Source organism: Streptomyces sp. LHD-70, from assembly GCF_031157275.1.
Lineage (GTDB): Bacteria > Actinomycetota > Actinomycetes > Streptomycetales > Streptomycetaceae > Streptomyces.
The window spans coordinates 1-57428 of the sequence record NZ_JAVIFW010000025.1 but is presented as its reverse complement, the minus strand read 5'-3'; the positions used below and the strand labels follow the sequence as shown (position 1 = coordinate 57428).

The window sequence follows — 57428 nt, the reverse complement described above, 5'->3', positions numbered from 1 at the left end:
CGTCGCCGCCGTCGTCTACGGCGGTGTCGTGGCGGCCGACCTGTTCACCCTGAACTGGGCCCTGGTCCCGCTCGCCCTGATCGGCCTGATCGTCCCGATCGCCGTCATCGCCCGCATCAAGCGCGACAAGGACCTCAGTACCACCGAGCAGTCCAAGATGAGCGGCTACATCTGGTTCTTCGCGGCCGCCGCGATCTTCTGGATGATCTTCGACCAGGCGGGCTCCACGCTCTCCGTCTTCGGCAAGGGCTCCACCTCCGGCTCGGTCTTCGGCATCGACTTCCCGGCCACCTGGTTCCAGTCCCTGAACCCGCTGTTCGTGATGGCGCTCGCGCCGGTCTTCGCCTGGCTGTGGCTGTGGCTGGCCCGTAAGAACCAGGAGCCCAGCACCACCGTCAAGTTCGGCATGGCCCTGTGGTTCATCGGCGTCTCGTTCTTCATCTTCGTCGTGCCGATGCTGATGGCCGGTGACGGTACGAAGGTCAGCCCGATGTGGCTGGTCTCCATCTACCTGGCGCAGACCATCGGTGAGATGTGCCTCTCCCCGGTCGGCCTGTCCGTGACCACGAAGCTGGCCCCGGCCAAGTACGCCTCGCAGATGATGGGTGTCTGGTTCCTCGCCGTCACCGCCGGTGACTCGATCATGAGCCTCCTCTCGATCGGCGGCGTCGACCTGAACACCTGGCCGGTGGTGGCCGCCGAGGCGGCGGTCGCCTGCGCCGCGGGCTTCGGGATCTACGCCTACCGGAAGAAGATCGTCGCGCTGATGGGCAACGTCCACTGACGCCCGAGCCGTAACCGCTCCACGTTCGAACGGAGGGCCACCGCACCACCCGGTGCGGTGGCCCTCCGTCGTTTCCGGTTAGACCGCGCCCGCCCGAGGGGCACGATCACGCCATGCGCCGTGCCTTGCTCGCCCTCCTCGTGTGCGGGGCGCTGCTGTCCGGAAGTTGCGTCGCCGTGCAGGCGGCCCCCGGCCCCGTGGTGCGGGGCTACTCGTACGGACAGCACGCCCGCCAGACCGTCACGGTGTACGGCACGAAGGGCCCCGCCCTCGTGATCCTGCACGGCGGGTTCTGGGCGGAGGACACCGACTGGAGCGAGTGGGCGAGCTGGTTCGCCGAGCGCGGCTTCCGGGTGTACGACACCGACTACCGCCTCAACTCCGACGCGCCCTGGGACGCCCAGCGCGAGGACGCCCTCGCCGCGCTCCGCTGGGTCGCCGCCCGCAACGGCGGCGCCCGGCCGCTGCTCCTCGGCTCGTCGGCGGGTGGCCAGATCGCGACGGTCGCCGGTACGTACGGGGCCGGCGCCGCCCGCGTGCGCGGCGTCGTCGCACTGTCCCCGGTGGCCACGCCGTACCGGGCCTGGCTCGACGGCGCCCGCGACGGCGCCGACCGCCACCAGCGCAGGCTGCGCCGGGAGGCCCACAGGCTCGCGGGCTGCGACCCGGAGCGGGACGGCCCCCGCTGCTGGACGCGCTGGGCGGACATGGCGGCCCGTACGCACGCCTCCGGCGTGGAGGACGCACCGCTGTTCCTGGTCCACTCGGCCGAGGACTTCGTGCCCGCGGCCCACTCGCACGACCTGGCCGACGCACAGAGCGTCGCCGGGAGCACCGACGCCTGGCTGCGCGTCGTGCCGGGCTCCGCGCACGGGGCGAAGCTCCTGGACGACGGCGGGGTCCGACGCTCCGTGCTTCGCTGGCTGCGCGAGCACGCCTGAGCCCGCTTCCCGTACCCGTGCCCGTATCCGTATCCGTGCCCGTATCCGTACGAGAATGAACTCGCGGGCAGGCCAAGGGAGTTGCTGCCCTTGAGCCCGCCCGCGAGCCGAGCCGAGCCGAGCCGGTGGTTCAGCGCCTGCGGAGCAGGGCCAGTCGGCGTGGCATGAACGTGAAGACCGCGCCGCCGAGCAGGATGACCGTCCCCGCGACCAGGCCGAGCGCGCGCAGCGCCCCGTCGTCGCTCGCGCCGGTCTCCGCCAGGCCGCCGCCGGACGAACCGCCCGCCGCGCCACCCGCCGAACCCGAGCCGGAGCCGCCCGCCGCACCGCCCGGCTGGGCCGAGGTGTCGAGCTCGAGGGAGACCTCCGTCTTGGCCGGGGTGCACGTGGTCGTCGTGCCCAGGGCCTTCACGGTGAGCACGCCCGGCGACAGCGTGGACTTGCCGTCCGCGCCCGGCTTGTACGTCCCCTTCAGGTCCGGGATCTCGATCGGGTCACCGGACTTGATGGGCTCCTTGTTGGTGGGGCCCTCCACGTGCACGGTGCCCTTGTCCGCGCCGCCGAGCTCGACCTCCATCGACGGTTTGACCGAGTCCTTCGGGATGTCGGCCGGGCTGTCCATCACGGACTTCTTGAACTTCACGGTGAGGTCGAAGTTCTCGCCGCTCTTCGCCGCGTCGATCTGCACGGGCGAGGTGGCTTCCTTGTCGCCGATCGGTGTCTTGCACTTGTACGGGACCTGGACCTCCTTGCCCTTGAAGTCCGCCTGGCCGCCCCCGCCGCCGGTCGAACCGCCGGAGGAGCCACCGGAGTCCGAGCCACCGGAGTCCGAGCCGCCCGAGTCCCCGCCGCCCGCCGCGCCGCCCGTGGGCAGCCCGGTCGGCAGTCCCGTCGGCAGGCCGGTGGGAAGACCGGTCGGCGGTGTGGTGGGCAGGCCGCCCGTCGTACCGCCCGATCCGGAGTCCGCGACCTTGATGGTCCTGGCCGGCGACACGTCCTCCTCGGGCGCGCACTTGGTGTCCGTGGAGATCGGCTTGCTGACATTGATGTTGTACGCGTCCGGGGTGAGCGTGATCTCGCCCGGCTTCGTCAGCTTCAGCTTGGCCTTCATATCGGACAGCACCATCGGGCTGCCCTTCTTGATCGGCGGGTTCTTCCGCTCGCCCGCCATGGCGAGGTCCTCGGTCTGGGCGCCGCCGACCTTGATCGTGCCGGTCGGCAGCACCGTGTTCTCCGCCAGGTCGAGGACGTCGGGGTTCTTCGACGCGGCCTCGGTGGTCTTCCACACCACCTCGACCTCGTCCCCGACCTTCGCCTCGGCCGGTGCCTCGATCTCCACCTTCGTGGTGCCGTGCACCGGATCCATGCCGGAGATCGCCGGCGGGATGCACTCGGTCTTGTACGCGGTCCCGGCGGCCTGCGCCGGACTCGCGGCGAGGACGAGGCCCGTGCCGCTGAGCATGAGCGCGACACCGAGCGCACTCGCTCTCCGTTGAGTGATCACGTGTTTCCCTTCCCTGGTGCCGTCGGTCGGTCCTGTTGCGGTGCGGAGAGCCGGTGCGGTGCTCCTGGTGCTCCTTGTGCTCCTTGTGCTCCCGGAGCTGAGTCCGGGGTGAACCACGGCAGCGTGGCCGTGGTGGTGTTCGTGCTCGTGCTCTCGGCCGTCGCCTGCGCCGCCGCCTGCGGTCGCCGCGGGGTGCGCCTGCCGGAGGACCGCCCGCCGCGCGCCCCGGGCAGCCGCCCTTGCGTCAACTCCCGTACGCGGCGGGCCCGATGGCTGCCGGAGCGGGCCGGGCGCGGCCGTACCCGGTCGACGACCGCCATGCCGATCCGGAAGACCGCCGCGGGCACGACCAGGCAGAGCAGGATCCAGAAGAGCGTGACGCCCCAGGGCCGGCCCACGTCCCAGGGCTGCTCGGCGAGCACCTTGCCGCCGTACCGCAGCGAGACGGCGTAGTCCCCATACGCCCCCGGATCCAGCTGGACCTGCAGCTTGACCTGGGCCTTCTTGCCGGGCGCGAGGGTGCCGCGCCACTGCTGCTCCTCCCACTGCGGGGCGAACACGCCGTGCGCGGTGCCGACCTTGAAGACCGGGTCCTTCACGGGCGCCGAGCCGAGGTTGCCGACGGTCGCCACGAGGGTGCGGCTCGCGGGCGCGCCGAACCAGGTCAGGAGGTTGCCGGAGCCTTCGAGCCGGGGGGCGGCGAGGACCGCGAGCTTGCCGCCGGCCGGCTGCTCGGGCACCTTCTTCACCGGGTGCCCGGCAACCGTGAACTCGGCCTGCGCGGCGGCCTTCTCCCCGGTCACGGTCGCGACCCGGACCACACAGGGGCAGGCGACGGGCGGCTCGGCGACCGGCAGTTCCTTGCGGAACGAGCCGTCGCCGTCGGTGGTGACGGCCCGGCCGTCGGCGTTGGCGCAGGCGTTGGTCCCGCCGACCGGCTCGGCCTGGCCCTCGGCCTGCCCGCAGATCAGCAGCATCAGGAGCGCCTTGGGCCGCCAGTCCTCGCCGGTGACGGTGATGCTGCCGCCCTTGCCCGCCTGCTTTTCGGACAGTTCGACGCCGGGCCCGTCCGCCGCGGTCGCGGGCGGCGCGGCCAGTACGACCGCCACGGCGGCCGCCACCGCGAGGATCACTGCCCGGATGCTCGTGCTGACCGTCCTGCCGATCACGTCGCCGCTCCCGTCAACTCGCGTTCCGTCTGCTGCTGTTCGGCCTGGCCGGACCCGCGCCCCCGCCGCCCGCGCACCCACCGCCCGCCCGCGACGACCGCCACGAGCCCGCCGACCGCAGCCGCGAGCGCGCCCCACGGCACGAACGTGGCCGAGGCCAGACCCTGGTCCCGGGCGCCGCCCGCCGCCGTCACCGTGAGCCGGACGTCGACCGAGTCGAGGGCCGGGGCGTCGGGCCAGGGTTCGGTGAGCGTGACCCGGCGGCCGGGCAGCAGCTCGACGGGCAGGGCGCGCGGGGCCCGGTCGAGCGCCGTCCCGAACAGCCCGTCGGCGCGCACCGCGAGCTTCGGCGCGAGCACGGTGTTGCCCCGGTTCACCAGGTCGTAGCGGATGCGCCTGCCGTCGTCGGCGAGCCGGACCCGTTCCACGGTGAGCGCGGACAGGGTGGGCCCGCCGACCCGCAGGTGCAGGCGTACGCCCGTACTGCGGCCCGCGCCGCTCGCCAGGATCGCCGCCGGGTGGTCGCCGGGCACCGCACCGTCCGGCACGGTCACGGTGAACGGCACCTCGGCCCGGGTGCGCGGCGGCACGGTGACCTTCCGTTCGGCGAGCCGGATCCAGGCCCCGCCGTCCCGTGACGCCCCGTCGGCCTCGATCGCGAAGGACCCGTCGGCCGCGTTGTCGGCGTCGGCCCCGCGCAGTTCGACGGTACGCGCGGAGTCGCCCGGGTTGGTGACCGTCACCGTGTCCTGGAGGACGGCACCGGGCGCGCCCTCCAGGTAGAAGGACGACCGCCCGTCCCCGGCGGACCGTGCGGGCGCGAGGGACCAGTCCTCGTCGGCGTGGGCGGACGCTCCGGGCAGCGCGAACAGTCCGGCGACCAGAGCGGCGACCAGGCAGAGAACGGCGGAGGCTCGGGGGACGACGGAGGGCATCGGCGGCTCCTGGGGGCGGTACGGGGGAAAGATTCAGCCCGTCTGGGGGCACCTCCCGGCCGAAGGCTGGGGGAGTTTGAGGACGAGCCCGCAGGGCGACAGACGGCGCGCTGGTCCACGGCAAGGAACAGACGACGCAAGCCCCGCCGACCTACCCCCGCACCTGATTCCGCCGAGTAAGCCACAGCACCCCCGCCGCGCCGACGAGGACCACCGTCCCGCCGAGCGTGCCGAGCGCGACGGCCGAGTCCTCCGGTCCGGTCTGCGGAAGTTCCGCGCCGCCGCCCGACGGTGCGCCGCCGCCCGCCGCCTTCACGTCGAGGGTGAGGGAGGGCTTCGGGTTGTTCTTGGGCGTACAGGTGGTGGTCGTGCCAAGGGCCTTGATGGTCAGCGTGGACGCGGTGAAGGTGACCTTGCCGGACTTCTTCGGCGTGTACGTACCCGTCAAGTCACTGATTTTGATGGGGGTGTTGGCGGGGATCGCCTCGGCGTTGGGCGGCCCGGTGACGGTGACGGCGCCGCTCTCCGCGCCGCCGAGCTTGATCTGCGCGCTGGGCTTCATGGCGCCCTTGCCGAGCTCCACCGGGCTGGACGAGACGCCCTTCTCGAAGGACATGGTGAGCTTGTGGCCGCCGCCGCTCTCGACGCTCTTGATGTCGATGGGCGATACGGCCCCCTTGTTGCCGATCGGCGTCTTGCACTGGTAGTCGACGTCCACGACCTCGGCGTGCGCGGCGGGCGCGGCGAGCAGCACCGCCGAACCGGCCAGTCCTGCGGCCGCCACGAACGCGGCGCAACGCCGGCCTGCCGACCGGTCCGGCGACCGCCACCCGCCTGCGGCCTTTGTCTTCGGGCTCTTCGGGTACGACACCTTGAGTTCCCCTCTTCCCACTGCCCGTGCGTCACCGACAATTCCTGACGGCACATCAGATCGGGCGCTCAAGGTACGCCGGGGACCTTGTGGAGGGAAGACAAAAGACAGCCCGGATCTCGGGCTGCCGAAGGGGTGGCCGAAGGGCCGCGCCAAGGCCACCGAACCTGCGGTAACCCTTGGGAGGACTGCTGGGTGAACTCCTAGTTGGGCGCGGCTAGTTCGGCCCAGACCGTCTTGCCCGACTGTCCGGGCACGCGCACGACGCCCCAGTCGAGGCAGAGCCGCTGCACGATGAACATGCCGTGTCCGCCGGGCCGGCCGGCGCGGTGCGGAGTGCGCGGCGAGGGCTGTCCCGCACCCCGGTCGGTGACCTCGAGGCGGAGCACCTTGGTGTCGCAGCCGACCCAGAGCTCGCTGGCGCCCTCGGCGTGCAGGCAGGCGTTGGTGACGAGTTCGGAGACGACGAGCAGGACGTCCTCGGCGGCCGCCCGCTGGTCGGCACCGGCGGCGGGCAGCCAGCCCCAGTCGTAGAGCGCCTGCCGGGTGAAGTCGCGGGCCAGCGGTACGACGCCGCTGGCGCCGTCGAGACTGAGCTTGCGGACCTGGCGCACAGTGGGCTCACCCACCGGTTCGCTCACCTCACCGGTGGCCCCCGGCTCCGGGCCGCGGTCGCCCGGCGAGAAGGGCCGGGTGGTGCTCATCAGCGCTTCACCTCACCGATTCACCAGTTCTTGAGATCTGTGCCGGATCTGGTCGATCCGTTCGATCTGTCGGGACAACAGGGACAACATGTCGGGGCGGACACTCGGGGCGAGTGCCCTGGTTGCGGCCGTAGCACGCACTACTCAGGACGAAGAGTGCGGCAGAAGCGGTTCTGCATCCGCCGGCATTCAACAGATCCAGCAGTCTCCTGCCCGGCCCTTCCGTGAGAACACCCACTTCTTGAGTCCGGGCCATGTGATGCGGATTACGTGTCGATCACACATAGGCAACGCAGATCACGGAGAGACAACCGTGCCGTAACTCACGTGCGCTCAGTCGGCCAGGGCCGATTCGAGGGATTCGTGCACGGTGAAGACGGCGTCCGCACCGGTGATCTCGAAGACCCGGGCCACCACCGGGAGCATCCCGGCCAGATGGACGCCGCCGCCCGCCGCCTCCGCCTTCAGGCGGGCACCGAGCAGGACGTTGAGCCCGGTGGAGTCGCAGAACTCCAGCCGTGAGCAGTCGACGACCAGGCGTGAGCTGCCCTGGTCGAGGCAGCGCTCCAAGGGTTCGCGCAGCAGATCCGCGGTGTGGTGATCGAGTTCACCCACCGGCGTCACGACGGCGGTCGCGCCGTCGCTCTGCACTTCGACCCGAAGCCGGCCCCGGTTCGCACTGCCGACCGTCTGGCGGTCCATGCCGTCTCACTTCCGCAGGTCTCGAGCTGGTCTCTGACGCCCGGAAAGCCTACGCCTTCACTACGCCGCCGGACACCCGAACATCCACCCGAAAACGGGCATAACGCCAGGTAAGCCACTTGCAAGCGGCCGCCGGAACCGGGTAGGCCTAGTAAGGACACCACCCGACACGGCCGGCTACGGAGGCGCCGCACACACGTAGTGCACGTATTGGCATCGGCAGCCATATGCCGAGAACGATGGAGGACCTCATGTCACCCCGGCTCGACGCATCGCCTACCCGCAACGCGACGTCGGCACCAGCTGACCACTTCGATAACGAGCTCCACACCCTCCCGGCTCCCCGCTCGGAAGCAGCGGAAACCCTTCACGGGGCGGAAGCCGCGGACGGCACGGACGGCACGGACGCCATGGAGGCCGCGACCGGCCCCGGCGCCCCCGTCCTCGTCGAGGAGCTCACGGATCTCCCGGACCTGCCCGAGATCCCCCCGTACGACGAAGTCGGACCGCTGGACGCAAGGGCCCTGTCCAAGACCCTCTTCGGGCGCCTCGAGACGCTCGAGGAAGGCACCCACGAGTACGCGTACGTGCGCAACACGCTCGTCGAACTCAACCTCGCTCTGGTGAAGTTCGCCGCCTCCCGGTTCCGCTCCCGCAGCGAGCCGATGGAGGACATCATCCAGGTCGGCACGATCGGTCTGATCAAGGCCATCGACCGCTTCGAGCTCAGCCGCGGCGTCGAGTTCCCGACCTTCGCGATGCCGACCATCGTCGGCGAGATCAAGCGTTTCTTCCGCGACACCAGCTGGTCGGTGCGCGTCCCGCGCAGGCTCCAGGAGCTGCGTCTGGACCTCGCCAAGGCCGGCGACGAACTCGCCCAGAAGCTCGACCGCGCCCCCACCGTGAACGAGCTCGCCGAACGCCTCGGCATCTCCAACGACGAGGTCGTCGAGGGCATGGCGGCGTCCAACGCCTACACGGCGAGCTCCCTGGACGCGCAGCCCGAGGAGGACGACTCCGAGGGCGCGCTCGCGGACCGCATCGGCTACGAGGACCACGGGCTCGAAGGCATCGAGTACGTCGAGTCGTTGAAGCCGCTGATCGCCGATCTCCCGCCGCGCGACCGGAAGATCCTCTCCCTGCGGTTCGTGGCGAACATGACGCAGTCCGAGATCGGCGAGGAGCTCGGCATCTCGCAGATGCACGTCTCGCGCCTGCTCTCGCGCACGCTGGTACGGCTGCGCAAGGGTCTGACGGTCGAGGAGTGACCTCGCCCGAGCGGTGAAGCGGTGACGCACCACCTCGTGCCACGCACGCCAGCGGCGGCGGTGGCGGGGGCGCTCCTCCCGGTGGGAGAGCGCCGCCGCCACCGCCGCCTCGGCGTTTCTGTGGCGTGTTCCCGGTGTCCGGCTCCGCCTCAGCCGAGCAGCGTGCCCCGCTGCCAGACCTCGCGGACCAGCGGGACGCCCGGCCGGTAGGCGAGGTGGACATGGCTCGGGGCGTCGAGCAGCGCCAGGTCGGCGCGGGCGCCCGGGGTGAGGCGGCCGACGTCGGTACGGCGCAGCGCCCGCGCACCGCCCGCCGTGGCCGCCCAGAGCGCCTCGTCCGGAGTCATCCCCATGTCCCGTACGGCCAGGGCGATGCAGAACGGCATGGACGACGTGAACGACGAGCCCGGGTTGCAGTCCGTGGAGAGCGCGACCGTGGCGCCCGCGTCCAACAGGCGGCGCGCGTCCGGCCATGCGGCGCGGGTGGAGAACTCGGCGCCGGGCAGCAGCGTCGCGACGGTGTTGCCCTGCGCGAGCGCGTCGACGTCCGCGTCCGTGAGGTGGGTGCAGTGGTCGGCGCTGGCCGCGTCCAGCTCCACGGCGAGCTGGACGCCGGGGCCGTACGAGAGCTGGTTGGCGTGGACGCGCGGGTGCAGGCCCTTCGCGCGGCCCGCCGTCAGGATGGCCCGCGCCTGGTCCCCGTCGAAGGCGCCCTTCTCGCAGAACACGTCGACCCAGCGGGCGTGCGGCGCACAGGCGTCGAGCATCGCGCCGGTGACGAGGTCCACGTACGCGGCGGGGTCCTCGGCGAAGTCCGGGGAGACGATGTGCGCGCCGAGGTAGGTGACCTCGTCGGTGTGACGGCTCGCGATGCGCAGGGCGCGGGCCTCGTCCTCGACGGTCAGTCCGTAGCCCGACTTGGTCTCGAAGACCGTGGTGCCCTGGCGGGCGGCCTCCCGGAGGTAGCGGACGAGGTTCGCCTCCAGCTCCTCGTCGCTCGCGGCGCGGGTCGCGGCGACGGTGGTGCGGATGCCGCCCGCGGAGTAACTCCGGCCCTCCATCCGGGCGTTGAACTCCTGGGTGCGGTCGCCCGCGAAGACCAGGTGGGAGTGGGAGTCGACGAAGCCGGGGATGGCTGAACGGCCTTCCGCGTCGTGCGCGCGGTCGGCCTCGGGGGCGTCCTTGGCTCGCCCCACCCAGGCGATGCGCTCGCCTTCTACGACCACGGCTGCGTCCTGGATCTGGCCGAGGGGGCCTTCGCCGAGGGCGGGGTCGTTGGTGACGAGGTTGGTGATGTTGGTGATGAGGGTGGTGCTCATGGTTCCTCTCCGTGGTGGTGCTGGGGCTCCGCCCCAGACCCCGCTCCTCAAACGCCGGAGGGGCTGTTTTTTCAGCCCCTCCGGCGTTTGAGGAGCGGGGGTCCGGGGGCTGGCCCCCGTGGCTGTTACTCGCGCAGCGCTCCGATCGCCGATGCCAACGCCGACGGCACGTCCGGGACCAGTAGATGCGTACCGTCCCGTACGACATGGCGACCGCCGACCACCGTGTGCCGGACATCCGCCGCCGACGACGCGAACACCGCCGTCTCCGCCGCAAGGCGGGGCAGCGCCCCGACCGTGCGGACCGAGTCGAGGGCGATCGTCGTGAAGTCGGCCAGCGCGCCCGGCTCCAGAGCTCCGGCGTCCTCCCAGCCGATCGCCGCGTGGCCGTCGGCCGTGGCCGCGCGGAGCAGGGCGGCGGCCGTCCAGTGGCCGCGGGTGCGGGTGCGGAGCCGCTCGTCGAGCTCCATGGCCCGCGCCTCCTCCAGGAGGTCGATCGCGGCGTGGCTGTCGGTGCCCAGGCTGAGCGTGGAGCCGCGGCGCTGCAGATCGGCGGCGGGGCCGATGCCGTCGGCGAGGTCGCGTTCCGTGGTGGGGCACATGCAGGTGCCCGTGCCGGAGTCGCCGATGAGCGCGATGTCGCCCGCGGTCAGGTGGGTGTTGTGGATGCCGGTGGTGCGCGGGCCGAGCACGCCGTGGTCGGAGAGCAGCCGCGCCGGGGTGCAGCCGTGCGCGGCCCGGCAGGCGTCGTTCTCGGCGGTCTGCTCGGACAGGTGCACGTGCAGCGGTACGTCCCGCTCCCGCGCCCACGCCGCCACGGTGCCCAACTGCCGGGCGGGGACGGCCCGTACGGAGTGGATGGCGGCGCCGATCCGCACCCCGTCGCCGGGCTTCAGGGCCGACGCCCGCTCGGCCCAGGCCTCGGCCGTGCCGTCGCTGAAGCGCAGCTGGTGCCGGTCGGGGGCGGCGCCGAAACCGGAGGAGAGGTAGGCGGTGTCGAGGAGGGTGATGCGGATGCCCGCGTCCCGGGCGGCGGCGATCAGCGCCTCGCCCATCGCGTTGGGGTCGGCGTACGGCGTGCCGCCCGGCGCGTGGTGGACGTAGTGGAACTCCCCGACCGCGGTGATCCCGGCGAGCGCCATCTCCGCGTACACGGCCCGCGCGAGCGCGTGGTACGTGTCCGGGTCGAGCCGCGCCGCGACCTGGTACATGACCTCGCGCCAGGTCCAGAAGGTGCCCGAGCCGACCTGCACGGTGGAACGCAGGGCCCGGTGGAAGGCGTGCGAGTGGGCGTTGGCGAGGCCGGGCAGGGTGAGTCCGCGCAGGGCGACGGCGCCGGGCGGCGGGGCCTCGACTCCGTTGCGTACGGCGGAGATCCGGCCCTCCGGCGTCACGTCCAGGGCGACTCCCGGCTCTACGTTCGTGCCGAGCCAGGCGTATTCCAGCCAGTAGGTCGTCATCTGCACGCGAGCCCCTCCAGTACGTCGGCGAGTGCGAGCACCCCGGCCACGCAGTCGTCCTCGGCCGCGAACTCGGCCGGGGAGTGCGAGACGCCCGTGGGGTTGCGTACGAACAGCATGGCGGTGGGGATCGAGCCGGACAGGATGCCCGCGTCGTGGCCCGCGCCCGTGCCGAGGACGGGTACGGGCCGCTCGGCCCCGGCGCCGAGGAGCGCGGCGAGCTCGTCGCGCAGGGCGTGCTCGAACTCGACGACGGGCGTGAAGGACTCCCGTACGACGGTCAGGTCCACGCCGTGCCGCTCGGCGTGCTCGCGGGCCGCCTTCTCGACGCCCGCGACCACCTGGTCGAGGCTCTCCTGATCGGCGGCGCGCGAGTCGAGCCAGCCGCGGACCAGGGACGGGATGGCGTTGACCCCGTTCGGCTCGACGGCGATCTTCCCGAACGTGGCTACGGCGCGGGCGAGTTCGGCCTCCCGACGGGCGGCGAGCACCGTCTCCGCGTACGGGAGCATCGGGTCGCGGCGGTCCACGAGCCGGGTGGTGCCCGCGTGGTTGGCCTCGCCCGCGAAGTCGAAGCGCCAGCGGCCGTGCGGCCAGATGGCGCTGGCGATGCCGACGGGGTCGCCGGACAGGTCGAGGGCGCGCCCCTGCTCGACGTGCAGCTCCACGAACGCGCCGATCCGCGCGAGGCGTTCGGGGTCGGGGCCGATGGCCGTCGCGTCGTACCCGGCGTTCTCCATCGCCTCGGGCAGCGTGATGCCGTCGGCGTCGCGGAGCCTGCGGGCGGCGGGGACGGTGAGCTGTCCGGCGGTGAGCCGGGAGCCTACGCAGGCGAGGCCGAAGCGGGCGCCCTCCTCGTCGCCGAAGTTGGTGATCGCGAGGGGTTTGGTGAACTCCGCGCCCCTGCGGCGGAGTTCGTCGAGCGCGGCGAAGGAGGAGACGACGCCGAGGGGGCCGTCGAACGCGCCGCCGTCGGGGACGGAGTCCAGGTGCGAGCCGGTGACGACGGCATCCCCTTGCGCCGGGTCGCCGAGCCAGGCCCACTGGTTGCCGTTCCGGTCCAACTCGTACGTGAGGCCGCGGGCCTCGGCCTGTTCCTTGAACCAGGTCCGGCAGTCCGCGTCCGCGGGGGTCCAGGCGTAGCGGCGGTAGCCGCGGGAGTCTTTGTCGCGGCCGATGGGGCTGAGGTCGCGCCACATCTGCTGGAAGCTGGGGGGTTCTTTCTCCCCGCCCCGCTCCTCAATCGCCGGAGGGGCTGAAAAATCAGCCCCTCCGGCGCTTGAGGAGGCCCGTCCGGCAGGACTCTGGGGAAGGGGCGGGTTAGGGGAAGAACCCCCGTCGCGCGGCACCATCACTCCGACCCCTCCCGCATGGGAACACGAACGCCCAATTCCGAGGCCACCGCGTCAGCGGCCTCGTACCCGGCATCGACATGCCGGATCACCCCCATACCGGGGTCATTGGTCAACACCCTCCGGACCTTCTCGCCCGCGAGGGTCGTACCGTCGGCCACCGTGACCTGGCCCGCATGGATGGAGCGGCCCATCCCGACGCCGCCACCGTGGTGGAGGGAAACCCAGGACGCGCCGGACGCCACGTTCACCATCGCGTTAAGGAGCGGCCAGTCCGCGATCGCGTCGGACCCGTCGAGCATCGCCTCGGTCTCGCGGTACGGGGACGCCACCGAGCCGCAGTCCAGGTGGTCGCGGCCGATCGCGAGGGGAGCCTGCAACTCCCCGCTCGCCACCATGTCGTTGAACCGCTCGCCCGCGCGGTCCCGTTCGCCGTAGCCGAGCCAGCAGATGCGGGCGGGGAGGCCCTGGAAGTGGACCCTTTCCCCCGCCATCCTGATCCAGCGGTGCAGGGACTCGTTCTCGGGGAAGAGGTCCAGGATCGCCCGGTCCGTCTTGTGGATGTCCGAGGCCTCCCCGGAGAGCGCCGCCCAGCGGAAGGGCCCCTTGCCCTCGCAGAACAGCGGACGGATGTACGCCGGTACGAAGCCGGGGAACGCGAACGCCCGCTCGTACCCGGCGAGTTGGGCCTCGCCCCGGATCGAGTTGCCGTAGTCGAAGACCTCGGCGCCCGCGTCCATGAAGCCGACCATGGCCTCGACGTGCCGGGCCATGGACTCGCGGGCGCGGGCCGTGAAGCCCGCCGGGTCCTTGGCCGCCGCGTCCGCCATGTCCTCGAAGGCGAGCCCGGAGGGGAGATAGGCGAGCGGGTCGTGGGCCGAGGTCTGGTCCGTGACGATGTCGATGGGGGCGCCCTCGGCGAGCAGCTGCGGCAGCAGTTCCGCCGCGTTGCCGAGCAGGCCGATGGAGAGCGGCCTGCGGGCGTCGCGGGCCTCGACGGCGAGCCGCAGGGCGTGCGCGGGCGAGTCGGCCCGCACGTCGAGGTACTTGTGCTCGATGCGGCGCTCGATGGCGCGCGGGTCGCAGTCGATGCAGATCGCGACGCCGTCGTTCATCGTCACGGCCAGCGGCTGGGCGCCGCCCATGCCGCCGAGACCGGCGGTGAGGGTGATCGTCCCGGCGAGCGTGCCGCCAAACTTCTTCTCGGCGACAGCCGCGAACGTCTCGTACGTGCCCTGGAGGATCCCCTGCGTGCCGATGTAGATCCAGGAACCGGCCGTCATCTGGCCGTACATGGTCAGGCCCAGCTGCTCCAGGCGGCGGAATTCCTCCCAGTTCGCCCAGTCGCCGACCAGGTTGGAGTTGGCGATCAGGACGCGCGGGGCCCACTCGTGGGTCTGCAGGACGCCGACGGGGCGGCCGGACTGGACCAGCATCGTCTCGTCCTGCTTGAGGGTCCGCAGCGTACGGACCATCGCGTCGAAGGAGCGCCAGTCGCGCGCCGCCTTGCCGGTGCCGCCGTAGACGACGAGCTTGTCGGGGTGCTCGGCCACCTCGGGGTCGAGGTTGTTCTGCAGCATCCGCAGAGCGGCTTCCTGCTGCCAGCCCAGAGCGCTCAGCTCCGTGCCGCGCGGTGCTCGGACAGGGCGGGGTCCCGACATCGACTGCCTCCTCCGTTGCCATGCCTCTACTGCCATACCTGTTCACATTCGTCTATTCACATGGTGGCTTTATGAATATCCCTAGTCAATCCCTGGGGCGCCTCGGCGCCGCGCGCCCGTCGATGATGGGATGGAGCCATGGCCATAGGTGACATGGACGCCACGACGGCGCTCTCCCCCGACCTTCCCGCCGCCGCAGCCGTCGCCCGCCGCGACGCGGCCGTGCGCGCCGCCGTCGCCCAGGGCCTCGTCGGCCAGGGCGCCCCGGTGGCCGCGCTGCTCGACATCGTCGGGATCCGCCGCTCCGCCGCCGCGCTGCGCTCCGCGTTCGCCGAGGTCACCGCCGCCCCCGTGCTGCACGCCTTCGCGGTCAAGGCGGCCCCGCTGGTGCCCGTCCTGCGGCTGCTCCGCAAGTCCGGTCTGGGCGCCGAGGTGGCGAGCCCCGGTGAGCTCGCCCTGGCCCGCGCCGCCGGGGTGAAGCCCTCGCACACCGTGCTCGACTCCCCCGCCAAGACCCCGGCCGAGCTGCGCCAGGCCCTCGCCCTCGGCGTCGCCGTCAACGCCGACAACCCGCAGGAGCTGGCCCGCCTCGACACCCTGACCCGCTCGGCGCCCACCCGCTCCGCGATCGGCCTGCGCGTCAACCCGCAGACCGGCGCCGGGTCCATCGACGCCCTGTCCACGGCCACCGCCACCTCGAAGTTCGGGGTCGGCCTGCGGGACACGGGGGCGCGCGAGTGGGTCGTGCGCGCCTTCCTGGACCGGCCCTGGCTGACCCGCCTCCACACCCACTCCGGCTCCCAGGGCGTGCCCCTGGACCTCCTCGCCGAAGGCGTCCGTACGACGTACGAACTGGCCGAGGAGATCAACCAGTTGGCGGGCCGGCGGCAGGTCGACACGATCGACATCGGCGGCGGCCTGCCGGTCAACTTCGACTCGGACTCCGAGGCGCCCACCTTCGCCGCGTACGCCCGGATCCTGCAGCGCACCGTGCCGGGTCTCTTCGACGGGCGGTACGCGCTGGTCACCGAGTTCGGCCGGGCGCTGCTCGCCAAGCACGGCACGATCGTGGCCCGCGTCGAGTACACCAAGGCCGCCGGCAACCGGCGCATCGCGATCACCCACGCCGGAGCGCAGGTTGCCGCCCGCACCGTCTACGCCCCGCAGTCCTGGCCGCTGCGGATCGCCGCGTACGACGCGGAGGGCAGGCCCAAGACGGGGGCGGCCGTCGCGCAGGACGTGGCGGGTCCCGCCTGCTTCGCGGGCGACCTGCTCGCCGAGAACCGGCCGCTGCCGCTGCTCGAACCCGGCGACATCGCGGCCGCCCTGGACACCGGCGCGTACTACTTCGCCACCCCCTACGCCTACAACAGCCTCGCCCGGCCCGGCATCCACGGGTTCTCCGCCGGTACGGACGGCGGCGTGCGGTTCGCGACGATCCGCAGCCCGCAGACGGTCGAGGAGGTCGTCGCAGAGTCGGGCGGCGAGCACATCCGCACGCTAGACGCGCTGTGAGGACAGCGGGCGCGGGCCCGGGCAGAATCAGTCCAGACAGTAAGACAGTCCGGACAGTCCAGACAGTCCAGAAGCTCAAGTGAAGCTCTGAGATACGGCCGCCGCGCATCCCCGTGCGCACCACGGGCAGAACATCCACCTGACGCATCAGCGATCGGGGGAGGTTTCCACAGATGTCCACCACCGACTCCACTGCGGCGAGGCCCGTACCTGAACCCTCGCAGCCCCCACTCAAACGGGCCATCGGTCCCAGACTGCTGATCCTGTTCGTGATCGGCGACATCCTCGGCACCGGCATCTACGCCACCACCGGCAACGTCGCGGGCAAGGTCGGCGGGGCCCTGTGGCTGCCGTTCGTCATCGGCTTCGTGGTGGCGATCCTGACGGCCGCCTCGTACGTCGAACTCGTCGGCAAGTACCCGAAGGCGGCCGGCGCCGCGCTCTACACGCAGAAGGCGTTCAAGGTCCCGTTCCTGACGTTCATCATCGCCTTCATGGTGATGGCCTCGGGCCTGTCGTCCGCGAGTGCCGCCGCCCGCGCGTTCAGCGGCGACTACCTCGACGAACTCACCGCCGGCGTGCTGCCGGCCACCCTGGTCGCGATCCTGTTCATCCTGGCCCTGGCGGCGCTGAACCTGCGCGGTGTCTCGGAGTCGGTGAAGACCAACGTGGTCCTCACCCTGGTCGAGTTGACCGGCCTCCTGGTCATCCTCGCGATCGGCGCGTACGCGGTGCTCAGCGGCGACGGGGAGCCGTCCCGCCTGACCGAGTTCGAATCCAGCGGTACGGGCTTCGCGCTGATGACCGGCATCCTCGGCGCGACCGCGCTCGGCTTCTTCGCGTTCGTCGGCTTCGAGGACTCGGTGAACATGGCCGAGGAGACCCAGGACCCGGCCCGCACGTTCCCGCGGGCCATCTTCATCGGCGTCGCCGTGACCGGCACGATCTACGTCCTGGTGGCGCTGGTCTCCTCGCTCCTGGTGGACACCCGGACGCTGTCCGGCTCCAGCGGCCCGCTGCTCGAAGTGGTCAAGGCGGGCGGCCTTGAGTTCCCGCCCAAACTCTTCGCCCTGATCGCGCTGTTCGCGGTCACCAACTCGGCCCTGATCAACATCATGATGGCCTCGCGGCTCTGCTACGGCATGGCCAACGAGCGCATCCTGCCGAAGGCGATGGGCCGCGTCCTGCCCCGCCGGCGCACCCCGGTCGTCGGCATCGTCTTCGTCTCGCTGCTCGCGATCGGCCTGGTGTCCACCGGCGAGATCGAAGGACTCGGCGACACCACGGCATTCCTGCTGCTCTGCGTGTTCGCGGTGGTCAACGTGGCGGTCCTGGTGCTGCGCAGGGACCCCGTGGAGCACAAGCACTTCCGTACGCCGACGATCCTGCCGATCCTCGGCGCGATCACGGCCCTGATCCTGGCCAGCCCGCTCGCGGACCGCTCGGCCGACGTCTACATCCGGGCCGGCGTCCTGCTGGTCATCGGCATCGGCCTCTGGGTCGTCAACAAGCTGGTGCTGAAGGCTCGCGGGGAGGAGTGAGGGGGCTTTCGGTCAGGGGAGGAGGGTGAACGCCGGTACGTGACTCGGGCGTACGGCGGAGAAGTGCCGGTGGTCGAGCGTCGCGACTTCGGTCAACCCGAGGCGCTCGGCCACCGCGACAACGGAGGCATCGGCATTCGTACCCGTACGGGCGAGCGCCCCCCTCCCCCAGCGAGCGCCCCCTCACTCCACGAACAACCCCCGCTCCGCGGCCCGCGTATCGAACTCCTCCAAGCGGGCCTGCGCGTCCGGAAGTTCGTCGGCCATGGCCTCCAGGAGCACCCGGCCGAGCAGCATCGGCGCGCAGGCCGTGTCGAAGGCGAGGCCGGTGCCGACGGCCGCCGGGATCAGCAGGTCGGACACCTTCGCGACCGGCGCGAACGCGCTGTCGGCCACCGTCACCACGGTCAGGCCGGCCTCCCGCGCGTACGTCAGCGCCTCGACCACCTCACGCGGATACCGCGGCAGCGCGAAGCAGAGCAGCGCCGAGGCCCCCGCCCGTACGGCCGCGTCGATCCGGTCGGCGAGCAGCGTGCCGCCCTCGCGCAGGAGCCGGACGTCGGGGTGCACCTTGGCGGCGAAGTACGCGAAGCCGTACGCCTGCGAGGCCGCCGCGCGCAGGCCGAGCACCGGCAGCGGCCGGGAGGCGGCGAGCAGCCGGCCGGCGCGCTCGACCGGCGCCGGGTCGGCGAGGGCGGCGGCGAGGTGCCGCAGGTTCTCGATCTCGGCCTCGACGGCCTGCTGGTACTCGTTGAACTCGCCCTGGCCCACGGCCTGTTCGGCCGGAGCGACCTCGCGCAGATGGCGGCGGAGCGCCGGGTAGCCGTCGAAGCCGAGCGCCACCGCGAAGCGGGTCACCGAGGGCTGGCTGACTCCGGCCAGCTCGGCCAGCTCCACGCTCGACAGGAACGGCACCTCGGCGGCGCGCCGCACCATGCAGTGGGCGATCCGCCGCTGCGTGGGGGTGAGGCGGTGCCCCTCGAAGAGCTGTTGCAGCCGGGCGGTCGGGCTGTCCGTCACCGGGGCCCCTCCTTCATCACCAGTCACTGTGTACCCAGGCGATTCGCGCCAGGGTATTGACAAATTATTCACTCACCAAGAACTCTGCATGACGTTATGCAGACAGGCAACACCGCTCCACCCGAACCTGGGGGACCCATGGCAGGCTCACTCGTCGAACAGCGGTCCATCGACGTCGTCCCGGACGAGGAACGGCACGGTACCGCCTTCTCCCAGTTCACCCTCTGGCTGGGCGCCAACCTGCAGATCACCGCCGTCGTCACCGGCGCACTCGCCGTGGTCTTCGGCGGCGACGTGGTCTGGTCCATCGTCGGCCTGGTCGTCGGCAACCTGCTCGGCGGGGCGGTGATGGCGCTGCACTCCGCGCAGGGGCCCAAGCTCGGGCTGCCGCAGATGATCCAGTCCCGGGCCCAGTTCGGGGTGCGCGGCGCGGTCGTGCCGCTGGCCCTCGTGATCGTCATGTACATCGGCTTCTTCGCCTCCGGCAGCGTCCTCGCCGGGCAGGCCGTGGGCGAGCTGACCCACCTCGGCGAGACCCCCGGCATCCTGATCTTCGCGGCCGTCTCCGGCCTCATGGCCGCCGTCGGCTACCGCCTGATCCACGCCGTCGGCCGCGTCGCCGGCGTGATCTGCGCCCTCGCCTTCGTCTACCTCGGCATCCGCCTCCTGGAGCGCGCCGACCTCACGACGCTGCTCGCGGACGCCCACTTCGACCTGCCGATGTTCCTGCTGGCGATCTCCCTCTCGGCCTCCTGGCAGCTGGCGTTCGGCCCGTACGTCGCGGACTACTCGCGCTATCTGCCGCGTACGACCTCGACCCGCGCCACGTTCTGGTGGACCCTGTCCGGCTCGGCGATCGGCTCGCAGTGGTCGATGACCTTCGGCGTGCTCGTGGCGGCCACGGCGGGCGGCGCGTTCATGGACAACCAGGTGTCGTACGTGGTGGGGCTCGGCGGCGGCGGACTGATCGCCGCGTTCCTGTACTTCGTGATCGCGCTCGGCAAGCTCACGATCAACGTCCTGAACACGTACGGCGGCTTCATGTCGATCGTGACGAGCGTCAGCGGCTTCCGCGGCCAGCGCGTGCTCTCGCCGCGCGGCCGGGCCGTCTACATCGCGCTGATCATGATCGCGGGCACGGTGGTCGCCCTGCTCGGCAAGGACAGCTTCCTCACCTCGTTCAAGGACTTCCTGCTCTTCCTGCTGACGTTCTTCACGCCCTGGTCCGCGATCAACCTGGTCGACTACTACCTGATCTCCCGCGAGCAGTACGACCTGCCGGCCCTGTCCGACCCGAACGGCCGCTACGGCGGCTGGCGCTGGGACGCCCTCGCGGTCTACGCGATCGGCATCGCCCTCCAACTCCCCTTCCTCGTCACGCACTTCTACACGGGCCCGCTCGTCGCCCCGCTCGGCGGCGCCGACATCTCCTGGATCGTGGGCCTGATCGTCCCGGCGGTGCTCTACTGGGCTCTGGCAGGCCGGAAGCGGAATACGGGGGTCAGCCCCACTGCGCCCGCCGCCGACGCTTCGTACCGTGAACCGCATGGAAGCCCGCGACCCTGAGCTGAAGAAGGAACTCCACGCCACGCTGCAGACCCGCAGGGAGCTGGGCGAGGAGTACGACTCCGTCCTGGTGGAGTCGTTCCTGGAGAAGGTCGAGCAGCGCCTCGACGCCACGGTCGACCGCCGCGTCCGCCGCCGCCTCGCCGAGGAACGGACGGCGGCGGTCCGCGGGGGCCGCGACTCCCTGGACGGCTGGGGCGAACGCTTCGGCTTCGCCCTGGTCTCGCTGATCCTCGCGGTCCCGCTCTCGGCGATCGCGGTGGTCAACGCGGGCCTGCTCGGCCTGACCGTTGCCTGGACCGGCATCATCGCCGTGAACGCCGTACACGCACGACACGGCCTCTTCACCCGCCCCCGCCGAAACCGCGACACGGACTGGTCGGACTGACCCGCGCCCACGATCCACCAACTGGCCGAGCGGGTAGCCGAGTTGACGCTTCTCTGGCCTGCTCCCGCACTTGAGGCCGCAGGGAGACAATCCAGCCCGTCCGGCGCCTGAGGACAAGGCCGCAGGCCGGGCAAGGGGGCGCTGGTCAACGGCATCAGAAGGCCGGGCAAGGGTGCGCTGGTCAATAGCACCAGAAGGCCGACGTAAGACGGGGAGTGCCCCGCAGGGACCACCGCACCGCCGGCAGAGTGCCGGAGGGCGGGACGACGGTGGTCCCCGCGGGGGACGCGGGCCGGGTCAGGGCCGGCGTGTTCCGCGTCCGAGGCGTTCAGGAGGTCCGGGAGCCGCTCCGGAGGAGTCCTGTGCGCCGACATCGACCAAGGTGCCGGAGCCGTGTTAAGCGGGTGCTGCGCGAACGTGTCGTGCTCGTACCGATTACCCGAACCCCGAGCCGTACAGGCCTACTTCTCGCGCGCCAGGTACGCGAGCAGGTCCTGACGGCTTACCACACCCGTCGGCTTGCCCTCGACCAGGACGATCGCCGCGTCCGCACCGGTCGCCGCGGACAGTACGGACATCAGGTCGGCCACCGGCTCGCCCGAGCCGACCTGCGGCAGCGGGTCGGACATGTGCTTCTCCAGCGGGTCGGCGAGCGAGGCCCGCTGCGTGAACAGCGCGTCGAGCAGCTCGCGTTCGACCACCGAGCCGATGACCTCCGCGGCCATCACGTCCGGGTGCCCGGCGCCCGGCTTCACGATCGGCATCTGCGAGACGCCGTACTCGCGCAGGACGTCGATGGCCTCGCCGACCGTCTCCTCCGGGTGCATGTGCACCAGCTTGGGGATGCCGCCCTCCTTGTGCTCCAGGACGTCGCCGACGCGCGGCTCGTCACCGGGCTGCTCCAGGAAGCCGTAGTCGTTCATCCACTCGTCGTTGAAGATCTTCGAGAGGTAGCCGCGACCGGAGTCCGGCAGCAGTACGACGACCACGTCGTCCGGGCCAAGGCCCTCCGCCACCTTCAGCGCCGCCACGACCGCCATGCCGCAGGAGCCGCCGACGAGCAGGCCCTCCTCCTTGGCGAGCCGCCGGGTCATCTGGAAGGAGTCCTTGTCCGAGACCGCGACGATCTCGTCCGTCACGTCCTGGTCGTACGCGGTCGGCCAGAAGTCCTCGCCGACGCCCTCCACGAGGTACGGCCGCCCGGAGCCCCCGGAGTAGACCGAGCCCTCGGGGTCGGCGCCCACGATCCGGACCTTGCCGTCGCTGATCTCCTTCAGGTAGCGGCCGGTTCCGGAGATCGTTCCGCCGGTGCCGATGCCCGCCACGAAGTGGGTGATCGTCCCCTCCGTCTGCTCCCACAGCTCGGGCCCGGTGGTCTCGTAGTGGGAGCGCGGGTTGGCGGGGTTGCTGTACTGGTCCGGCTTCCAGGCGCCGGGCGTCTCACGGACGAGGCGGTCGGAGACGTTGTAGTACGAGTCGGGGTGCTCGGGGTCCACGGCCGTGGGGCAGACGACGACCTCGGCGCCGTACGCGCGCAGCACGTTGATCTTGTCCGTGGAGACCTTGTCCGGGCACACGAAGATGCACTTGTAGCCCTTCTGCTGGGCCACGATCGCGAGGCCCACCCCGGTGTTGCCGCTGGTCGGCTCGACAATGGTGCCGCCCGGCTGCAGCTCGCCGCTCGCCTCGGCCGCCTCGATCATGCGCAGCGCGATGCGGTCCTTCACGGAGCCGCCCGGGTTGAAGTACTCGACCTTGGCCAGGACGGTGGCCCTGATGCCCGCGGTCACGTTGTTGAGCCTCAGCAGCGGGGTGTTGCCGACGAGACTGATCATCGAGTCGTGGAATTGCACCGTTGTCTCCGGTTCTCCCTAGGAATGCGGCCAGCCTAAGCGGAATTCGGCCGCCCGGCCCTGCACTTCGAGGGCCTGACGCATCGGACGCCGAGGGACCGCCGCACCGGACGCCGAGGGCCTGACGCATCGGACGCCGAGGGCCTGCCGCACCGGTCCGTACCCCTGTCCGTACCCCTCCTTCGCCGGGTCGGAGATTGACCGACGGTACGTACCGGGCAAGGAGTTGATGTACGGCGCTACAAGGAGGTGGCTCGGTCCATGTCGAGGGCAAGGGTGGCGCGGCGGATCGCCGCGGGTGCCGCGTACGGCGGCGGCGGAGTCGGGCTTCTGGGCGCGGCGGCGGTCGGGGTGCTCCTGGCCGAGGTGCAGCTGGCGAAGCGCAGCGTGGGGAGCGCGTCGGGCGCCGAGCCGACCCAGCCGCCGCACGCCGACGGCCTGTACGGCAGGGCCTTCCTCGACCCGGCGGACACCCGCTCCCCGCTGCGCCTGACCCTTCTCGGCGACTCCACGGCCGCGGGCCAGGGCGTGCACCGCTCCGGCCAGACGCCGGGCGCGCTGATCGCGCAGGGCCTCGCGGCGGTGGCGGAGCGCCCGGTGCTGCTGCGGAACGTGGCGCAGCCGGGCGCGCAGTCCGACGACCTGGCCCGCCAGGTCACGCTGCTGCTCGCCAACTCCTCGCCGGTGCCGGACGTCTGCGTGATCATGATCGGCGCCAACGACGTCACGCACCGGATGCCCCCGACCCGCTCGGTCCGCTACCTCGCGGCGGCGGTACGGCGGCTGCGCACCGCGGGCGCCGAAGTGGTCGTCGGCACCTGTCCCGACCTGGGCTCGGTGGAGCAGGTCTACCAGCCGCTGCGCTGGCTGGCCCGCCGCGTCTCCCGCCAGCTGGCCGCCGCCCAGACCATCGGCGCCGTCGAGCAGGGCGGTCGTACGATCTCGCTCGGCGACCTGCTCGGCCCGGAGTTCACGGCCAACCCGCGCGAGCTGTTCGGCCCGGACAACTACCACCCGTCGGCCGAGGGCTATGCGACGGCGGCGATGGCCATACTGCCCACGGTCTGCGCGGCGGTCGGCCTGTGGCCGGAGGAGGAGCGCCCCGACACCTCCCGCGACGAGGGCTTCCTGCCGGTCGCACGAGCGGCGGCGGAGGCCGCGGCCGAGGGTGGTACGGAGGTCACGGCCGCGATGCCGACCGGCCCGCGGGGTCCGTGGGCCCTCCTCAAGCACCGCAGGCGGCGCCGTATCCACGCCCCAGAGACAGTCCCGGAGACAGCCCCGGGCACGGCCCCGGAGACGGCCCCGGAGACGGCCCCCGACGCGGGGGAGTCCGACCCCTCTACCCCGCCAGCCCCTGAGCAAGCGCTTAGAAAAGAGGCGGGTGTCACACGCCAAGAGCGATGACCTTCGCCGTACGTGCAGGTAACTTCCCGTACGGTCTGCCAAATCCTCAGTAGGGAGCCTCCCGTGCCCGAAGCCGTGATCGTCTCCACCGCCCGCTCCCCCATCGGCCGCGCCTTCAAGGGCTCCCTGAAGGACCTCCGCCCGGACGACCTGACCGCGACGATCGTCCAGGCCGCCCTCGCCAAGGTCCCCGAGCTGGACCCGCGCGACATCGACGACCTGATGCTCGGCTGCGGCCTGCCCGGCGGGGAGCAGGGCAACAACCTGGGCCGCATCGTCGCCGTGCAGATGGGCATGGACCACCTGCCCGGCTGCACGATCACCCGCTACTGCTCCTCCTCGCTGCAGACGACCCGCATGGCGCTGCACGCCATCAAGGCCGGCGAGGGCGACGTGTTCGTCTCGGCCGGTGTCGAGATGGTGTCCCGCTTCGCCAAGGGCAACTCGGACTCGCTGCCGGACACGCACAACCCGCTGTTCGCCGAGGCCGAGGCCCGTACCGCCGAGGTCGCCACGCAGGAGGGCACCACCTGGCACGACCCGCGCGAGGACGGCCTGGTGCCGGACGCGTACATCGCGATGGGCCAGACCGCCGAGAACCTCGCCCGCCTCAAGGGCATCACCCGCGAGGACATGGACGCCTTCGGCGTGCGCTCGCAGAACCGCGCCGAGGAAGCCATCAAGAACGGCTTCTGGGAGCGCGAGATCACCCCGGTCACCACTCCCGACGGCACGGTCGTCTCCAAGGACGACGGCCCGCGCGCCGGCGTCACCCTGGAGGGCGTCTCGGGCCTCAAGCCCGTCTTCCGCCCCGACGGACTGGTCACCGCCGCCAACTGCTGCCCGCTGAACGACGGCGCCGCCGCCCTCGTCGTCATGTCCGACACGAAGGCCCGCGAGCTGGGCCTCACCCCGCTCGCCCGGGTCGTCTCGACCGGTGTCTCCGGCCTGTCCCCCGAGATCATGGGCCTCGGCCCGGTGGAGGCGTCGAAGCAGGCGCTCAAGCGTGCGGGCCTCGGCGTCTCCGACATCGACCTGTTCGAGATCAACGAGGCCTTCGCCGCGCAGGTCATCCCGTCCGCCCGCGACCTGGGCATCGACGAGGACAAGCTGAACGTCAACGGTGGCGCCATCGCCGTCGGCCACCCCTTCGGCATGACCGGCGCCCGCATCACCGGCACGCTGATCAACAGCCTCCAGTTCCACGACAAGCAGTTCGGCCTGGAGACCATGTGCGTCGGCGGCGGCCAGGGCATGGCCATGGTCATCGAGCGCCTCAGCTGACCCCGCGCCGGGCCCCGGGGGCGCACCCCGAGTAACCCTCCGAGTCCCGGCCGTGACACAACCTCCCCCAGGATGTGACCTATGTCCTGGGGGAGTAGCATTTTCGCAGGTCAGAGCGGTGCGGGTCGAAACCTCGGGTAGAAAGTCCTGTCCATTTCGTGACCTAATGCACTGACAGCCCTCAGTGGTCTCCGACAAGCTGTTGTAGTAAGTCGGGGGTCAGTAAGTCGGGGGTCAGTCAGCCGGGGGTCAAACTTGGAACCGGGAGTACGTCAGTGAGCGCCATGACTCTTGCCCTGCTGGTCGCCACCGCCGCTGCCACGGCCGTGGGAGCCGCCGCACTGCACACCGTGCGTGGCCTCCGTCAGCAGCTCTCCGAGATCTCCGCGCTGCGCACCGAGCTCGCCACGAGCCTGGCTCAGCACAGCGACGTCGCCGTGCCGCACGCCCGCGGCGCCGCCGAGTCCGGTGTGCCCGCGCAGGGCACCGACGCGATCCGCGCCGCCGTCGCCGAGGCCCTGGCCGAGGAGCGGGAGCGCGAGCTGGCCGAGGCGCGCGCCTTCTGGGCCGCGCAGGAGGCCCGCGACGCCGCCGACGCCCCGTCCCTGCTCGGCGGACTGCCGGCGCACCTGGCCGAGGAGCTCTTCCTGCCCCGCCAGTCCGACTTCGTCGGCCTGGAGCGGGAGCTGCAGCACGAACTGGCCGAGCCCGCCGAGGAGCTGAGCGGCGCCGCCGACGAGTTCCCCGAGGACTCCCCCGAGCTGGCCGCGGCCCGCCGCCGCCACCCCTCGCACCCCGACTTCGTGCCGGTCCAGCCTGTACGGGACGGCGCCACCGGCGACCACGAGCACACGCTGCGCTGCCTGGAGGAGCTCGCCCAGGACCGCACCGCGCTCTCCGACGTCCGCCCCGGCCCGCTCGGCACCCTCGACGTGTACGTCTTCACGGACGGTACGACCCTGTGCATGACCCCGGGCCACCGCGAGACCGCGGAGCGCCTGGCCGCGGCCCTGCGGGCGGGCGACAGCCCGGTGCTGCTCGGCGGCTCCGGAGTCTCCGGCGCGTACACGCTGACGTTCGGCTGCGGCGACGAGAACGTCTACATCCTGGCTGACCGCGTCATAGCCTCCGCCTGACCCCGCCCGAGGGCCGGTCTTCGCCCGAGGGCCCGTCCCCACCCGAGGCCAGCCCTCGCCCGAGGCCCTTCCTCGTACGCCCCCGAAACGCGCCGGTGTTCACACCCCGGCGCGTTTTTGTGCTTCCTGCACCAGTTCCACCGCTTCCGCGAGCTGCGCCTCGTCCGTCAACACGAGGGCCAAGTCCCGCCCCGCGACGGTGACTTGATCGGAGACCGCGAACAGGCCCGCGTCGGGCATCTCCCGCGGCTCGGCCTGCGGGTCCTCGATGGACTGCGCGCGCGCCGCCAACTCCCTGGCCAGCGCCCGGGCTTCGGCCGCGGCGACGCGCTGGAGGCGGCTCTCCGGGGCGGCCCGCAGGCGGTCGGCGAACTGGTCCACGGCATCCGTCAGCGGCGTTGTATCAAGCACCCTGCGACCCTATGCGCCCTTCCGGGGCTGTTGCCAACACCCGGACACTCAGGCACGGTGACGTGAAGGACTCGCATCGACAGCGTCCGGAGGCGCCGATGTCCCTAGTCTTCTCCGAGGAGACCCACCGCAATCTGCTCGCCCGCATCCCGCACTGCACCGGCCGCGAAGTCTCCGAGTGGCTTCGCGCGATCGACGAAGGCCCATCCTTCTTCCGCTTCGACGAGAAGGTCAGCTGGCTCCGCGCCGAGTACGACCTCGCTCACGGTCACGCCAAGGCGATCGTCCACGAGCACGACATGAGGAGGGCCGCGCGCAGACTCCTCTGAGCGCACCCCCACCAGATCCCCGACAACGCCGAAGGGCCCGCGAAGCAAGCGCTTCGCGGGCCCTTCGCAGGACTGGACGGCGTACGTCAGTCGCTGTTCAGGATGGAGATCAGCCGCAGCATCTCCAGGTAGATCCACACCAGCGTCATGGTCAGACCGAAGGCGGCCAGCCAGGACTCGGAGCGCGGAGCGCCGTACGCGATGCCGTCCTCGACCTGCTTGAAGTCCAGGGCGAGGAAGAAGGCGCCGAGCAGGATGCCGACGATGCCGAAGACGACACCGAGCCAGCCGCTGCGGAAGCCGAGGCCGTCACCGCCGCCGAACACCATGAACAGCAGGTTCACGGCGGTCAGCACCAGGAACGCCGTGGCGGCGATCATCAGGAAGCGCGTGAAGCGCTGCGTGACGCGGACGATGCGGGTCTTGTACAGCACCAGCATCGTGACGAAGACGGCCATCGTGCCGAGCACGGCCTGCATGGCCGCGCCGGGTGCGACGAACGTGTTGACGTAGTTGCTGATCGCGCCGAGGAAGACACCCTCGAAGGCGGCGTACGCCAGGATCAGCGCGGGGTTGGCCTTGCGCTTGAAGGCCTGCACCAGGCCGAGCACCATCGCGATGAGCGCGGCGCCGATGGCGATGCCGAGGCCCACGTTCATGACCCAGGCGACGGTGGCGCCGGCGATCACGGTGCCGAGCGTGATGCCCGTCCGCATGACGACGTCGTCCATCGTCATCTTGTCGCCGGTGCTGACCGGCGCCTGCGGGGCGCCGTGCTGGAGGTCCTGCTGCGCGTAGGGGTTCTGCGCGTACGGGTTCGTCGGCGCCTGGGCGTACGGATTACCGCCCGCGTAGGGGTTGCCCTGGGTACCGACCGCGGGGCCCCCGGCCTGCGGCGCCGAGCCGAAGCCCGCGTAGCCGTTGTCGCGGCTGAACCCCCGTCGCGAGAAGACCGGGTTGCTGCTCCTCATCTCACTCCTCTGCGCCACTCAGACTGGCCACCCTGCGTGGCCTTACGACAAGAGTAATGCGTAAGCAAAAGAACCACCCTAGTGCTCTGGGAGGATCTTCTCTCACTTCGCTGGAGGAGTGCGGTGAAGAGTGGAGTGGAGAGGTGCCCGGAACCGGATTTGAACCGGTACGCCCCCGAGGGGCAGCGAGGTTTAAGCTCGCCGTGTCTGCATTCCACCATCCGGGCAGACCGTGGACTCCGCGTGTGCGGGGTCCTGAGCCTATCGGGAGGCATCCCCCGAACGGCCGAACAGCAGCCCGATGTTGTCTTGTTTTATTGACGTCTGAGGGTGCGTCAGCGCTCGCGAGGGGTGTTCGGCGCTTACGGGACCGCCCCCGTGCGCGGTTCGGGAGCCCCTGGCGGAATGACGGGATTCTGTCGCCCCACGCGGGGGTGTCCGCCGGGTGTCCGGCGAACCGCGTCAGGGTCGGGGCTCCTCCCCAGGTATGACTCCGGACCCCACCGGTCAGCCTGAAGAGGAAGCGGCGAACGAGAGCTGGGGCTGACTTCTTCACACGGATCCGACAGCACGATGGATACCGGAAGTTGACGTCGTGCCGACAGGAGCCCCGTTCCGTGACCACCACATCCGTCGCTCACCAGGCGACCGCAGTAGCCGCGCGTGCCACCGAGCTGAGCAAGGTCTACGGCCAGGGCGAGACCCAGGTGGTCGCCCTGGACCGGGTCACGGTCGACTTCCGGCAGGCCGAGTTCACCGCGATCATGGGCCCGTCCGGGTCCGGCAAGTCGACCCTGATGCACTGCGTCGCCGGGCTCGACTCGTTCAGCTCGGGCTCCGTGCGCATCGGCGACACCGAGCTGGGGTCCCTGAAGGACAAGCAGCTGACCAAGCTCCGCCGGGACAAGATCGGGTTCATCTTCCAGGCGTTCAACCTGCTGCCCACCCTCACCGCGTACGAGAACATCACGCTGCCCATGGACATCGCCGGGCGGAAGCCCGACAAGCGGTGGGTCGAGCAGGTGATCCAGATGCTGGGCCTCTCCGGGCGGCTCGGGCACCGGCCGAGCGAGCTCTCCGGCGGCCAGCAGCAGCGCGTGGCCGTGGCCCGCGCCCTCGCCTCGAAGCCCGACATCATCTTCGGCGACGAGCCGACCGGAAACCTGGACTCCCGCTCCGGAGCCGAGGTCCTCGGCTTCCTGCGGAACTCCGTACGGGAGCTGGGTCAGACCGTCGTCATGGTCACGCACGACCCGGTGGCCGCCGGATACGCGGACCGCGTCGTGTTCCTCGCCGACGGCCGCATCGTCGACGAGCTGAACGAGCCGACCGCCGAGGCAGTACTGGACCGCATGAAGCGGTTCGACGCCAAGGGCCGGACCAGCTGAGCCCCGACGCCCACCACTGACCTCAGGACTCAGGACCCCACATGTTCCGTACCGCCTTGCGCAACGTGCTCGCGCACAAGGCCAGGCTGCTGATGACCGTGCTCGCCGTCCTCCTCGGCGTGGCCTTCGTCTCCGGCACCCTGGTCTTCACCAACACCATCTCCGACGCGTTCCAGAAGAGCTCCGCCCAGGGCTTCGAGCACGTCGACGTCGCCGTACAGCCGAAGAAGGGCGCCGAGGACAAGCCGGGTGCCGCGCCCCGGCTGAGCCAGGAGCTGCTCGAGGCGGCCGGGAGCGTGCCCGGCGCCGCCTCCGCGACCGGCACCGTCTCCGGCTTCGCCGCGCTCGCCGACAAGGACGGCAAGCTGGTCGGCGAGGGCTGGTCCACGACCGGCGCCAACTACTACGGCGAGAACGACTCCCGCTACCCGATGAAGGACGGCCGCGCCCCGTCCGGCAAGGGCGAGATCGCGCTCGACGCGAAGACCGCGGAGCGCGCCGGGTACCAGGTCGGCGACCAGGTGCGGATGTCCATCGACGGGCCCGTGCTCACGCCGATGGTCTCCGGCATCTTCACCACCGACGACGGCAACGTCGCCGCGGGCGGCAGCCTCGCCCTGTTCGACACCAGGACGGCGCAGGCGCTGTACGCGCAGCCCGGCTCGTTCAGCGAGATCGACGTGCGGGCCGCGCCCGGCACCAGCCAGGCCGCGCTCAAGGCCGAGATCGAGAAGGTGCTGCCGAAGAACGGCACCGCCGAGGCCACCACGGGCGGCGAGCTCGCCGACGAGCAGGCCGAGCAGATCGAGAGCGGCATGAGCGGCATGCAGACCGGCATGCTCGCGTTCGCCGGGATCTCGCTCTTCGTCGGCATCTTCATCATCGCCAACACCTTCACCATGCTGGTCGCCCAGCGCACCAAGGAGCTGGCCCTGATGCGCGCGGTGGGCGCCAGCCGCCGCCAGGTCACGCGGTCCGTGCTGATCGAGGCGTTCGTCGTCGGCGCGGTCGCGGCCGTGGTGGGTCTGGCCGCGGGCGTCGGCATCGGCGCCGGACTGCGCTCCCTGATGGGCTCCTTCGGCGGCAGCGTGCCGGACGGCCCGCTGGTCGTCTCTCCCTCGACGGTGATCGCCTCGCTCGTCGTGGGCATCGTCGTGACGATGCTCGCCGCCTGGCTGCCGGGCCGCCGCGCCGCGAAGATCCCGCCGGTCGCCGCGATGAACAGCGTGCACGCCACGGCCACCACCAAGTCCCTCGTCGTACGCAACACCATCGGCACCCTCCTCTCCGGCGCGGGCATCGCCGCGGTGCTCGCCGGGACGCGGATGGGCGACGACGGGAAGCTGCCGATGGGTCTGGGTGCCGCGCTGCTCCTGATCGGCGTCTTCGTCCTGACGCCGCTGCTCTCCCGGCCGATCATCGCGGCCGCCGCCCCGGTCCTGCGCCTCTTCGGGGTCTCCGGGAAGCTCGCCCGGCAGAACTCGGTGCGCAACCCGCGCCGTACGGCGGCCACGGCCTCGGCGCTGATGATCGGGCTCACCCTGATCACCGGCATGACCGTGATCGCGGGCAGCGTGCAGAAGTCCATCGACAAGATGGCCACGGACTCCATCAAGGCCGACTACGTGGTCTCGATGCAGAACTTCAACACGCTCTCCCCCGACGTGGAGAAGAAGCTGGCCGACCTCGACGGCGTCACGGCCACCAGCCCGCTGCGCAACTCGCCCGCGCAGATCGACGGCAAGAAGGAGTCCGAGTACCTGACGGGCGTCGACGCGGAGACCATCGGCTCGCTCGCCTCCCTGGACTTCGAGCAGGGCTCGTGGGGCGGCCTCGGCGGCGGCAAGGTCGTCGTCGACAGCGACACCGCGAAGCGGTACGGCTGGAAGGCCGGTTCGGACTTCAGCGTCCGGTACGAGGACGGCAAGAAGGGCACGCTGCAGGTCGCGGGCGTCTACCAGGGCAACGAGATGATGCGCGGCATCATGCTGGACAAGGACCGGCTCGCCCCGCACCAGCAGCAGATCACCGACATGCAGGTGATGGTGAAGACGTCGGACGGCGCGACGCCCGCGGCCAAGGACTCGATCCGCGCGGCGCTCGGCGACAACCCGGCGATCGCCGTCGAGGACAAGAAGGACATCTCCAACGGGATCGCCCAGATGTTCACGCTGATGCTGAACATGCTGTACGGGCTGCTCGCCATGGCGGTCATCGTGGCCGTGCTCGGCGTGATCAACACCCTGGCGATGTCGGTCTTCGAGCGCTCCCAGGAGATCGGGATGCTGCGCGCGATCGGCCTCGACCGCAAGGGCATCAAGCGGATGGTCCGCATGGAGTCCCTGGTGATCTCGCTCTTCGGCGGCGTCCTCGGGATCGGCCTCGGCGTCTTCTTCGGCTGGGCGGCCGGCGAACTGATCGGCTCGTCCCTCGCGACGTACGAACTGGTCCTGCCGTGGGGCCGGATGGGCCTCTTCCTCGCCCTGGCCGCGGTGGTCGGAGTCCTGGCCGCCCTGTGGCCGGCGCGGCGGGCTGCCCGCTTGAACATGCTGGCCGCGATCAAGGCGGAGTAGGGGGTACGGGCCCCGACAGGGGCGCGGGGCTGTGACACTTGCGGCTCCGCCGCGGGGCGCGACCAGCCACGACGGCGCCGCGGCCGAACGCCGGAGGGGTGAGAATTCAGCCCCTCCGGCGTTTGAGGAGCGGAGGGCTGGGGGCGGCGCCCCCAGTTACCGCCAGCCCCGCGTCCGCAGCGGCACGCCGGCAGTGCCGGACTCCTCAGTCCGCACCGCCAACACCTGGTTCACCCCGATCCGGTTCCGCTCGAAGGCCAGCGCGGAAGCGGCCATGTAGAGGCGCCACACCCGCGCCCGCCCCGGCGAGACAAGCCGCAGCGCGCGCGGCCACGCGTCCTCCAGGTTGGCCACCCACTGCCGCAGCGTCAGCGCGTAGTGCTCGCGGATCGCCTGCACGTCGCGGACCTCGAAGCCCGCCTCCTCCAGGAGCGAGACCGTACGGCCCACGGGGGCCAGCTCGCCGTCGGGGAAGACGTACGCGTCGATGAACTCGTCCACGCTGTAGCCCGTCTCGTCGCCCACGGGCCGGCGCGCGATCTGGTGGTTGAGGAGCCGCCCGCCGGGCTTCAGGAGGGCGTACAGGTCGTGCGCGTACCCCAAGTACCGCACCCTGCCGACGTGTTCGGCCATCCCGACGGAGGAGATCGCGTCGTACGGGCCGTCCCTGACGTCGCGGTAGTCCTGGACGCGGATCTCGATCCGGTCGGTGAGGCCCTCGTCCGCGATCCGCTTGCGGGCGTACGCCGCCTGCTCCTGGGAGAGCGTGACGCCGACGACCTGGACGCCGTGCTCGCGGGCCGCGTGGATGGCCAGGGAGCCCCAGCCGCAGCCGACGTCGAGCAGGCGCTGCCCGGGGGTCAACTCCAGCTTGCGGCAGATGAGTTCGAGCTTGTCCCGCTGGGCGTCCTCCAGGCTCGCGTCCTGCGATTCCCAGTACGCGCAGGAGTAGACCATCGACGGCCCGAGGACGAGTTCGTAGAAGTCGTTGCCGACGTCGTAGTGGTGGCTGATGGCCTGGCGGTCGCGGATCTTGGTGTGCAGGGGGCCGCTGCGCCGGCCGATCTCCTCGACGGGCGGGGCGGGGGGCAGGAGCAGTGGTCCGGCGAGGGAGAGCAGCTCGCGGATCGCGGCGCGGGTGTCGGGGTCGCGCAGCGAGGGGCGCGAGGCGTCCTCGGCGCGCTCCCAGATCAGCTCGGAGATCAGGTCGAGGGCGGCGTAGAGGTCGCCCTCGACCTCCAGGTCTCCGGCCACCCAGGCACGGGCCATGCCCAGTTCGCCGGGCCTGAAGAGGATCCGGCGCAGGGCGCGGCGGTTACGTACGACCAAGGTGGGAGCGCCGGGGGGACCCTCCTCGCTGCCGTCCCAGGCACGGATGCGGACGGGGAGCGGGGCTCCGAGGAGTTGCTCGGCGAGAGTCCTCAGCCGCAGCGCGGCGTCTGCCATGGCGTGTCACCTTCCTGGTCTTTACCGGTAGGTCCAACACCACGTAAACACCAACAGGGGGCGCGCGCAGTCCCGTTGCGGCATAAAAGGATCGCAAAACAGTTGCCTCGGCACACCGAACCGTCCCTGGGATCGCAGAAACCCCGCAGGGGCCGCCCGCACCACGGATGGCGGGCGGCCCCTGCGGGGTCTGACGGGTGAGCCGGGGCTCAGGAGGCCTTGGCCTTCTCCGACTTGGCGTCGGACTTGCTGTCGGCGGCCTCGGCGGCCGGCGGCGCGACCGGGGCGGGCTTGGCGGCCTCGTAGAACTCCTCGCGCGGCGACTCCATCGCACCGAGGGAGACGACCTCGCGCTTGAGGAACATGCCGAGGGTCCAGTCCGCGAAGACACGGATCTTGCGGTTGTACGTCGGCATCGCCATGCCGTGGTACGCGCGGTGCATGTACCAGGCGAGACGGCCCTTGAGCTTGATCTTCATCTTGCCCATGACGATCATCGCGACGCCCTTGTGCAGGCCGAGACCGGCGACCGCACCCTTGTTGGCGTGGCTGTACTCCTTCTGCGGGAAGCCCCGCATACCGGAGATCACGTTGTCGCCGAGGACCTTCGACTGACGCAGCGCGTGCTGGGCGTTCGGCGGGCACCAGGCGTTCTCGTTGCCCGCCTTGCGGCCGACCATGTCCGGAACCTGCGCGTTGTCGCCCGCGGCCCAGATGTAGTCGGTGCCCTGGACCTGGAGGGTGGCCTGGGTGTCCACGTGGCCGCGCGGGCCGAGCGGCAGACCGAAGCGGGAGAGCACCGGGTTGGGCTTCACACCGGCGGTCCACACGATCGTGTTGGAGTCGACCTCGAGGCCGTTCTTCAGCACCACGTGGCCGTCGATGCAGGAGTCCATGGAGGTCGAGAGGTAGACCTCGACGCCACGGCTCTCCAGGTGCTCCTTGCCGTACTGCCCGAGCTTCGGGCCGACCTCGGGGAGGATCTTGTCGGCGGCGTCCACGAGGATGAAGCGCATGTCCTCGCGGGACACGTTGGTGTAGTACTTCGCCGCGTCCCGGGCCATGTCCTCGACCTCGCCGATGGTCTCCGCACCAGCGAAGCCACCGCCCACGAAGACGAAGGTCAACGCCTTGCGGCGGACGTCCTCGTCAGTCGTGGAGTCGGCCTTGTCGAGCTGCTCGAGGACGTGGTTGCGCAGGCCGATGGCCTCCTCGATGCCCTTCATACCGATGCCCTGCTCGGCGAGGCCGGGGATCGGGAAGGTGCGGGAGACCGCGCCCATCGCGATGACCAGGTAGTCGAAGGGCAGCTCGTAGGCCTCGCCGACGAGCGGCGCGACCGTGGCGACCTTGCGGTCCTGATCGATGGTGGTGACTCGGCCGGTGAGCACCTCAGCCTTGGGCAGCACGCGTCGCAGCGGGACGACGACATGCCGAGGCGAGATGCTGCCGGCAGCAGCTTCGGGGAGGAAGGGCTGGTACGTCATGTACGACCGGGGGTCGACGACCGTGACGGTCGCCTCGCCGTAGCGCATCTTCTTGAGAATGCGCCGAGCTGCGTACAGGCCTACGTACCCACCGCCTACAACGAGGATCCTGGGACGCTCCGTGGTGCTCATGCCATCGAGTATCCACCCCCCGATGAGGGGTCGCTCGTGAGCCCCTTCACAAGGGTCTCGACACCCTCTGCTACACTCCGCCACCCACGTGACCGAGGTCATGGCCCGGCTGGGGAACCATCGGACCGGCCGAACGCGTTGAGACCGCCGCTGAGCTGCCGCTCCGGGAGTGATCCCGAGTTGACCACGGCCCGGTTTCCCGGCGGTTACCGCCGCCCGATACGCCTCTGAAACCTAGGGTGAGGTCCGGCGGAGCCCACCATTCAGGACGAGAGGCGCACCGAGACGCCCATCGGACCCCTTTTCCTTGTGAAGAAGTTCACGAACTTTCTCGGCGACCCGGTCGACCCGGCCCGCCACCAAGGAATCCAAGGCGCCTCAGGCGAGCGACCAGGCGATGCCATCCAGGATGTCGTGCTCGCTCACGACGACCTCGTCCGCGCCGATGCGTTCCATGATCATCAGCAGTACGAGGGCGCCCGCGCCGATCACATCCACGCGGCCCGGGTGCATCGGGCCGATCGCGGCGCGCTCCGCGTGCGTCGAGCCGAGCAGCTGCTCGGTGATCTTCTTGACCTGGGCGAAGGGGATCCGGGAGTGGTGGATCGCCGCCGACTCGTACCTCTGCAGGCCGAGGGCGATCGCGGCGACCGTCGTGACCGAGCCCGCCAGGCCGACCAGGGTGCGGGCCGAGCCGATCGGCACCGTCCGCTCGGCCAGGTCGAGGGCCTCGGCGACGTCCGCGCGGATGGCCGCCACCTGCGCCTCGGAGGGCGGGTCCGCGACCGCGCCGTCCCGCACGAGATGGCGCTCCGTCATGCGCACACAGCCGACGTCCACGGAGCGGGCGGCGCGCACCCCGTCCACGTCCCCGACGACGAACTCGGTCGAGCCGCCGCCGATGTCCACGACCAGGTAAGGGGTGTGCAGGCCGGACTCCGTCAGCTCCTTGGTGGCGCCGTTGAAGGAGAACTCCGCCTCCTGGTCGCCGGTGATCACCTCGGGCTCCACGCCCAGGATGTCGACGACACCGCGCACGAACTCGTCCCGGTTCTCCGCGTCCCGCGAGGCCGACGTGGCCACGAACCGGAGGTGCTCGACGCCGTGCTCCCTGATGATCTCGGCGTACTCACGGCATGCCGCGAACGTACGCTCCAGCGCCTCGGGGGCGAGCCGGCCGGTCCTGTCGACGTCCTGGCCGAGCCGCACGATCGTCATCCGCCGGTCCAGATCGACCAGTTGACCGGTCTCGGGGTCGGCGTCCGCGACGAGCAGGCGGATGGAGTTCGTACCGCAGTCGATGGCGGCGACGCGGGTCATACGGTCTCCTCCGGCTGGTCTTCCGGCTTGTCCTCGGGAAGCGTCACGCACGCGCCCTTGCGCCACCACTCCGGCAGCATCGCGATGGCCTCGTCGCCGAGCGGGTTCACCCCGGGGCCCGCGGCGAGCGAGTGGCCGACGAGGACGTGCAGGCACTTCACCCGGTCCGGCATGCCGCCCGCCGACGGGAAGCCCTGGAGCACCTCGATCTCGTCGCGGCGGCGGATGTAGTCCTCGTGCGCGGCGCGGTACGCGGCGGCGAGCTCCGGGTCCGTGGCGAGCCGCTCCGTCATCTCCTTCATGACGCCGTTGGCCTCAAGGGTGCCGATCGCCGAGGCGGCCTTCGGGCACGTCAGGTAGTACAGCGTCGGGAACGGCGTGCCGTCGGGCAGCCGCGGCGCCGTCTCCACCACATCGGGCTGACCGCACGGGCAGCGGTGGACGATGGCCCGCAGGCCGCGCGGCGGGCGGCCGAGCTGCTGCTTGAAGGCCGCGACGTCCGCGTCGGTCGGCTCGGTGCGCGGGGTGGAGGGCGGGGGCGTTTCCATGCCGGTGCTCGTGTTCTTTCGGTGAGGTCGAAGAAAGTACGGGTCGAGGAAGTACGGGTCGAAGAAAGTACGGGTCGGAGAAGGGCGGTCAGTTGTCGGCTTCGGCGCCGCGGTGGTCCGCCTTGTCGACGCCGTCGAAGAGGTTGCTGTACCAGGCGCGGTCGGCCGCTCCCGGTTCGGTGGTGCGCACGCGGCCGCCGCTCGGGTCCACCACGGTGTACCCGGTCTCGCCGGGGAGCACCATGTGCAGCCGCTCGCGGGCCTGCCGCTCCACGTACGCCGGGTCGCGCCAGCGCGCCTTGGAGTCGCGGAGCTTCTCGGTCTGCTCGCGGGCCTCGGCCAGCTTCTGCTCCTGCTCCTCTATGTCCGCGCGCTGCGCCACGTACTGCCGTATCGGGTACGCGAGCGCCACGATCAGCGAGCAGAGGACCAGGGCGAGCAGCGCCGCGCGGCCGGTGAGGCGGGAGCGGCGGGCCTGGCGGCGGGACTGGGAGCGGTAGACGCGCGCCGCGGTCTGCTCGCCGAACAGCCGCAGCCTGGTCGCGGTGGAGAACCGGTCCCGGTCCTTCACGGCCATGTCCCCGCCTCCCGTTCACACGCGCGTACGTCCCCGCACACGGTACGGGACCGGGTGCGGGGACGTACGTAACTACAGGGTGCCTACAGCTCAGCCCTTGAAGCGCGGGAAGGCGCTGCGGCCGGCGTAGACCGCGGCGTCGTCCAGGATCTCCTCGATGCGAAGGAGCTGGTTGTACTTGGCGACGCGCTCGGAGCGGGCCGGGGCGCCGGTCTTGATCTGGCCGCAGTTGGTGGCGACGGCCAGGTCGGCGATGGTGACGTCCTCGGTCTCGCCGGAGCGGTGGGACATCATGCACTTGAAGCCGTTGCGCTGGGCCAGCTCGACGGCGTCCAGGGTCTCGGTCAGCGAACCGATCTGGTTGACCTTCACCAGCAGGGCGTTGGCCGAGTTCTCCTCGATGCCGCGGGCCAGGCGCTCCGGGTTGGTGACGAACAGGTCGTCACCCACCAGCTGCACCTTGGAGCCGAGCTTCTCGGTGATGACGTTCCAGCCGGCCCAGTCGTCCTCGAACAGCGGGTCCTCGATGGACACGAGCGGGTACGCGGAGACGAGCTCCTCGTAGTACTCGGTCATCTCGGCGGCGGAGCGGTCCTTGCCCTCGAAGTTGTACGTGCCGTCCTTGTAGAACTCGGAGGCGGCGACGTCGAGGGCGAGGGCGATCTGCTGGCCGGGGACGTAACCGGCCTCCTTGATGGCCTCGAGGATGAGGTCGAGGGCCTCGCGGTTGGAGCCGAGGTTCGGGGCGAAGCCGCCCTCGTCGCCGAGGCCGGTGGCCAGGCCCTTGCTCTTCAGGACCTTCTTCAGCGTGTGGTAGACCTCGGTGCCCCAGCGCAGCGCCTCGGAGAAGGACTCCGCGCCGATCGGGGCGATCATGAACTCCTGGATGTCCACGTTGGAGTCGGCGTGCGACCCACCGTTCAGGATGTTCATCATCGGCACCGGCAGCAGGTGCGCGTTCGGGCCGCCGAGGTAGCGGAACAGCGGCAGGTCGCTCGCCTCGGAGGCGGCGTGGGCGACGGCGAGGGAGACGCCGAGGATGGCGTTGGCGCCGAGCGAGCCCTTGTTGTCGGTGGCGTCCAGGTCGAACATCGCCTGGTCGATCAGGCGCTGCTCGGTGGCGTCGTACCCGACGAGCTCCGGGCCGATCTGCTCGATGACCGCGAGAACGGCCTTCTCCACGCCCTTGCCCTGGTAACGGTTGGGGTCACCGTCACGGAGTTCGATGGCCTCGAAGGCACCGGTGGAGGCGCCGGACGGAACGGCAGCACGACCCGTGCTGCCGTCGTCGAGGCCGACCTCGACCTCGACCGTGGGGTTGCCTCGGGAGTCCAGGATTTCCCGGGCTACGACGACGTCGATGGACGGCACGAGCATCTCCTTCTGGGATGTGACGCATAGCTGTGCTTGCACGCGGACCGCGCCGTTGCGGCCGACCATGCTTTGCCTTGCGTCTCACGAGCCTAACCGCCTCCGGAGGCACAGCCACCCGGCCGCCCGCCCGCTGGGACGAAAAGAGGCCCGAAGACACGCATTGAGGGCAAAGAACAACAACACTACCGAGCGGTAAGCGCGATGTGCGCCGGCCCGCTCGTACGGGCATGACCCCGCCCCGGCGCGTACGGGGGAATGCACGCCGGGGCGGGGAGTGTGGGGGGCAGCGGCGGGGCGGCCGGGGGCGGTTGGTGGGGGGATGTGCCGATTCCGCCCCGGCCGCGTGCCGCGCGTACTGCTGCTTACTTCAGGTGCAGCTGCTGGCCCGGGAAGATGAAGTCGGCGTCGTCGACGATGTCCTTGTTGAGCTCGAACAGCGCCTTCCAGCCGCCCTTGACGTCGTGCGCCTCGGCGATCTTGGAGAGCGTGTCGTCCTTCTTCACCTTGTACTCGCCGTCGCCCTTCTTGACCTTCTTGCCGGTCGGGGTCTCGACGGTCTTCTGCGGGGCGCGCTCCTGCGAGCGGGAGGCGGGCTGCTCGGCCTTGCGCTCCTGCTGCGGGGCGGCCTGCTGCTGCGGGGCCTGCTCGGCGGGCTGCTCCGAACCGCCGCCGTCGTAGGCGGCGTTGGAGAGGCCGGTGCCGCAGTTCGGCCAGGCACCCTTGCCCTGGCCGGCGAGGACCTTCTCGCCGATCTCTATCTGCTGGGCCTTGGTGGCCTGGTCGGCGGTGGCCGCGTACTTGTCGCCGCCGTAGCCGCTCCAGGTGGAGGCCGAGAACTGCAGGCCGCCGTAGTAGCCGTTGCCGGTGTTGATCGACCAGTTGCCGCCGGCCTCGCACTGGGCGACGGCGTCCCACTCGGAGCCGGTGGCGGCGGAGGCGGAGCCCGCGGTGGCGATCGGCGCGGCGACCGCGGCACCGGCCACACCGGCGAGCGCGAGGACGCGGGTGGCCTTGTCGGCCTTGGTCAGACGGCGGTGCTTGCCCTTGCCGGAGAACAGCATGGAGTAATCCCCTCACCGACGCCTGCGAGGTGAGCTGTCGGGTTCGGGCCGTGTGAGTTGCCCGGCCGTACGAATCGAGTCGTACGGCTACACCCCAAGCCGTTCCCTGTGCCGCTGCGGGCTCCTCGTTCTGCGTGGAGCTCTCAACGGCCGGGCCCGGCACAAACCTTGGGTCCCCCGCTCCTGCCTACGGCGCTTTACGCGACGACTGTTCCCAAGGGCCGCCGGCAGGATTCGGCGTGACGGCCATCGGGGCCCGCCAGTGGCGAGCGATGACGACGGTAGCCATGCGATCCACGGAAATACCAAGCCGATCAAGGCTGATGAGACTCATCTCTCACCAGGGGTGAAGTGTCTTTATAACGGACACTCAGCAGCGAACTGCCGCCGGATTCCGCCCAGTTTCACCCTGCTCGTTCCCGCGTCAGCCGTCGAGGGCGAGGCGCTGGCCAGGGAGGATGAGGTCCGGGTCGGCGCCGATCGCGTCCTCGTTGGCCTCGTAGAGGGCGGTCCAACCGCCGTCGATTCCACGGGCGTCGGCGATCGCGGAGAGGCTGTCGCCGAGGCGGACCGTGTACGTCGATCCGCCGCCGTCGCGGGAGTCGTCACGGGAGTCGTCGCCGCGCGAGGCGTGCCGGCCCGAGGAGTTGGAGTCGCGGTCGTCGTCCGGGGCCTCGGGGGCGGGCTCGCCGCGATGCTTGCCGGAGCCGTTCTGCTCGGAGTTGCCCGTTTCGTCCGAGCCGTCACCGCCGGTTCCGGTGCCGGTTCCGTGACCGTTCTCTCCCGATTCGCCCTGACCGTCCGATGTGTCATCTGACGGGGCGTCGGTGGCGGTATCGGCGGGAGCGTCAGCAGGGCGGTCGGTGGGCTCGTCGACGGAGGTGTCGGCGGGCGGCTCCGCGGCGGGGTCGTCGGACGACGGCTCGTCGGTGGGCTCGTCGGCCGGCTGCTCGGGGTCCACGGCTCCACCGTCGGCCGGCTGGGAGGGGTCGGCCTCCGGCTCGTCCGCCGGGTCCGTCAGGTCGATCGGGAAGCCGGCGACCAGGCCACAGGTGGGCCAGGCGAGCGGGCCCTGTTCGGCGAGGACCTTCTCCGCCACGGCGATCTGCTGGGCACGGCTGGCCAGGTCGGCCGTCGGGGCGTACTTGAGGCCGCCGTGGTCCTCCCATACGGCCTGCGTCAACTGGAGCCCGCCGTAGTACCCGTTGCCGGTGTCGGCGCTCCAGACCCCGCCGCTCTCGCAGTCGGCGAGGCGGTCCCAGGTGTTGGCGTCGACGGTGGCGTCCGCGGCACTGGCGCCGGTCGCGCCGAGCAGCGGGATGGCGATCGCCGACCCGGCCACTCCTGCCGCGACCACGAGGGCAGGGGCTTGACGGGGGCGTCGGTGACGGCCGTTCCCGGAGAGCATGCGGTTCCCTTTCGCGCGACAACAGGCGTGGCGTCTGACAGCAGTGGCGTCTGAGACCCCTCAGCGTCGAGGGTGAAACGTAGCGACAGTCGAACGCTTGTCACAACCCGATACAGCGCAGATCACGTGAAAGTCACAGTCTTGACGGGTCGTCAGTTACGGGTGGGAGCGGCCCCCGGCGCCGCCGCCCGCGTCACTCCGGTGTGAACTCCACCGGGAGCGTGCGCAGTCCGCGCATGATGAGGCCGCCGCGCCAGCGCAGATCGGCGGGTTCCGCCGCGAGCCGCAGGTCCGGGAGGCGGCGCAGGAGCGTCGCGATCGCGGTCTGGCCCTCCAGGCGGGCGAGCGGTGCACCGAGGCAGTAGTGGATGCCGTGGCCGTATCCGAGGTGCTGGTTGTCCCGCCGTGCCAGGTCGAGGGTGTCCGGGTCCGCGAAGCGTTCCGGGTCGCGGTCGGCGGCGGCGAGGACGACCAGGACCGGGTCTCCGGGCGCGATGTCCTGGCCGCCGATGCTGAGCGGCTCGGTGGCGAAGCGCCAGGTGGCGAGCTCCACCGGGCCGTCGTGGCGCAGCAGTTCCTCGACGCCGGTCTCCAGGAGGTCCGTCTCCCCGGCCGCCAGGGACCGCTGCAGCCGCTCGCGCTGGCCGGGGTTGCGGAGCAGCTGGTACGTCCCGTTGCCGATGAGGTTGACCGTGGTCTCGAAGCCGGCGAAGAGCAGGATGAAGGCCATCGCGGCGGCCTCGTTCTCGGTGAGGTGCTCGCCGTGGTCGCTGGCCTTGATGAGGCCGGAGATCAGGTCGTCGCCCGGTTCGAGGCGTTTGCGGTGGATGAGTTCGGCGAGGTAGCCGCGCATCTTCTTCACCGAGCGGGCGACGCCGCCGCGTGGGCCACCGCCGTGTCGGATCATCATCCCGGCCCAGTCGCGGAAGTCGTCCTGGTCCTCGCGCGGGACGCCGAGCAGGTCGCAGATCGCGTAGATGGGCAGCGGGAAGGCGAACTCGTGGATGAGGTCGGCCTCGCCCGTGACCGCGAACTTGTCGATCAGCTCGTCGGTGAGCTGCTGCACGCGCGGCGCGAACTCGGCCACCCGGCGCGGCGTGAACGCCTTCGACACGAGCCGCCGGAGCCGGGTGTGGTCCGGCGGGTCGATGTTGAGCAGATGCGTCATCAGCTCGGCCTTGCGCTCGCCCGGAATGCCCGTCTTGCCCTTGGCGTGGGAGGGCTCGTCGTGGTGCTCCGGGTTCTTGCTGAGCCGCTGGTCGGCGAGGGCCTGCCGGGCGTCCGCGTACCGCGTGACCAGCCAGGCCTCCACGCCGCTCGGCAGCCGGGTCCTGTGCACCGGCGCGTGCTCGCGCAGCCATGCGTACGCCGGGTACGGATCGCTGGCGAACTCCCAGGTGAACAGCGGGGGTTGGGGGCCATCAGGGCACTGTCCGGTGGTGCTCACGCGTGGCCCTCCGCCGCCCGGATCGCGTCGCGGTAGGCGCGGGCGGCGGCGCGCAGGGCGGCCTCCGGGTCGGTGCCCGCGGCCTCGGCGCGCACGGCGAGGGCAAGCAGCTCGTAGCCGACGCCCTCGCCGGCGGGCAGCTCCACGGCGAGGCCCGCGGTCCGCGTACGGGACGCGAGCTTCGCGGCGAGTGCCAGGCCGGGCTGGCCGAGCGGGACGCCGTCGGTCACGGAGTCGCGCTGCTTCTCCTCGGCCTTGGTGCGCAGCCAGTGCGCCTTGACGTCCTCGGGGGTCTCGGCGGAGTCGTCGCCGAAGACGTGCGGGTGGCGGTGGATCAGCTTGGCGACGATGGTGCCGGCGACGTCGTCGATGGAGAACGGCTCGCCCTCTTCCTCGGGGTCGGCCTCCTCGGCGATGCGGGCGTGGAACACGACCTGGAGGAGGACGTCGCCGAGCTCCTCGCGCAGTTCGGTGCGGTCGCCGTCCTCGATGGCCTCGACGAGTTCGTACGCCTCCTCGATGCCGTACTTGGCGAGGCCCTTGTGGGTCTGCTGCGAGGACCAGGGGCACTCCCGCCTGATCCGGTCCATGACCTGCACGAGGTCGAGGAGGCGCGCGCCCGGCAGGTCGTACGAGGCGGGCAGCAGTTCCAGGTCCGGCATCGCGATCCGGCCCGAGCCGGCGAGCCGGGCGAGGCCGTCGGTCAGGCGGGGCTCGCCCTCGCCGGTGGCGACCACGACCACGGTGCGGCCGCCCGCGCAGGCGTCGATCAGCTCCTCGGCGGTGGGGGCGGTCTCGACGACGGTGACGCCGGCTTCCCGGAGGTACGGGAGCTGGGGGTGGGCCGGGTCTGCGCACAGGACGCTGTCCGCTTGGTGCAGTTCGTTCCAGGCGGGCCAGGAGAGGAGGCCGGGGGCTACGCGGTGGGAGGTCGTCAGGAGGACGATGCGGCCGGGGCTCGTCGAGGTGTGTTCGGGGTTCACACCTCGAACCTAACTTGTCCCCTCCCCGAGGGCTCCGCCGCTATCGGGGCCCGGATGCCTACGCCCTGGTCGCGTCCCGTACCCACGGGGTGCGCACGTCCACCCGACGGCTCTTCTCGACGTCCCACGCCCCGTACCGCGGGTTCAGGTCGATGTTCAGGGCCTTGGAAGCCTTCGACAGGGCCGTCCAGAACTCGGCCTGGCCCTGTTCGGTGTTCGGGTCGGCGCCCAGCTCGCTGTACAGCTTCTGGGCCTCGATCTCCGTACGGAGGCTTTCGTCGATGCGGGACGCCGGGATGTTGTACTGCTGCAGCCAGCCCGCCTCCAGGGCCTTCGCGCCGCCCGCCTGCTTCTCCAGGTTGCCGCGCAGGCCCTGCACCTCCTTGCGGCTGACCTGCACGCCGGCGTCGGTGGCCGCGCGGTGCAGGACGCGGTCGAGGACCAGGGACTGCAGGGTGTCGCGGGTGAGGCCGCCGGTCTTCTCCACGGCCTGCGCGTACTGCCCGGACTTCTCGGTGGCCGACTGCTGCGCCGCCCGCACTTCCTGTACGCGGGACTGGAGTTGCGCGACCGTGATGCGCTCGCCGCCCACGACGGCCGCGGCGCCGGGATGTGCCTCGTCGCCGCAGGCGGTCAGGAGCGGGGCCGCGGTGAGGAGTGCGGCGGAGAGGACGAGCGCGGTGCGACGACGGCGGTGCAAAGGAGCCTCCCGGCGGCGAGACGGAGCTTGTGCGTCGTTGCACAAGGGCCTTGCGGAGATCGATGTTAGGCAGTGGCCGGGGGTTCGGCCACTGATTCGACCAACGATTCGGGGAGAGTTCCGGGTACGCCCGTGGCTCAGCCGCGCACCTGACCGAGCCAGTGCAGCGTGCGGCGGATCTCGCCGGGCAGCGGATGGCCCGGCCCGTGCACCCGCTCCGCGTCGTACAGGAGGCGGGCCAGGGTGTCGTGGGCGCCCGCGCGGTCGCCGAGGGCGAGCAGCAACTGGCCGATACGGCGGCGGAGTTCGAGTGCCGTCCCGGGGTCGCCGACGGTGCTGGCGACGTACTGGTTCTCGTAGAACGGCAGCAGGGAGCGGTACTCGGCGAGGGCCGCGGCCGGTTCGCCGAGTTGCTCCAGGCACTGGGCCATCTCGTACCGGAACTGGAGCGAGGCCGGGTCGGCCTGGCCCGCCTCGGCGCTGCGTTCGTCGGCGAGGCGGCGCAGTTCGGGCAGGGCGCGGCGGTACTGGCCGTCGTCCATGAGCGTGGCCGCGTACTGCTTGCGGAGCGTGCGTACGACCGTGGAGCGCGGGCCGTGCTGGGCCTCGGCGGTGGGCAGGATCGCGCCGAGGAGGTCGACGGCCTGGGTGACGCGGCCCTCGCCGAGCAGCCGCTTCACGTCGTCGACGGCGCGCGCGACCTGCGACGGCACCGCGGCGGACGGCGGGGCGGTGGGGCGCGGCGGGACCGGTACGGGCGTGGGGGTGCCGGCGCGGTCGGGCCAGGGGGCGCCGGGGCGCAGGAAGGGGCGGGTGGGGTCGAGCATGCCGGTGGGGATGCCGCGGGCAGGAAGGAGCGGGGCCAGCGCCTCGTACACCTCCTGCGCGGAGTCCGGGCGGTCACCCGGCTCCTTGGCGAGCAGCCGGTTCACGAGCGCTTCGAGGGGCTCGGGGATCTCGGGGCGCTTGCTGCGGACGGGTATCGGCGCTTCGTAGAGGTGGCTGTGGAGGACGCCGAGGACGGTGGCGCCGTCGAACGGGACGTTCCCGCTGAGGAGTTCGTAGAGCAGGATGCCCAGGGCGTACAGGTCGGTGTACGGGCCGACGGCGCCGCCCATGGCCTGCTCGGGGGCCATGTAGGCGGGGCTGCCGATGGGTGAGCCGGTGTGGGTGAGGCGGGTGGTGTCGGTGTCCATGACGGAGGCGACGCCGAGGTCGAGGACGGTGAGCGTGCCGTCCGGTTTCACCATGACGTTCCGCGGCTTGAGGTCGCGGTGCACGATCGGCACGGCGTGCACCGCGCAGAGCACGGCGCAGAGTTGGGCGGCCACGGCGACGGCCCACGGCCAGGGGTAGGGCTTGTGCCGCTCGATGTGGTCGGCGAGGTCGGTGCCGTCGACGTGCTGCATGACGAGGAAGAGGTCGTCGCCGTCACTGCCCGCGTCGTGGACGGTGACCAGGCCCGGGTGGTCGACCTGGGCGGTGACGCGGCACTCGCGGACGAAGCGGCGGCGCAGCTCCTCGGCCTCCCCGCCGGCGACGCGGTCGGGGCGCAGCAGCTTGACGGCGACGCGGCGGTCGAGGCGCTGGTCGTAGGCCGTCCAGACCTGGCCCATGCCGCCCTGGCCGATCTGCTGGGAGAGTTCGTACCGGCCGGAGATCAGGCGTCCGCTCACCGGCGCTCGCCCTCAGCGCGCCCGTCCCCCTCGCCGACCGGCCGGGTTCCGTCCTGACGCGTCTCGTCCTGGGTCCCGTCCTGGCGCGTTCCGTCCTGGCGCAACAGGCTGCTCAACTCGTCGAGTTCGGCGCGGACCTGGTCGATGCGGGCGGGCGCGGGGCGCTGCGGGGTGCCGGGCGGCTGCTGGGGTCCGGGCTGCGGCAGGCCGGTGGGTCTGGTGACCTGCTGGGCGGGGCCAACCTGGGCGGGGTATCCGTACTGGCCCTGGGCGGGCGGGCCTTGAGGCGGTACGAACGAGGCGTACGGCGACTGCTTCGCGAAGTGGCGGATCTCCGCGATGAGGTAGTACGTGATCGCGGCGACGGCACCGCCGAGGAGGCAGAGCAGCCCGAAGCTCTCCACGGCGGTGTCGAGGTCGTTCGTCGGGTCGCTGCCGATCAGGATCACGGAGAGGATGAGGAGGAAGACGGACCCGCCGAACAGCCACCAGTCCCGCACCCTGCGCGTGACGACGGCGAGGCGCAGCATCGGGACCCAGGACAGGAAGCCGCAGGAGATCAGCGCGAGCGCGACGAAGAGCACGCGCAACCCGACGAGCTGCGCGGACGAGGGGCGCGATGGCGGCGGTGCATAGCCGTGGCCGTGCATGGGGGCTGCTCCTGGAAACCGAACGGGCGTGTGCAAGGTCGAGAGTAGCCCCCGGGACCGACAGCCGGACCTGAGTTGGTCGGCTGGGTGCTCAAAGCGTGATCGTCCGACGGTTCACCGCGTGCGCCACGCCCAGCTCAAAGTGTGTGCCGCACCCACACATTGGGCTCCACATACACGGCGTACCCCTGGTCCGGAGCACAGTGCACGGGCACGAGCGCCCTGGGCACCTCCACCTCACCGGCCGCGTCGAAGGGCAGGCCCGTCCAGCCGCGCCACTCCTCCAAGGTGCCGGAGACGGTCATGGAGTTGCGGGCCACGGACTCGATGACGCCGCCGACCCGGACGTGCACGCGCAGCCAGGGGTCGTGCGGAAGCCCGTCGGGGCGCAGCCGGTGCGCGTACTCCTCCATGGGCGTGCGGGGTTCGAGGTGCTTGGCGCTCGGCCGGACCGGCGCGACGAGCGTGCCGAAGCCGAGCGCGCGGGCGCCCGCCCGCATCGCGTCGAGCATCGCGTACGAGAGGCCGCCGCCCTGGGCGCCGGGGGCGACGGTGACCTCGATGGCGCTGACGGTGTCGGGTTCGGTGCCGTGCCTGACGTCGGAGAACGCCCACATGAGGACGCGGTCCCAGCCGCCGTCGGGCAGAGTGCCGCGGTCCTTCGCGCCGAGGGCGAAGGGCACGCTGAGGGCGCGGGCGACGAGTTCGCCGCTCTCGTCGGTGGCGACCAGGACGTACTCGGGCAGTTCGGAGACGATCCGGCCCCAGAGGATCCAGCCGATCGGGTCCTCGGTGACGAACTGCGGCCAGGCGTCACCCAACGCCCAGAAGGCTCCCGTGAGTTCGGGCCGCTCGGCGAGCGTGGTGATCTTCAGGTTCGCTGCGGGGCGAGCGGCGCTCGCGGGGCTCTCGGCGCGGGGCGTCTCGGCGGTCATGCGGCGCACGGTAACCGGAGGCGAGGCGGGTGCGGTACCGAATTTGGCGCGGCCCGGCGGGAGTTACGGGGCTGGGGCCACCTCGTCGTCGAGTGCGACCGTGCCCGGGGTGACGACCTCGGCGTACACCCCGAAGCGCATGTCGCGGGTCTCGCTCAGGGTTTCAGGACGCGGCCGTCGGCGGGCACTCCGGGCTGGGGCAGGGTCGTCATGACGCAGCGCGGCACGCGTTCAGTGATCCGCAGGAGGGCGCCGCCGACCCGGACCTCGCGGCCGGTCCAGCTCTCCTCGGTCCAGGGCTCGTCGCCGTCGACATCGATCACGATGTTCTTGCGGAAGCGGCGGATGTCGGCGGGGACGTCGTCACCCAGGAGCTGGCCGAGCGCGCGCAGGGAGGCCGTGGAGACGATCGACACCGGCGCCTGGTCCTGGTACGAGGGCGGCTCGGCGTCCGGCGCCTCGCGGACCAACTCGGCCTCGGGCCCGCAGAGTTCAGCGAGCCGCGGGTCACCCGCCGCCACGCGGGTGCCGTCCGGCAGGTGCACGAAGAGGGCGTCGGCGGTGTCGTCGTACGCGGCGGCGCACTCGATCAGCCAGGGGGCTTTGCGGAACCGGCGGTGGCTCTTGCCGCTGCCGAGCTTGCCGTCCGCGTACCGCAGCGCCCACAGCCGGTCGCCGCGGACACCGCCCACGTCGAGCTCAAGGCGCTCGCGGTCCTCGCCACGCATGGACTTCACCGGAAACCTCGCGAGCCCCACGACCGCTCCGAGCGACGTCATGCTGTTCCCTCCCCGTAGGTACTGGGCCGTTTTCCTTGAAGATCAGGCACCGCTCCCGACGGTACCGGTCGGGCGCCCGTCAGCTCCGGCCGATCCCCAGGGTGTTCTGGCCGGGCAGCAGGCCGGATCCGAGGACGGCCACCCAGGGGTCGCCGAGGAGGTCGGCGAGCCGGCCGGTGTCACGGGCACCGAGCGCGCGCCACGGCCCTGCGGCCAGCTCGTCGGTACGGTCCTCGACCTCGGCGCGCAGGGCACGGCCCGCCTCGGTGGCCGTACCGTCCTCGCCCAACAGGCCGCGTTCCAGAAGTCGTCGGCGTGCGGCCTCCCACTCCTTCCCGGTCCAGCCGCGGCTTTCGAAGGTCTCGGATGCGGCGGCGCCCACGGCCACGAACGACACGAGCGACTCGACCGGGTCCAGGTCCGCTGCCCGGAGCGCGGCGAGGTGGCCGTCGCCGCGGTGTTCGCGCAGCACGGTCGCGGCCTGCCACAGCACCTGATGCGGCTCGTCGGGCCAGGGCAGCGCGGCGTTGGCTGCGGCCAGCGGGCGGTCGACCGGGTCCGAGGCGACCGCCTGCGCGGCGGCCTCGGCGGCGCGGCGGGCGAGGGCCGCGGCCTGGGCGAGTTCGGGCGCTTCGACGCGAGCGCCGAGGATCGACCGGTACATACGGTCCACGGCACGCTGCTGGGCGGCCAGGACGGCCTCGGGCGCGGCGATATCCCAGACGGCGGGGACGTGCCGCCCGACCGTCTCCGGGCTGAAGCTGTAGAACGTGGCCGTCACCCGCTCCCGGCCGGCCGGGCCCAGCGGGGCCGCGCGCCAGGCGAAGTAGCTCCGCCAGCGCTCGTCGACGGCGAAGCCGAGCGCTGCCGCCTCCTCGACGGACTCGGGCGCGAAGTAGAAGACGGCGTGCAGCGGTTCGAGCAGATGCCACAACTGCCGTACGCGGGCGGGCTCGACGGCCTGCGCCTCGGGGTCCGGCATCTGGTTCGGGTTCGGCATGACGCCCTCCTGGGGTGACGTTGCGCGGCGACCGTACGAACTTGCCGCAGCCTAGATTGCCGACCCGGCGGGCGTCTCGCGGGTGTCGCCGCCCGCATGACCCCGCGGGTAATCGACCCCTCCCCCACCACCCGGCAGGATCGTTCACGTCACAGTGAGACATCACCGGGGAGAGACACCATGACCGACGCCACCGACACCGGCACCGGCACCGCCACCGGCACCGGCACCGAGACCGCCACCCGCTCCGTGGTTCAGGAGTTCCTCACCGCCCGCCTCGCCTCGGACACCGCCCGGCTCACCGAGTTGTTCGCCGATGACGTGGACTGGCTGTTGGCCGAGAATCCCGTCGTGCCGTGGATCCGGCCGCGGGTCACCGGGGCCGAATGTGCCGTTCAGGGAGAGGAGTTGGCGGAGTACACCGTCGCCGAGGACTCGCGTGCCTCGGTGGACACGTTCCTCGTCGACGGTGCCGACGCCGTGCTCTTCGGTCATCTCTCCGGGACCGTGCGGGCCACGGGCAAGACCTTCGAAGGGCCCTTCGCGCTCCGCCTGACCGTCGAGGGCGGCCGGATCACCCGGCACCACCTCTACGAGAACAGCCTCTCCGTCGCGCAGGCCTGCACCCCGGGCGACTGAGACCTCACAGACCTCACGTCCCCAGGATCGTCGTCAGGAACTCCCCCACCCACGCCAGGAGTTCCCGCCCGACGACCGGCTTGCCGCCGACCTTCGCGGTCTTCGGGCGCGGGACGAGCAGCTGCTGACCGGTGGGCTTGATGACCGTGCCCGGGTAGAGGCGCTTCAGGCGAAGCTCCTGGGACTCCCTCAACTCCACCGGCGCGAAGCGGATGTTGGTGCCCTGCAGCACGATCTCGCCGACCCCGCAGGCGCGGGCCAGCATCCGCAGCCCGGCCACGAGCAGGAGGTTCTCCACGGGCTCCGGCAACTTGCCGTAGCGGTCGACGAGTTCCTCGCGTACCGCCCTGATGTCGTCCTCGGAGTTGGCCGAGGCGATGGAGCGGTAGGCCGCCAGGCGCAGGCGCTCGCCGGGGGCGTAGTCGTGCGGGACGTGCGCGTCGACCGGGAGCTCGATCTTGACCTCCAGCGGCGGCTCCTCCTCGACGCCGCCTTCGAGCGAGGCGCGGTAGTCCGCGACCGCCTCGCCGACCATGCGTACGTACAGGTCGAAGCCGACGCCCGCGATGTGCCCGGACTGTTCGCCGCCCAGGAGGTTTCCGGCTCCTCGGATCTCCAGGTCCTTCATCGCCACGTACATGCCCGCGCCCATCTCCGTGTGCTGGGCGATGGTGGCCAGGCGCTCGTGCGCCGTTTCCGTCAGGGGCTTCTCCGGGGGGTACAGGAAGTACGCGTACCCGCGCTCCCTGCCACGGCCCACGCGGCCGCGCAGCTGGTGCAGCTGGGAGAGGCCGAAGTTGTCGCCGCGCTCGACGATGAGGGTGTTGGCGTTGGAGATGTCGATGCCGGACTCGACGATCGTGGTCGAGACGAGCACGTCGAACTTCTTCTCCCAGAAGTCCACGACGACCTGCTCCAGGGCCTGTTCGGACATCTGGCCGTGGGCCGTCGCGATGCGCGCCTCGGGCACGATGTCGCGCAGCCGGGCCGCCGCGCGGTCGATGGACTCGACGCGGTTGTGGATGTAGAAGACCTGGCCCTCACGGAGGAGTTCGCGGCGGATGGCCGCGCCGATCTGCTTCTCCTCGTACGGACCGACGAAGGTCAGGACCGGGTGCCGCTCCTCCGGCGGGGTGGTGATCGTGGACATCTCGCGGATGCCCGTCACCGCCATCTCCAGGGTGCGCGGGATCGGGGTCGCGGACATCGTCAGTACGTCGACGTTCGCGCGGAGCTTCTTCAGCTGCTCCTTGTGCTCGACGCCGAAGCGCTGCTCCTCGTCGACGATGACCAGGCCCAGGTCCTTGAACTTGGTCTCGGAGGAGAACAGGCGGTGCGTGCCGATCACGATGTCGACCGCGCCGTCCTTCAGGCCCTCCAGGGTCGCCTTGGACTCGGTGTCCGTCTGGAAGCGGCTCAACGCCCTCACCTTGACGGGGAATTGGCCGTACCGCTCGGTGAACGTGCCGTAGTGCTGCTGCACGAGCAGCGTCGTCGGGACGAGGACCGCGACCTGCTTGCCGTCCTGCACCGCCTTGAACGCGGCGCGGACCGCGATCTCCGTCTTGCCGTAGCCGACGTCGCCGCAGATCAGCCGGTCCATCGGGACCGACTTCTCCATGTCCTCCTTGACCTCGGCGATCGTCGTCAGCTGGTCCGGGGTCTCCACGTACGGGAAGGCGTCCTCCAGCTCGCGCTGCCACGGGGTGTCCGGGCCGAAGGTGTGGCCGGGGGCCGCCATGCGCGCGGAGTACAGCTTGATGAGGTCGGCGGCGATCTCCTTGACGGCCTTCTTCGCGCGCGCCTTGGTCTTCGTCCAGTCGGCGCCGCCCAGGCGGTGCAGCGTGGGGGCCTCGCCGCCGACGTACTTGGTGATCTGCTCCAGCTGGTCGGTGGGGATGTAGAGGCGGTCGCCGGGCTGGCCGCGCTTGGCCGGGGCGTACTCCACGACCAGGTACTCGCGGGTCGCGCCCTGGACCGTGCGCTGCACCATCTCGATGTAGCGGCCCACGCCGTGCTGCTCGTGCACGATGTAGTCGCTCTGCTCCAGGGTCAGCGGGTCGATGGTCTTGCGGCGCCGCGCGGGCATCCGCTGGCCGTCCTTGCCTGCGGCCTTCTGCCCGGTCAGGTCGGTCTCGGTGAGCACGGCGAGCTTCAGTGCCTGGTCCACGAAGCCGTACTCGACGGAGCCGCAGGCCACGTGCACCACGGCCGGGGAGATCTCCGCCAGGTCGGCGTCCAGGCGAGCCGCGATGCCCTCGCCGCCGAGCACCTCGACCGTACGGGCAGCGGGGCCGTGGCCCTCCGTCACGTACACCGTGCGCCAGCCGTCGGCCAGCCAGCCCTTGGTGTCGGCGAGGGCGCGGGCGGTGTCGCCGCGGTACGTCTCGGGGGCGTGCATGCCGAGCTTGAAGGTGTCACCGTCCTCGGGGGACAGCTCTTCGTCGGCCGCGAACGGCGAGACCGACCACCACATCATCCCGAGCTCGCGCGCCCGGTCCCGGACGTCCGCGATGCCCCACAGGGAGGCCGCGCCCACGTCGATCGGCGCCTCTCCTCCGCCGGCCGTCGCGGCCCAGCTGGCCTGGAGGAACTCCTGCGACGTGGCGACCAGGTCGGCGGCGCGCGTCCGCACCCGCTCCGGGTCGCACACCACGGCCATGGAGTGCGCGGGCAGGACGTCGAGCAGCAGCTCCATGTCGTCCACCAGGACCGGAGCGAGGGACTCCATGCCCTCGACGGCGATGCCCTCGGCGATCTTCCCGAGCAGCTCGCCCAGCTCGGGGTGGCGCTCGGCGAGGTCCGCGGCCCGGGCGCGTACGTCCTGGGTCAGCAGCAGCTCACGGCAGGGCGGCGCCCACAGGCCGTGCTCGGCGATCTCCAGGGACCGCTGGTCGGCCACCTTGAAGTACCGGATCTCCTCGACGTCGTCGCCCCAGAACTCGATGCGCAGAGGGTGTTCCTCGGTCGGCGGGAACACGTCGAGAATGCCGCCGCGGACCGCGAACTCGCCGCGCTTCTCGACCAGTTCGACCCGCGCGTACGCCGCCGCCGCGAGCGCCTCGACGGTATCGTTCAGGTCGACGGACTGGCCCTGCTTCAGGCTCACCGGCTCCAGGTCGCCGAGCCCCTTGACCTGCGGCTGCAGTACGGAACGCACGGGCGCCACGACGACGGAGACCGGGCCGGTCTCCGGGTCGTCCGTGCTCGGGTGCGCGAGGCGGCGCAGGACGGCGAGGCGGCGGCCGACGGTGTCGCTGCGCGGGCTGAGCCGCTCGTGCGGCAGCGTCTCCCACGACGGGTACTCCACGACCCCGCTCGGGTCGAGCAGCGAACGCAGCGCCGCCGCCAGGTCCTCGGCCTCGCGGCCGGTGGCGGTCACGGCGAGCACCGTCCGCTTCGCCTCACGCGCGAGCGCGGCGAGCGCGAAGGGGCGGGCGGCGGGCGGGCCGACCAGGTCGACGTGCATGCGGTGGCCGTCGGTGGCGGCCTTCACCGCGTCGTTGAGCGCGGCGTCCTTGATGACCGCGTCGAGCAGACCGTGCAGGCTCATGAGGGGGCTTTTCCGTCCGGGAAGCGGGCAACGCGCGACGCCCGACACGGGTTCCGGGCCGGGGTTCCCCAGCGTACGCCGGTTCTTTCCCCACCCCGCCCCTTCCCGACTGTGCCCGATATGCGGCTGGCGCCGCGTGGCTGCGGCGCTTCGGGGGCTCCGCCCCTGGACCCCCGCTCCTCAAACGCCGGACGGGCTGAAAATTCAGCCTCTCCACCCTGCTGCGACCATGGCCCCTATGCCCGGTACCGACCTGACCATCGCCCGCGGCCGCGCCACCGAGAACCGGGCGGCAAGGGCCGTGTCCCGCGCGAAGTACGACCCGTACCTCCTCGCCACCGCCCTCTTCCTCGCGTACGCCCTGCTCTCCGTGCTCCGCTGGTACCGGATGGAGAACCGTTCCTGGGACCTCGGGATCTTCGAGCAGGCCGTCCGCGCCTACGCCCACCTGCAGGCGCCGATCGCGGACCTCAAGGGCCCCGGCACGCACATCCTCGGCGACCACTTCAGCCCCGTCACCGCCCTGCTCGCGCCCCTGTACCGGGTCTTCCCCTCGCCGGTGACGCTGCTGCTCGCGCAGGCCGCGCTGTTCGCGCTGTCCGCGGCGGTGGTGACGCGGGCCGCGGCCCGGCTGCTCGGGCGGGCGCGCGGGCTCGCGATCGGCGTGGCGTACGGGCTCTCCTGGGGGCTGCAGCGCGCCGTCGACTTCGACTTCCACGAGATCGCCTTCGCCGTACCGCTGATCGCCCTCTCCCTGGAGGCCGTGCTGCGCGAGCGGTGGCGGGCCGCGCTGTGGTGGGCGCTGCCGCTGGTGTTCGTCAAGGAGGACCTGGGGCTCACCTGCTCGGCGCTCGCCGTGGTCGTCGCGCTGCGGGCCCGCAGGACGCAGCGGCGGATCGCGTGGTGGGCGGTCGGGCTCGCCGGGTTCGGGGCGCTGGCGGCACTGCTCACGTTCACCACGCTCATACCCGCGTTCAACACCACCGGCGGCTACGACTACTGGACCAAGGTCAGCGAGGGCCCGACCCCGTTCGACGGCCTCGACGTCAAGCTGCGCACCCTCGGCTGGCTCCTCATCCCCACCACCGGCCTGCTCGCCCTGCGCTCCCCGCTCCTGATCGTCGCCCTGCCCACGCTCGGCTGGCGCTTCGTCTCCGGCGACAGCCACTACTGGGGCACCGACTGGCACTACAGCGCCGTCCTCATGCCGGTCGTGGCGCTCGCCCTCGTCGACGCCCTCGACCGCAGCCGCCGCAGCCCCCGGCCCTGGCTGCGGACCTACGCGGCCCAGCTGCCGACCGCCGTCGCCGCCGCGGCGCTCGCCCTGACCACGGCCCTGCCCCTGGCCACGCTCACCGAGGCCGCTACGTACCGCGAGACCCCGCGCACCGCCGCCGCCAAGGACCTCCTCGAACGCATCCCGGACGGCGCGAGCGTCGAGGCCAACATCGGGCCGATCAGCCGGCTGACCTCCCGCTGCCAGGTGTTCTGGATCGGCAGCACCCAGGACGTCACGCCCGACTACATCGCCCTCGACAACACCCGCGGCAAGTACGACGACCCGCTGCGCACGGCCCGCGACCTGCACCCGGACGCCACGTACGAGCTCGCGGGCTCCGCCGGCGGCTACCTGGTCCTGCGGCGCGCCCTGTGACCTGACCGGCTCTCGCCGGGCCCCTCCCCCCGTACCGGCCGAGGTGAGAAGGTGTCCGACGGCGCGCAGATGGATGTACGGGGAAAGGACCTGGGCCGGTGGCGGCAGCGCAAGGCATACGGGAAACACCGGGGGACACCGGCTCGCGCAGGCGCGGGGCCGTCGTGGCGGCCCTGATGCTCGCCATGGCGCTCGCCGCCCTCGACGCCACGATCATCGCGACGGCCGTCCCGCAGATCGTCGGCGACCTCGGCGGCTTCTCCGTCTTCTCCTGGCTGTTCTCCGGCTATCTGCTCGCCGTCACGGTCACCCTGCCCGTGTACGGCAAGCTCTCCGACACCTTCGGCCGCAAGCCCGTCCTGATCTTCGGCATCGCCCTCTTCCTCGTCGGCTCGCTGCTCTGCGCGGGCGCCTGGGACATGGGCGCCCTGATCGCGTTCCGGATCGTGCAGGGCCTCGGCGGCGGCGCCATCCAGGGCACCGTCCAGACTCTCGCCGCCGACCTGTACCCGCTGGAGCAACGCCCCAAGATCCAGGCCAAGCTGTCCACCGTCTGGGCCGTCTCCGCGGTGGCGGGGCCCGGCCTCGGCGGGGTGCTCGCCGCCTACGCGGACTGGCGCTGGATCTTCCTGATCAACCTGCCCGTCGGCGCCGTCGCCCTCTGGCTGATCGCCCGCCACCTGCACGAACCCGCACGGGAACGGGCCGGCCGGCTCCGCGTCGACTGGGCGGGCGCGCTCGCCGTGTTCGCCTGCGGCGGCGTCCTGCTCACCGCCGTCGTGCAGGGCGGCATCGCCTGGCCCTGGCTCTCCGCGCCGTCCCTGGCGCTCTTCGGTACGGGCGCGCTGCTCGCCGTCGCCACGGTCGTCATCGAGCGCCGCGCCGCCGAGCCGATCATCCCCGGCTGGGTGTGGAAGCGCCGCACGATCGCCGCCGTGAACCTGGCCCTCGGCGCACTCGGCCTGCTGATGGTCGCGCCCACCGTGTTCCTGCCGACGTACGCCCAGTCCGTACTGCGGCTCGACCCGGTGGCCGCCGGGTTCGTGCTCAGCGTCATGATGCTCAGCTGGCCGGTGTCGGCCGCCCTCAGCCAGCACGTGTACCGGCGCATCGGCTTCCGCAACACGGCGGTGATCGGCATCGCCGCGGCCGCCCTGATCCTGCTGTCGTTCCAGCTGGTGCCGTACCCGGGCGCCGCCTGGCAGCCCGCGCTGATCATGCTCCTGCTCGGCGCCGCGCTCGGCCTGTTCCAGCTGCCGCTGATCGTCGGCGTGCAGTCCACGGTCGGCTGGGCGGAGCGCGGCACCACCACCGCGTCCGTCCTCTTCTGCCGCCAGATCGGCCAGACCGTGGGCGCCGCCGTGCTCGGCGCCGTGGCCAACGGCGTCCTGACGGCCCGGCTCGGCGGCTCGGCCGACCTTGACTCCGCCGCGCGCAACCCGGGCGACGCGGGCGTGCGCCGCGCGATCGACGCCGCCGTCGACTCGGTGTACCTGGGCGCGGCCTGCGCCGCCGGACTCGCCCTCGTCGTCCTCCTCACGGTGGCACCGCGACGGTTCCCCGTACGGACGGAGGAGACCGGGGCGACCCAGGAACCGTCTCAGGCATCCCCGTTCCCCGGACGGACGGAGGAGCCCGGAGCGCCCCAGGAACCGTCTCAGGCATCCCCGTTCCCCGGACGGACGGAGGAGCCCGGAGCACCCCAGGAACCGTCTCAGGCGCCCCGGGAAACCCCCAGGCCCCACGCGCCCCAGGCCGACTGAGACAACGCCCCGGGCGGGCCGGACAGTTCTGTCGAACCCCTCCACAGCTTCCGCTACGCGCAAGTAACGTACCGGCACCTCCCCCCGTCCCCCGGGACCGGTACCGCGCACAAGGAGCACCCAGATGCACGACCCGCACGGCGCTCCGCCGAACCCGCACGCCTCCCCCACACCACCGAACACCCCCCACCCCCACACCTCCCCCACTCCCCCCCACCCCCCCCGCCCGCACACCGATCCGCTC

General features: G+C 71.5%; 47 protein-coding genes, 1 tRNA gene and 1 riboswitch (1 of these 49 running past the window's edge). Of the genes, 16 read left to right on the top strand and 32 right to left on the bottom strand.

Going from position 1 to position 57428, the window contains the following annotated elements:
* A protein-coding gene (locus RCO28_RS33970; RefSeq protein ID WP_308945198.1) for an oligopeptide:H+ symporter crosses the window boundary here: on the top strand, positions 1-784 show its 3' portion. Its footprint begins 737 nt before the window's first position; the window shows 784 of its 1521 coding nt (coding positions 738-1521); its start codon lies beyond the left edge, outside the window; the stop codon is at positions 782-784.
* A 113-nt stretch (positions 785-897) separates the two neighbouring features.
* Positions 898-1725, top strand: a complete 828-nt coding sequence (locus RCO28_RS33965; protein ID WP_308945197.1) for an alpha/beta hydrolase — start codon at positions 898-900, stop codon at positions 1723-1725.
* A gap of 130 nt (positions 1726-1855) precedes the next feature.
* On the opposite strand, the gene RCO28_RS33960 is transcribed toward RCO28_RS33965, so the two are convergent.
* The 6 genes from RCO28_RS33960 to RCO28_RS33935 all read right to left on the bottom strand — a co-directional run bounded on the left by RCO28_RS33960 (position 1856) and on the right by RCO28_RS33935 (position 7610).
* Entirely contained in the window at positions 1856-3187 is a 1332-nt protein-coding gene (locus RCO28_RS33960) for a hypothetical protein (RefSeq protein WP_308945243.1), read from the bottom strand.
* 38 nt (positions 3188-3225) lie between these two features.
* Positions 3226-4398, bottom strand: a complete 1173-nt coding sequence (locus RCO28_RS33955; RefSeq protein ID WP_308945196.1) for a hypothetical protein — start codon at positions 4396-4398, stop codon at positions 3226-3228.
* A complete protein-coding gene (locus RCO28_RS33950) occupies positions 4395-5333 on the bottom strand; it encodes a hypothetical protein (protein WP_308945195.1) in 939 nt (312 codons plus the stop codon). The genes RCO28_RS33955 and RCO28_RS33950 overlap by 4 nt, the downstream gene beginning before the upstream one ends.
* Before the next feature lie 151 nt (positions 5334-5484).
* Entirely contained in the window at positions 5485-6117 is a 633-nt protein-coding gene (locus RCO28_RS33945; RefSeq protein ID WP_308945194.1) for an LPXTG cell wall anchor domain-containing protein, read from the bottom strand.
* A gap of 290 nt (positions 6118-6407) precedes the next feature.
* Positions 6408-6908: an ATP-binding protein gene (locus RCO28_RS33940; protein WP_308945193.1), complete on the bottom strand. Its 501-nt coding sequence runs from the start codon at positions 6906-6908 to the stop codon at positions 6408-6410.
* A gap of 333 nt (positions 6909-7241) precedes the next feature.
* A complete protein-coding gene (locus tag RCO28_RS33935) occupies positions 7242-7610 on the bottom strand; it encodes an STAS domain-containing protein (protein WP_308945192.1) in 369 nt (122 codons plus the stop codon).
* Positions 7611-8020: 410 nt separating this feature from the next.
* Between RCO28_RS33935 and RCO28_RS33930 the strand changes: the two genes are divergently transcribed.
* Entirely contained in the window at positions 8021-8878 is an 858-nt protein-coding gene (locus tag RCO28_RS33930; protein WP_374991303.1) for an RNA polymerase sigma factor SigF, read from the top strand.
* Positions 8879-9027: 149 nt separating this feature from the next.
* Here RCO28_RS33930 and hutI read toward each other — a convergent pair whose 3' ends face one another.
* The 4 genes from hutI to hutU form a co-directional block, all read right to left on the bottom strand.
* Entirely contained in the window at positions 9028-10197 is a 1170-nt protein-coding gene (hutI, locus tag RCO28_RS33925; protein WP_308945190.1) for an imidazolonepropionase, read from the bottom strand.
* Positions 10198-10322: 125 nt separating this feature from the next.
* Positions 10323-11657 carry a formimidoylglutamate deiminase gene (locus RCO28_RS33920; protein WP_374991302.1) on the bottom strand — a complete coding sequence of 445 codons (1335 nt, stop codon included), beginning with the start codon at positions 11655-11657 and terminating at the stop codon, positions 10323-10325.
* Positions 11654-12856 (bottom strand): allantoate amidohydrolase, encoded by a 1203-nt coding sequence (locus RCO28_RS33915; RefSeq protein WP_308945188.1) that lies wholly within the window; start codon positions 12854-12856, stop codon positions 11654-11656. Before RCO28_RS33915 ends, RCO28_RS33920 begins: the two co-directional genes overlap by 4 nt.
* 152 nt (positions 12857-13008) lie before the next feature.
* The gene (hutU, locus tag RCO28_RS33910; RefSeq protein ID WP_308945187.1) at positions 13009-14670 is read right to left on the bottom strand and encodes a urocanate hydratase; all 1662 of its coding nucleotides are present in this window, start codon (positions 14668-14670) and stop codon (positions 13009-13011) included.
* Positions 14671-14823: 153 nt separating this feature from the next.
* Here hutU and RCO28_RS33905 point away from each other — a divergent pair, with 153 nt between their 5' ends.
* Both RCO28_RS33905 and RCO28_RS33900 read left to right on the top strand, forming a co-directional pair.
* Positions 14824-16185: a diaminopimelate decarboxylase gene (locus tag RCO28_RS33905; protein WP_308945242.1), complete on the top strand. Its 1362-nt coding sequence runs from the start codon at positions 14824-14826 to the stop codon at positions 16183-16185.
* Positions 16186-16358: 173 nt separating this feature from the next.
* Complete coding sequence (locus RCO28_RS33900; RefSeq protein ID WP_308945186.1) at positions 16359-17726, top strand: APC family permease; 1368 nt, start codon at positions 16359-16361, stop codon at positions 17724-17726.
* Positions 17727-17909: 183 nt separating this feature from the next.
* On the opposite strand, the gene RCO28_RS33895 is transcribed toward RCO28_RS33900, so the two are convergent.
* Positions 17910-18773, bottom strand: coding sequence for a MurR/RpiR family transcriptional regulator (locus tag RCO28_RS33895; protein WP_374991300.1), 864 nt, complete (start codon positions 18771-18773; stop codon positions 17910-17912).
* Between the two features lie 111 nt (positions 18774-18884).
* Between RCO28_RS33895 and RCO28_RS33890 the strand changes: the two genes are divergently transcribed.
* Both RCO28_RS33890 and RCO28_RS33885 read left to right on the top strand, forming a co-directional pair.
* Positions 18885-20312 (top strand): cytosine permease, encoded by a 1428-nt coding sequence (locus RCO28_RS33890; protein WP_308945184.1) that lies wholly within the window; start codon positions 18885-18887, stop codon positions 20310-20312.
* A complete protein-coding gene (locus RCO28_RS33885) occupies positions 20293-20700 on the top strand; it encodes a hypothetical protein (protein ID WP_308945241.1) in 408 nt (135 codons plus the stop codon). Before RCO28_RS33890 ends, RCO28_RS33885 begins: the two co-directional genes overlap by 20 nt.
* Before the next feature lie 461 nt (positions 20701-21161).
* Here RCO28_RS33885 and RCO28_RS33880 read toward each other — a convergent pair whose 3' ends face one another.
* Positions 21162-22553 carry a cystathionine beta-synthase gene (locus RCO28_RS33880; RefSeq protein WP_308945183.1) on the bottom strand — a complete coding sequence of 464 codons (1392 nt, stop codon included), beginning with the start codon at positions 22551-22553 and terminating at the stop codon, positions 21162-21164.
* Positions 22554-22814: 261 nt separating this feature from the next.
* Between RCO28_RS33880 and RCO28_RS33875 the strand changes: the two genes are divergently transcribed.
* The 3 genes from RCO28_RS33875 to RCO28_RS33865 all read left to right on the top strand — a co-directional run bounded on the left by RCO28_RS33875 (position 22815) and on the right by RCO28_RS33865 (position 26380).
* The gene (locus tag RCO28_RS33875) at positions 22815-23960 is read left to right on the top strand and encodes an SGNH/GDSL hydrolase family protein (RefSeq protein ID WP_308945182.1); all 1146 of its coding nucleotides are present in this window, start codon (positions 22815-22817) and stop codon (positions 23958-23960) included.
* Positions 23961-24023: 63 nt separating this feature from the next.
* A complete protein-coding gene (locus RCO28_RS33870) occupies positions 24024-25244 on the top strand; it encodes an acetyl-CoA C-acetyltransferase (RefSeq protein WP_308945181.1) in 1221 nt (406 codons plus the stop codon).
* 284 nt (positions 25245-25528) lie between these two features.
* Complete coding sequence (locus tag RCO28_RS33865; RefSeq protein ID WP_308945240.1) at positions 25529-26380, top strand: hypothetical protein; 852 nt, start codon at positions 25529-25531, stop codon at positions 26378-26380.
* A gap of 99 nt (positions 26381-26479) precedes the next feature.
* Here the strand turns inward: RCO28_RS33865 and RCO28_RS33860 are convergent, their stop codons facing one another.
* On the bottom strand, positions 26480-26791 hold the full coding sequence (locus RCO28_RS33860; RefSeq protein ID WP_308945180.1) for a hypothetical protein: 312 nt from the start codon (positions 26789-26791) through the stop codon (positions 26480-26482).
* 98 nt (positions 26792-26889) lie between these two features.
* On the opposite strand from RCO28_RS33860, the gene RCO28_RS33855 reads away from it, so the two are divergent.
* The gene (locus RCO28_RS33855) at positions 26890-27120 is read left to right on the top strand and encodes a DUF4287 domain-containing protein (RefSeq protein WP_308945179.1); all 231 of its coding nucleotides are present in this window, start codon (positions 26890-26892) and stop codon (positions 27118-27120) included.
* A gap of 86 nt (positions 27121-27206) precedes the next feature.
* Here the strand turns inward: RCO28_RS33855 and RCO28_RS33850 are convergent, their stop codons facing one another.
* Both RCO28_RS33850 and RCO28_RS33845 read right to left on the bottom strand, forming a co-directional pair.
* Positions 27207-28091: a Bax inhibitor-1/YccA family protein gene (locus RCO28_RS33850; protein WP_308945178.1), complete on the bottom strand. Its 885-nt coding sequence runs from the start codon at positions 28089-28091 to the stop codon at positions 27207-27209.
* Positions 28092-28235: 144 nt separating this feature from the next.
* A tRNA-Leu gene (locus RCO28_RS33845) sits at positions 28236-28318 on the bottom strand.
* A gap of 390 nt (positions 28319-28708) precedes the next feature.
* On the opposite strand from RCO28_RS33845, the gene RCO28_RS33840 reads away from it, so the two are divergent.
* Entirely contained in the window at positions 28709-29479 is a 771-nt protein-coding gene (locus RCO28_RS33840; protein WP_308945177.1) for an ABC transporter ATP-binding protein, read from the top strand.
* Positions 29480-29520: 41 nt separating this feature from the next.
* The gene (locus RCO28_RS33835; protein WP_308945176.1) at positions 29521-32052 is read left to right on the top strand and encodes an FtsX-like permease family protein; all 2532 of its coding nucleotides are present in this window, start codon (positions 29521-29523) and stop codon (positions 32050-32052) included.
* 156 nt (positions 32053-32208) lie between these two features.
* On the opposite strand, the gene RCO28_RS33830 is transcribed toward RCO28_RS33835, so the two are convergent.
* The 16 genes from RCO28_RS33830 to RCO28_RS33755 all read right to left on the bottom strand — a co-directional run bounded on the left by RCO28_RS33830 (position 32209) and on the right by RCO28_RS33755 (position 49575).
* The gene (locus RCO28_RS33830) at positions 32209-33498 is read right to left on the bottom strand and encodes a cyclopropane-fatty-acyl-phospholipid synthase family protein (RefSeq protein WP_308945175.1); all 1290 of its coding nucleotides are present in this window, start codon (positions 33496-33498) and stop codon (positions 32209-32211) included.
* A 209-nt stretch (positions 33499-33707) separates the two neighbouring features.
* Positions 33708-35117 (bottom strand): NAD(P)/FAD-dependent oxidoreductase, encoded by a 1410-nt coding sequence (locus RCO28_RS33825; protein WP_308945174.1) that lies wholly within the window; start codon positions 35115-35117, stop codon positions 33708-33710.
* A 378-nt stretch (positions 35118-35495) separates the two neighbouring features.
* The gene (locus RCO28_RS33820; RefSeq protein ID WP_308945173.1) at positions 35496-36437 is read right to left on the bottom strand and encodes a Ppx/GppA phosphatase family protein; all 942 of its coding nucleotides are present in this window, start codon (positions 36435-36437) and stop codon (positions 35496-35498) included.
* A complete protein-coding gene (locus tag RCO28_RS33815) occupies positions 36434-36985 on the bottom strand; it encodes a DUF501 domain-containing protein (protein WP_308945172.1) in 552 nt (183 codons plus the stop codon). The genes RCO28_RS33820 and RCO28_RS33815 overlap by 4 nt, the downstream gene beginning before the upstream one ends.
* Before the next feature lie 88 nt (positions 36986-37073).
* A complete protein-coding gene (locus RCO28_RS33810; RefSeq protein WP_308945171.1) occupies positions 37074-37562 on the bottom strand; it encodes a septum formation initiator family protein in 489 nt (162 codons plus the stop codon).
* Positions 37563-37652: 90 nt separating this feature from the next.
* A complete protein-coding gene (gene eno, locus RCO28_RS33805; protein WP_308945170.1) occupies positions 37653-38933 on the bottom strand; it encodes a phosphopyruvate hydratase in 1281 nt (426 codons plus the stop codon).
* A 365-nt stretch (positions 38934-39298) separates the two neighbouring features.
* Entirely contained in the window at positions 39299-39997 is a 699-nt protein-coding gene (locus RCO28_RS33800) for a transglycosylase family protein (protein WP_308945169.1), read from the bottom strand.
* A 4-nt stretch (positions 39998-40001) separates the two neighbouring features.
* Positions 40002-40202, bottom strand: a riboswitch (cyclic di-AMP (ydaO/yuaA leader).
* A gap of 219 nt (positions 40203-40421) precedes the next feature.
* Positions 40422-41354: a transglycosylase family protein gene (locus tag RCO28_RS33795; protein ID WP_308945168.1), complete on the bottom strand. Its 933-nt coding sequence runs from the start codon at positions 41352-41354 to the stop codon at positions 40422-40424.
* 244 nt (positions 41355-41598) lie between these two features.
* Positions 41599-42852 carry a cytochrome P450 gene (locus RCO28_RS33790; RefSeq protein WP_308945167.1) on the bottom strand — a complete coding sequence of 418 codons (1254 nt, stop codon included), beginning with the start codon at positions 42850-42852 and terminating at the stop codon, positions 41599-41601.
* Positions 42849-43835: a nucleoside triphosphate pyrophosphohydrolase gene (locus RCO28_RS33785; RefSeq protein WP_308945166.1), complete on the bottom strand. Its 987-nt coding sequence runs from the start codon at positions 43833-43835 to the stop codon at positions 42849-42851. The genes RCO28_RS33790 and RCO28_RS33785 overlap by 4 nt, the downstream gene beginning before the upstream one ends.
* Positions 43836-43893: 58 nt before the next feature.
* Positions 43894-44535, bottom strand: coding sequence for a SurA N-terminal domain-containing protein (locus tag RCO28_RS33780; RefSeq protein WP_308945165.1), 642 nt, complete (start codon positions 44533-44535; stop codon positions 43894-43896).
* Positions 44536-44672: 137 nt separating this feature from the next.
* Positions 44673-46211, bottom strand: coding sequence for a serine/threonine-protein kinase (locus tag RCO28_RS33775; RefSeq protein ID WP_308945164.1), 1539 nt, complete (start codon positions 46209-46211; stop codon positions 44673-44675).
* Entirely contained in the window at positions 46208-46861 is a 654-nt protein-coding gene (locus tag RCO28_RS33770) for a hypothetical protein (protein WP_308945163.1), read from the bottom strand. The genes RCO28_RS33775 and RCO28_RS33770 overlap by 4 nt, the downstream gene beginning before the upstream one ends.
* 137 nt (positions 46862-46998) lie before the next feature.
* Positions 46999-47796, bottom strand: coding sequence for an N-acetyltransferase (locus RCO28_RS33765; RefSeq protein WP_308945162.1), 798 nt, complete (start codon positions 47794-47796; stop codon positions 46999-47001).
* Between the two features lie 155 nt (positions 47797-47951).
* A complete protein-coding gene (locus RCO28_RS33760) occupies positions 47952-48575 on the bottom strand; it encodes an MOSC domain-containing protein (protein ID WP_308945161.1) in 624 nt (207 codons plus the stop codon).
* 79 nt (positions 48576-48654) lie between these two features.
* Positions 48655-49575 (bottom strand): hypothetical protein, encoded by a 921-nt coding sequence (locus RCO28_RS33755; RefSeq protein ID WP_308945160.1) that lies wholly within the window; start codon positions 49573-49575, stop codon positions 48655-48657.
* Between the two features lie 180 nt (positions 49576-49755).
* Between RCO28_RS33755 and RCO28_RS33750 the strand changes: the two genes are divergently transcribed.
* Entirely contained in the window at positions 49756-50214 is a 459-nt protein-coding gene (locus tag RCO28_RS33750; protein ID WP_308945159.1) for a nuclear transport factor 2 family protein, read from the top strand.
* Positions 50215-50227: 13 nt separating this feature from the next.
* Here RCO28_RS33750 and mfd read toward each other — a convergent pair whose 3' ends face one another.
* Complete coding sequence (mfd, locus tag RCO28_RS33745; RefSeq protein ID WP_308945158.1) at positions 50228-53767, bottom strand: transcription-repair coupling factor; 3540 nt, start codon at positions 53765-53767, stop codon at positions 50228-50230.
* Positions 53768-54005: 238 nt separating this feature from the next.
* Between mfd and RCO28_RS33740 the strand changes: the two genes are divergently transcribed.
* Together RCO28_RS33740 and RCO28_RS33735 are read left to right on the top strand one after the other, a co-directional pair.
* Positions 54006-55421 (top strand): DUF2079 domain-containing protein, encoded by a 1416-nt coding sequence (locus tag RCO28_RS33740; RefSeq protein WP_374991299.1) that lies wholly within the window; start codon positions 54006-54008, stop codon positions 55419-55421.
* A 176-nt stretch (positions 55422-55597) separates the two neighbouring features.
* Entirely contained in the window at positions 55598-57184 is a 1587-nt protein-coding gene (locus tag RCO28_RS33735; protein WP_374991301.1) for an MFS transporter, read from the top strand.
* The last annotated feature ends 244 nt before the right edge of the window (positions 57185-57428 follow it).

Bases quoted from the DNA above. Each gene is read 5' to 3' on its own strand.
- RCO28_RS33885 (WP_308945241.1), top strand. From the start codon at position 20,293: ATGGAAGCCCGCGACCCTGAGCTGAAGAAGGAACTCCACGCCACGCTG.
- RCO28_RS33770 (WP_308945163.1), bottom strand. From the start codon at position 46,861: ATGCACGGCCACGGCTATGCACCGCCGCCATCGCGCCCCTCGTCCGCG.
- RCO28_RS33915 (WP_308945188.1), bottom strand. From the start codon at position 12,856: ATGTGGCGCGACCTCAGCCCCATCGGCCGCGACAAAGACTCCCGCGGC.
- RCO28_RS33965 (WP_308945197.1), top strand. From the start codon at position 898: ATGCGCCGTGCCTTGCTCGCCCTCCTCGTGTGCGGGGCGCTGCTGTCC.
- RCO28_RS33735 (WP_374991301.1), top strand. From the start codon at position 55,598: ATGCTCGCCATGGCGCTCGCCGCCCTCGACGCCACGATCATCGCGACG.
- RCO28_RS33930 (WP_374991303.1), top strand. From the start codon at position 8,021: ATGGAGGCCGCGACCGGCCCCGGCGCCCCCGTCCTCGTCGAGGAGCTC.
- RCO28_RS33760 (WP_308945161.1), bottom strand. From the start codon at position 48,575: ATGACGTCGCTCGGAGCGGTCGTGGGGCTCGCGAGGTTTCCGGTGAAG.
- RCO28_RS33920 (WP_374991302.1), bottom strand. From the start codon at position 11,657: ATGACGACCTACTGGCTGGAATACGCCTGGCTCGGCACGAACGTAGAG.
- RCO28_RS33940 (WP_308945193.1), bottom strand. From the start codon at position 6,908: ATGAGCACCACCCGGCCCTTCTCGCCGGGCGACCGCGGCCCGGAGCCG.
- RCO28_RS33750 (WP_308945159.1), top strand. From the start codon at position 49,756: ATGACCGACGCCACCGACACCGGCACCGGCACCGCCACCGGCACCGGC.
- RCO28_RS33815 (WP_308945172.1), bottom strand. From the start codon at position 36,985: ATGGAAACGCCCCCGCCCTCCACCCCGCGCACCGAGCCGACCGACGCG.
- RCO28_RS33740 (WP_374991299.1), top strand. From the start codon at position 54,006: ATGCCCGGTACCGACCTGACCATCGCCCGCGGCCGCGCCACCGAGAAC.
- RCO28_RS33935 (WP_308945192.1), bottom strand. From the start codon at position 7,610: ATGGACCGCCAGACGGTCGGCAGTGCGAACCGGGGCCGGCTTCGGGTC.
- mfd (WP_308945158.1), bottom strand. From the start codon at position 53,767: ATGAGCCTGCACGGTCTGCTCGACGCGGTCATCAAGGACGCCGCGCTC.
- RCO28_RS33960 (WP_308945243.1), bottom strand. From the start codon at position 3,187: ATGCTCAGCGGCACGGGCCTCGTCCTCGCCGCGAGTCCGGCGCAGGCC.
- RCO28_RS33835 (WP_308945176.1), top strand. From the start codon at position 29,521: ATGTTCCGTACCGCCTTGCGCAACGTGCTCGCGCACAAGGCCAGGCTG.
- RCO28_RS33900 (WP_308945186.1), top strand. From the start codon at position 16,359: ATGTCCACCACCGACTCCACTGCGGCGAGGCCCGTACCTGAACCCTCG.
- RCO28_RS33830 (WP_308945175.1), bottom strand. From the start codon at position 33,498: ATGGCAGACGCCGCGCTGCGGCTGAGGACTCTCGCCGAGCAACTCCTC.
- RCO28_RS33855 (WP_308945179.1), top strand. From the start codon at position 26,890: ATGTCCCTAGTCTTCTCCGAGGAGACCCACCGCAATCTGCTCGCCCGC.
- RCO28_RS33765 (WP_308945162.1), bottom strand. From the start codon at position 47,796: ATGACCGCCGAGACGCCCCGCGCCGAGAGCCCCGCGAGCGCCGCTCGC.
- RCO28_RS33865 (WP_308945240.1), top strand. From the start codon at position 25,529: ATGACTCTTGCCCTGCTGGTCGCCACCGCCGCTGCCACGGCCGTGGGA.
- RCO28_RS33755 (WP_308945160.1), bottom strand. From the start codon at position 49,575: ATGCCGAACCCGAACCAGATGCCGGACCCCGAGGCGCAGGCCGTCGAG.
- RCO28_RS33875 (WP_308945182.1), top strand. From the start codon at position 22,815: ATGTCGAGGGCAAGGGTGGCGCGGCGGATCGCCGCGGGTGCCGCGTAC.
- RCO28_RS33950 (WP_308945195.1), bottom strand. From the start codon at position 5,333: ATGCCCTCCGTCGTCCCCCGAGCCTCCGCCGTTCTCTGCCTGGTCGCC.
- RCO28_RS33850 (WP_308945178.1), bottom strand. From the start codon at position 28,091: ATGAGGAGCAGCAACCCGGTCTTCTCGCGACGGGGGTTCAGCCGCGAC.
- RCO28_RS33810 (WP_308945171.1), bottom strand. From the start codon at position 37,562: ATGGCCGTGAAGGACCGGGACCGGTTCTCCACCGCGACCAGGCTGCGG.
- RCO28_RS33820 (WP_308945173.1), bottom strand. From the start codon at position 36,437: ATGACCCGCGTCGCCGCCATCGACTGCGGTACGAACTCCATCCGCCTG.
- RCO28_RS33905 (WP_308945242.1), top strand. From the start codon at position 14,824: ATGGACGCCACGACGGCGCTCTCCCCCGACCTTCCCGCCGCCGCAGCC.
- hutI (WP_308945190.1), bottom strand. From the start codon at position 10,197: ATGAGCACCACCCTCATCACCAACATCACCAACCTCGTCACCAACGAC.
- hutU (WP_308945187.1), bottom strand. From the start codon at position 14,670: ATGTCGGGACCCCGCCCTGTCCGAGCACCGCGCGGCACGGAGCTGAGC.
- RCO28_RS33890 (WP_308945184.1), top strand. From the start codon at position 18,885: ATGGCAGGCTCACTCGTCGAACAGCGGTCCATCGACGTCGTCCCGGAC.
- RCO28_RS33825 (WP_308945174.1), bottom strand. From the start codon at position 35,117: ATGAGCACCACGGAGCGTCCCAGGATCCTCGTTGTAGGCGGTGGGTAC.
- RCO28_RS33800 (WP_308945169.1), bottom strand. From the start codon at position 39,997: ATGCTGTTCTCCGGCAAGGGCAAGCACCGCCGTCTGACCAAGGCCGAC.